The organism is Acinetobacter sp. T_3_1 (assembly GCF_025377055.1).
In the GTDB taxonomy this organism is placed as follows: domain Bacteria; phylum Pseudomonadota; class Gammaproteobacteria; order Pseudomonadales; family Moraxellaceae; genus Acinetobacter; species Acinetobacter kookii.
In genome coordinates this window covers 403701-461048 of the sequence record NZ_JACHVD010000002.1, presented here as the reverse complement: position 1 = coordinate 461048, position 57348 = coordinate 403701, and the positions used below count along the sequence as shown (strand labels likewise).

The following is a 57348-nucleotide window of genomic DNA, read 5'->3' as shown; positions in this document are numbered from 1 at the left end:
GTCTATCCTGTGAAAGGCTATTCGATTACGCTGCATCTGAATGATGAAGAAAGTGTCAGAAATGCGCCGTGGGTCAGTTTGCTGGATGAAAGTGCAAAGATTGTGACTTCACGTTTAGGTGCAGATCGTCTGCGTGTAGCCGGAACGGCAGAATTTAATGGTTATAACCGGGATATCCGTGCCGACCGTATTCAACCGCTAACAGATTGGGTGAATAAAAACTTTAATATTACCACTGAAAATGTCGTCCCTTGGGCAGGTTTACGTCCGATGATGCCCAACATGATGCCGATGGTCAGTCGCGGTCGCCGTGAACGGGTTTTTTATAATACCGGACATGGCCATTTGGGCTGGACTTTGTCTGCAGCGACAGCAGTGATGATTAGTCAGCAAGTCGCGTCGCAGCATCCTGTTTGAGATATTGTGATAGATGAACTCTAAAGTATAAAAATCACTTGGTGATGTAGTTAGAATAATTTTAAGATTTGAATAAAAAACAGAGGACTAATCACCTCTGTTTTTTATGCACTAAATTCAATCTTTTTAATCATAAAGCCGGTATATACCTGCAAAACGTTCACAGCCTTTTTGCTCTGTTTTTACAGATAAAATCGCCTTGTTAAAGTCGAAATGGTATTTGCAATCATGTTCGTTATCGACAATCTCACTTTTCTGGTCAGCCGTGGTATAGGCTAGAAAGGGGATCGTTTGTGTTTCCAGTTTATTGTTTGGATTACGGTAGGCGATGCCTTCAATTTTAATTTTATCTTTGGTGAGTTGGTGTACCTGTAAATGTACAGGCTGAGTGGCGAATTGACCATTTTCAAATTTTAAATAATGATTGGTCAGGCTCTGGTTTAATGAGGTATAAAAATTCAGATCTTCAATGCGTATTTCAAATTGCTGTTTATAACAGTCCAGATTTTTACAGAGTTGTAAACGTTTAAACCATAAATGATGGGTATCTTCCAGTAAGCGAACCGGTGCATCGCTGACCAAAAAGGCGGTGATATAGTGGTTACTCAGTTTTTCTCGCGATTCCGCAAAATTATCAGCGCAAATTTTTTTCATTGAGGCTGTATCAGGCCGTGTACAGTCAATGTCTTGAGCATATGCCATGGTTGAGCACAAACAGCCAATACTGAATAATGTGCCTAATGTTTTAATGAGATTAATATCGGTATTCACCAGCATGATCGCTTATAATTTCACTATGTTGCGCTGCTGTAACTATAGCGAAATAGAAAGCGTGAATACAACATCTCAATTATTTATTTCTTAAGGATGCTTAACGTGGTCGCACAAATTCGAATTGGTCAGGGAATGGATGTACATGCCTTTGAAAAAGGGGATTTTGTTACTTTGGCTGGGGTCAATATTCCGCATACGCATGGCTTAAAAGCACATTCGGATGGTGATGTGATATTGCATGCACTCTGTGATGCCTTGTTGGGTGCTTTAGCTTTGGGCGATATTGGACAGCATTTTCCCGATACCGATGCAAAATTTAAGGGAGCAGACAGCCGGGTATTGCTAAAACATGTTTACCAGCTGATTCTAGACCGTGGCTATGTATTGAATAACGCAGATATTACCGTGGCTTGTGAGCGGCCAAAGCTGGCCAAACATAATCTGGAAATGCGCCAAAGTATTGCAGACGTTCTGGATGTAGAAGTGACCCAGATTAGTGTAAAGGCAACGACTACCGAAAAACTGGGGTTTACTGGACGTCAGGAAGGAATTCTATCGATGGCAACAGTACTGATTTCCCATCAGGCAAAATGATCTGGTTGGCTCAATGACTGTTGTAACTCCTGGGTAGCTTTACGACCTTGCAGTTGTAGGGCTACTGCATGGATTAAACCGGTCCAGGTTTCATTCGGTTCCCAAATACTGTGCATTAACTCCTGTGCCGTAGGCATGTCCATATCCATATAATATTGACGATATAAATACATCAGGCTGCTGACATGATGGTTGGTTGCACAGTGAACCCAAACCATCTGTTCCTGTACTAAATGATTGAGCAGGTCCAGTACCAGTAAACACTGGTCATCAGAAGGCGTTTCTGCTGAAATGGGCAGCTTAATATAATTTAAGCCTAAACCTAAACAAATCTTATCTTCATGGTCTAGATGCGGCTCGGCATCAGACAATGCCAGATTTACAATGGTCGTAATTCCATATTCTTTAATCAGCTTGAGCTGTTCCGCCGTAGGCTGAGCAGAAGTGAATAGATGCTCGTGAATAAACTGGAAATTTTCAATATGGCTAAGGGCATTTTCAATTTCATTCATAAGAAAAAATTCCAAAGGTTAAAGTAGAAACGCCATCTGTTCAGATGGCGTTTTAAATCTCTTAGCGATTTGGTAAAACGTCTTTCAATGCTTCATGCATATCGAGCAGGGCTTTTTCAGTGGTTTCCCAATCGATACAGCCGTCAGTCACTGATTTTCCATATTCCAGATCATCCAGATTGTCAGGAATATCCTGACGACCACCTTTCAGATGACTTTCCACCATAATGCCGACAATGGACTTGTTGCCATCCTGAATCTGTTCAGTGATGTTTTTCAATACCAGTGGTTGCAGGTACGGATCTTTGTTGGAGTTGGCGTGGCTGGCATCAATCATGATCTTGTTGCTGACTTTGGCTTTGGCCAAGGCATTTTCAGCTTCTGCAACAGAACCTGCATCGTAATTCGGCTTGCCATTACCACCACGCAGTACCACATGTGCATACGGGTTCCCGCTGGTACGAATCACCGATACCTGACCTTGGTCATTCAGGCCAAGGAAACTATGGCCATGTTTAACCGACTGCATGGCATTGGTTGCTACGGTTAAGCCGCCATCGGTACCGTTTTTAAAGCCTACCGGAGAAGATAAACCTGAAGACATTTCACGGTGCGTCTGGCTTTCAGTGGTACGTGCCCCAATCGCTGACCATGAAATCAGGTCTTGATAATATTGTGGTGAGTTTGGATCGAGTGCTTCAGTGGCACATGGCAATCCTTTTTCATTCAGTTCAACCAAAAGCTGACGACCAATACGAAGACCTTTTTCAATATTGAAAGAGTCATTCATGTCAGGGTCATTAATCAGACCTTTCCAGCCTACTGTGGTACGCGGTTTTTCGAAATAAACGCGCATGACAATATAAAGGCTGTCTTTGACTTTTTCGCTTAAAACTTTGAGACGATCGGCATATTCGTGCGCAGCGACAGTATCATGAATTGAGCAAGGACCAATAACGACAAATAAGCGTTTGTCTTTACCATCCAGGATATTGCGAATAGTTTCACGGCCTTTAAGGACGGTTTGATAGGCATGCTCAGTCAGAGGTAACTCTTTTTTTAATTCAGCTGGAGTCACAAGAGGCTGAATGCTTTGTACATTCACGTCGTCGATGTCAGATTGTGTAATAGGTTTTGACTGTAGTGTATTCATTGCCGTCACTGGTTCGATCATACAAAAGTTTATTTCATAACCCGAATATAACACGAATATACGTTCACAATGTTATAAAAAAGATCAATATATAGGTCAAAAAAAAGTGATGAATCGTATAGTTAAATTAAACAAGCGCCGATTTTTCAACAATGATCACTTGCGCCGTAGCCGGTTTTGCAACAGGTTTTGCCTTGACCGGGTGCAGCATGAAATTCATGCCTAATGCAAATAGGGTAATACCCAGAATCTTACGGATAATTTTCTCAGGCAGACGAGAACTGATTAAAGTACCCACCACAATTGCAGGAATGGAACCGACCAATAACCAGCCAAGCAAGTGTAAATCGACATTACCGGAACTCATGTGTCCAAGACCTGCAACCAAAGTCAACAATACAGCATGCACAACATCGGAACCGATAATACGGATCATCGGTAAATTGGGAAACATCAGCACCAGTGCCATAATACCGAATGCACCAGCACCGACTGAAGATAAGGTAACGAATATACCCAATACAATGCCCATAATCACGATATAAGCACGTTTGTCTTTGGCTTGCAGATTGACCTTTTCCAGATCCTGGGTCATATCCAAAAGGACATCTTTACGCAGCTTGTTAAAGAAGCGTTCAATATGACCGCGGAACACGATAGAAACACCGGTCAGGGTCAACATAAAGCCCAGGACCATGGTCAAGACAGCTTTGTAGCTACTTGATTGGCTGAGATAGTTTTCTAGTACCCAATGCGTTGCAAATGAGGCAGGAATACTGCCTACAGCAAGCCAGATTACAATTGGCCAGACAATATTCATTTTTTTTGCATGAACCAGAGACCCGCAGAATTTTGAAATTGCGGCATACAGCAAGTCGGTGCCAATGGCTATGTGCGGCTCGATTCGAAACAGGCTAATCAGGATGGGAGTCATTAAAGAACCGCCACCTACACCTGTAATTCCCACGCAGAAACCGACCAAAACACCCGCTAAAATAAATTCCAATGGACCAAACATGGTTATATGCCAAATATCAAAAAACGTGCATATGTTATGACTTTTCCATATAAGTCGTTGTCTTGATTATTGATTTGCTTATTCTAAAAAGAGATAAAGCAGGATGGATATTTCTTCTTTTACCTTATTCGGTGCGTTTAGGCTTTTGTATCAATAAGAGTATTAAACATAGAAAATTCAGCAGGATATGAATTCTTTAAATATAAAACGAAATAATAAAAATTGATTATATGGCAGTTTAATTTAGACGATATCTGGGCGACTGTTATGGGATGCTATTTTCATAAAAAGTTTCGATCGCCTTTTTTATAGTGGAACTGTTCATATAGGTAAAATTTGCAGTCTATTTTTTCATGAAATATCCATGAAGCGATTTGCCTTTAAAACCAGAACTGGTGGCTGCTGTAGCGTTATGGTTTTAAGTTAAGCGGGAACCCTATATTGAGACAAAGGATAAGAATGAAGAACTGAACATTAATGCAGAATATCAGGCTGAAAATAAAATATTTGTTTGCCTAATGTTTGTTTGCCCATCGCCACCGTGTCTAAAAAAATTGTAAAACCTGCTGTTGAAGCCAAGTATGTATCGAACGCAAATTTTTCCCCTACACGGCAATTAAATTGATTGCGTTGCTATCGTTTAAAGAGATTAATGCTTAGTCATGTAAAGCCAAAGGACTATGCTAAAATATTGAACTATTCAGCCGAAGGATGTATGGGGAACGCACTTGCAAAATAGAAAACTAAAAATTGGGATGGTGGTTGGTGAGGTTTCAGGCGATACCCTGGGCGCTAAGCTGATCCGTAGTTTTCGTGAGCAAGGCATAGATGCCGAATTTGAAGGCATCGGTGGTCCGCAGATGATTGCTGAAGGTTTCAAAAGCTATTATCCGATGGATATTTTGTCTGTTATGGGCATTGTAGAAGTTTTAAAAGATCTTAAAAAACTTTTTGCAGTGCGTGATGGCTTGCTTGAAATCTGGAGCAAAGAACCGGTGGATGTCTTTGTCGGTATTGATGCGCCAGACTTTAATTTAAGGTTATCTAAAAGCCTGAAACAGAAAAATCTGCCTATCAAAACCGTGCAATATGTCAGTCCTTCGGTGTGGGCATGGCGTCAGGGGCGGGTACATGGCATTAAAGCCAGTATTGATCTGGTGCTGTGTTTATTTCCTTTTGAAAAAACCTTTTATAAAAAATTTGATGTGCCGGCAGCCTTTGTCGGGCATCCATTGGCCAGTCAGTTGCCTTTACAGAATCCACTGATTGAAGCCAAGCAGGAGCTGGGCTTGAATGTGGAACATAAACATATTGCACTGTTACCAGGTAGCCGCCGTGGTGAAATTGAAAGATTGGGTCCATTGGTACTTGATGCAGCCGAAATCGTGAGTCAAAAGCACCCTGAATATGTGTTTCTGATTCCTGCAATTAACGATGCACGCAAACAGCAGATTGAAGCATTGCTGCAACAATATCCTGCTGGTTTGGTGGCTAAAGTCTGTTTGCTGGAAAATACCGATACGGAATCGAAAATTGGCCGTCAGGTGATGAATGCGTCCAATATTGTGGCCTTGGCTTCGGGAACGGCAACACTGGAAGCCATGCTGTTACATCGCCCGATGGTGACTTTCTATAAACTGAACTGGCTGACCTATCATCTGGTCAAGTTCCTGATCAAGATTCCATATTATTCCTTGCCGAATATTATTGCGGGCAAAAAAGTCATTCGGGAATTAATTCAGCATGATGCGACACCAGAAAATTTGGCTACCGAAATTGAAAAACTGATGAATGTTGAAACCGCACAAATCCAGGCCATGCAGCACATCACCATGCACAAGCAGTTACTTTCAGGAAATAGTGAAGATCCAGTTCAGGCGATTCTAAATATTTTGAATGCAGGTACAGCTGACCAGGCATAACTTAATGGAACTGCTGGCGATATTGACTCGGGGTTAAATCAAACAGGCGTTTAAAGGTCTGGCTAAAGGCCGTTTCGGAAGAATAGCCGACCCGATGGGCAATCTGCTGTATGGATAATTGTCCTTCACGTAAATGCTGCGATGCCAAACGGAAACGGTATTGCTGTAGATAAGCCAGTGGGGTTTCACCGACTATGCTGCTAAACAAGGTGGCGAACTTGGAGCGGGACATGCAGCATTGTTCAGCCAGACTTTCTACCGTCCAGGCCTGTTCCGGTTTGCCGTGAATCGCAGCTAAAGCATTGGCCAGTTCGGTATGGGAAAGTGCCCGTAGCCAGTTATTGGAATCGCTTAACTGGGCAATATAATCGCGTACGCATTCAATAAACAGAATACTGACCAGATGATCGAGAATTTTGTCGCGGCCCGGTTGAATTTGATAGGCTTCTACGGCCAAAAAATGTAATCCGATTTGTAGCCATTCAGGGGCGGTACTGCCGGTAATATGCTGAATATGGATGTAGTCGGGCAGGGCATTCAGTAAAGGACGTGCCATAATGGTATCAATATGACAACGGATGGCCAGAATCAGTGCAGGTTCACCACTGGAACTGCCAAATTCGATGGTTTCTTGCCTTCTTTTATCAAAAAAATCATTAATATTCAGTGCCTCAAGCAAATTTTCCTTATTATCACTGCGGCAAATATGGCTTTGTCCTGAAGGGATCAGGATTAAATCTCCTGCTTCTAGCTGCAACAATTTTTGTGATTCAAACTGGATGTTGAGGGTGCCCACCAGAACCACATAGCCAATCATGGCATCCTGCTCCTGATATGCATAGGCCCAGTGACCTTGCGGTTTTAAATAAATGTATTCCGATTTATTCAGATGAATATCGTCAAAAATTTTGCTTAAGGCATCCATGTCTTATCGTTCTGTCATCATCTAATAAAAATTATAAAAAAGCCTTGATTGATATCCGCATGTGTTTTCAGGTCAAATATTGGCTAGATATGCCAAGGACGTTTGCATAGTTTTTTTGGACGTTTACAACTGTTCTTGATGACCTATTTCTAGAAATATAACGGTAGAACAAAAAATAGGGAAGATCGCTAACATGAATGCATCAGTAAATTTAAATCAAGCCAAAGTTCAGACCCTGTCCAATGTTTCAGGTTTAGCCCTCGATAAAAAACGCTACTGGTGGCTGCTGAGTCCCGGTTTACCGGTGATCGGCATGGGAATTCTGGCGGGCTACCGGTTTGGTCCTAAAGCCACGAAAAAAATCTTTGCTTTAGGGGGACCCTTATTGCTGCATGTGATTATTCCAACTGTTGATGCTATTGTGGGCAATGATAGTAATAATCCCGGCGATGAAGAAATCAAGTCACTGGTAGCAGACCCTTATTATGACCGCATTGTAAAATTGTTTGTTCCCTTGCAGATGGCGGCGAACCTATTTGCCGGTTATGTGGTAAGCCGTAAAGAAACTTCTTTTATCGACCAGATCCTGCTGGGTATTTCCATGGGTGCGATTAACGGTGTGGGTGTGAATACCGCACATGAGCTGTCGCACCGACCGCATAAAAAGGATCATTATCTTGCCCATGCGACATTAACACCGCTGTTTTATAATCACTTTCGTGTTGAACATCCGTATGGACACCATAAACGTGCGGCCACGCCTGAAGACCCAGCCTCTTCGAAAATGGGTGAAACTTTCTATGAGTTTTGGCCAAGAACGGTATTTGGTGGAATTAAATCCTCCATTGAAATTGAGAAAAACCGTTTGAAACGTAAAGGCTTATCTTTCTTTAGCAAGGAAAATGAATTGTTTCAAGGCTGGGCCATGAGTGCCGCTTTCCATGCCAGCATGCTGAAGCTGTTTGGTAAAGACGTGATTCCTTATTTGGCCACGCAGGCATTTTATGGAATCAGTTTGTTTGAAATTATTAACTATATTGAACATTACGGTTTAATGCGCGATAAAAAGGAAGATGGGACTTATACACGGACCATGCCTGAGCATAGCTGGAACAATAACAATATTACGACCAACCTATTTTTGTACCAGTTGCAGCGTCATTCCGATCATCATGCCTATCCGACACGTCCATTTCAGGCTTTACGTCACTTTAATGAAGCACCTGAATTGCCGAGTGGTTATGCTACCATGTTATTGCCGGCTTTAATTCCATCGCTCTGGTTCAAAATGATGGATAAACGCGTTTTCGACCACTATAAGGGCGATTTAAATAAAGCCAATATTCATCCAAAACGCCGTGCCAAGATATTCAAGAAGTTTGGATTGTCACTACAAAATGAAGAGTGATTAAAATAGTAGTGCAATGAAAAACATCATGAAAAAGCCCAGTTGTTGAATTAGGGCTTTTTTATTTTATAAGAATTCTGTTGGACAACATTAAATATTTTTGTAGACTTTTTAATCAATTTATAAGAATATAAATGCTTCAAATAAGCAATAAAAATAATTTAATATATTGCTAAAAAAACGACTTTAAAACAGACTTAAGAAATTTAAAATTATTTTAATTAAAACAATAGATTAGGGGTTTTTGACCATGACAAGTAAGTACAGTAAATTTTTTTCCGCAGCATCTGAATTTAATTTAGATAATTTTCCATACTACTGGATTACTCAAGTACATTCTCAATATGTGCAGAATGTGGATCATGCATTAAAAAAATACGGTTTAGACAATTCTCGTCGGCGTATCTTGTTAGCTTTAAAATCAAAGCCCAATGCGAGTGTATCCGACTTATCGGATATGTTGATTTTCAAGATGTCGACGACGACCAAAATTATTTACCGTTTAAAAGATGAAGGCTTGGTAGATACTTATTGTTGTGAAGAGGATGCGCGAATTACCCGTGTCGTTTTAACTCATATGGGCGAGCAAATGGTGGAAAAAATTAACGATCTGAGTCATATCGTTTTAGATCAGTCTTTTGAAGGTTTGACGCCGCTGCAAATTGAAAAAATGTTGGACAGCCTTAAACTTATTTTCAGAAATTTGGCTCATTAATTTTAATCTTATCAATTTAATATCATCAAGAAAGCGTGGATGTCGTATCCACGCTTTCTATTTCTTGTCGGCTTTTCTTTTTTAAATTAAACATCATCCTTTGAAGCACTTGAATCTAAGCCTAAGCATCTCGCTATAGCAGATTAGGTGAGGAAAAATCCGTTCTTCCAGTAAAAGAGGGTAAATATCAAGTATCACAATAACAGCTTGTAAAAAATGCTGGGTTTGCTTGAAAGTGGAATAGGTATAGCAGCAGGCATTTGTTTAGGTTTTAGCCGTATCCATCATCTGACTTTTAACATATACATTCTGAGAAAAATTTCAATTTTCATAAACTGATGAAGTTTAAGCACAAATTTAAAATAGCCTAAGCATGCTAAACATTCACTTTTAAAAAGCCTATAATTTATTTAACCTGTTTTTAATATTATCGAAAAAATGACCCCTGCTTGCAAAGTTTTAAAATCCAATAAAATTGAATTCTCTATCCACGAATATGAACACGATGCCAATGCCAAAAGTTTTGGTCTGGAAGCAGCCGAAAAACTCGGTTTGAGTGTTGAAGAAGTTTTTAAAACGCTGTTGGTGACGGATGACAAGAACTATTTTGTCGCGGTATTACCGGTAAATCACCAATTGAATTTAAAGAAAGTCGCGGCAGCAGTCGGCTGTAAAAAACTGCAAATGGCCGATCCGAAAAATGCGGAACGCTTGACTGGCTATTTGGTCGGAGGAATTAGCCCGGTTGGACAGAAGAAACGCTTAAAAACAGTGATCGATGCTACGGCACAAGACTTGCCAAAAATATATGTCAGCGGTGGAAAAAGAGGCCTGGATATTGGTCTGAAACCGCAAGATTTAGCGCAGGTTTTGGGTGCACAGTTTGCAGATGTGCTAGATTTCTAAAATATCAAATGAAGTGATTCTGATTAGCCCTAAAGAAATTTAGGGTTTTTTTGTGCATGTTTTAGCAATTGGCGGTACTGACAAAGCCTAGCAAGATACGATTAAATAGGGTTTGGCTGTACCCGCAGAATATATGGCCATAGCTATTGTATACAAGACTCAATTACAGCCTGAAAATGGATTATGGGCTGCCTCGAATCGCTTGTAAATGTAGACCTATATTAGGAATTAAAAATAAACAATGGATAAAAATAACAAAATCTTCATTGCAGCAAGTCTGGCCAATGGGTCAAGTTTTTCAATGATTTTACCTTTGCTGGCACCTCTGGTTCGCCAACTAAAGCTGTCAGAACTGCAAGGCGGTGCCATGGTATCGGGTGGGGCCTTACTGATGGCGATTGCGGCAATTTATATTTCTAAAAATCAAAATAAATTTTCGATATACCAGTTGCTTAGTCTTGTCTTTATGGGCATGACCATGACCTGGGGCATTTTTACTGTCGTGCTGTTTTATGGCCTGTGGGTTCAGGTCTCGTTAATCAGTCTGTTTGGCTTGCTCATGGCGGAGCGTGCAGGAACAGGGAGATTTATGGCTATGCCGCAAATTGCGCTACAAACCTATGTGATGACCCGTTATACCAATGAACAGCAACGCAGCCAGACCATGTCAACATTTGGTGCCTTAAATAGTGTAGGGGTAATCGTCGGGCCTTTTTTAACAACTTTACTATTGGCATGGGGCATCTTGGCGCCTTTATGGGCTGCGATTATCATTTTAAGCTTGTTTAGTCTGGTGATTGTGTTTGGATATGAGCGAAACAGCTCATTGCAATCTTCAAAGCAGGCCCCTGAGCTTTGGAAACCCGTCGCGATTTGGACTTTTCCATGCAGCAATGTTTTGTCTGGCTGCTGCTTGGTTTTAGTCTCTATTTGGCAATTGTGACAGTGAATCTGACGGCTGGTTTTTATATACAGGATCATTTTCACATGAGCATTGCACAAAGTGCCGTGTACTTTTCCCAGTGTTCTTTAATTGTCGGTATTGCCTTAGTGATTATCAAAGCCTGATTTCTAAGTATCTGCAATGGTCCGTTTATCGCCTGTTATGGGTGGGCCTGCTGTGCATGACCGCAGGACTGCTCATTTCTGTACTGACCGAGCATATCCGTATTTTTCAGTACAGTTATATTCTTTATGGAATTGCAGTGGCATGCCTAATTCCTGCTTTTACCACCGGAGCGGCACAAAATGCACCGAAAACCCTGCAAGCCAAGGTTGCCAGCTGGTGTACTGCAACCCAAGCCTTAAGTTTTGTTTTAGGCCCGATAGTGAGCACCGGCCTGTATCAGTGGCATAAAAGTTATCCCTATTATTTTTTGCTGTGCTTAATGCTGGGTTTAATGATCTATTTTTCAATGCAAGTATTGCTGCAGGAAAAGAAAAATATCATTGAATCATGAGAATATAACAGATGGCTAAAAATTTATCGGGCTGATCTCGAAGAGAGGAATATATAGGGCTATTGGTCTGTAAAAAATAGCCGTTCGCAGTAGAAGGTGCTGAAAGAGCTGAATAAATTTCAGCACAGGCTGAATATTGTTAAACCAATACTTTAATCAATTGCATCAAATTCATGGTTAAATAACGTAATTGAATTTAATGTGAATTTTACGTGTTTCTGAAACCCTCTATGCCGGTCGTGCCTACGCTTGCACAGGACTATCCTGAGTGGCATAAAGGGCGCACGGATTATTCACTCTGGTATCTGGAAATACAGCAGCCCGAATTGCTGCATTATTTACATCATCTTCGTCAGCACTTTTCCGACTTGCTGTACGCGCCAAATACGCGCCAGTTTCATATCACCTTATTTATTTGCGGATTTTTGACTGCCCACCCACAGGTTTGGGATGACGATTTTAGCCATCAGCAATTACAGCAGCAGATTGAAATTTTAAGGCCGCAACAAAGATCTTCATTTAAACTGAAGTCCGGACGCTTAAATAGTTTTGAAAGTGCACTTTTTATTGAAATTGAGGATATTGAAGGAAGCCTGGCCGAGATCCGTCAACAGTTATATGCCTGTTCAGAAGAGGTTGCACCCTTACAATATTGTCCGCATATCACTTTGGGTTTATATAAAGATACTATCAATAGTGATGCAGTTTTTGAGCGCATGCAACATATTTCACAGCAGCAATTTGAATTTCAGAACCGGCAATTAACATTTGGAACCTATCATGCACAAACGTTGCAGGGGCCATTAACACCGTACCATCAATTTATTTTGGGTGATGCATGATCCAACTCATTTTAGGCGGCGCCCGTTCTGGCAAAAGTCGTCTGGCAGAACAAACTGCCCAAGATTCAGGCCTGGCTGTAACTTACATTGCAACGGCCCAGGCTTTAGACACAGAAATGCAGCAGCGAATTGCCCATCATCAGATGCAGCGTCCTGCCGATTGGCAGCTGATAGAAGAACCTTACTTACTGGCAGAACGATTGCAGAAAATTGATGCACCGAATCAGCTAATTTTAGTCGATTGCCTGACCCTATGGATGAGCAATCTATTGATGCATGAAGATAAAACTCTGCAAGCCACCGAATGTCAAAAATTACTCGATGTGCTGCCAGGCTTACAATCACAAATCATTCTGGTAAGCAATGAAACCGGATTGGGCGTCGTTCCCATGGGTGAGATCAGCCGCAAGTTTGTAGATGAATCCGGACGGTTGCATCAGCAGTTGGGGCAGATTGCCGATAACGTGATGTTTTGCGTCGCAGGTTTCCCAATGATTTTAAAAGGAGAGAAATAATGAACTGGTGGTTAGATGCGTGTAAAACGCCAAGTGCAGAAGCCAGACTACAGGCTGCAGAGCGTCAATTACAGCTCACCAAACCGACCGGTTCACTTTCCGAACTGGAAAATGTTGCGATTCAACTGGCCAGTTTGCAAAACACTCCGCGCCCGAACATTGATAAACCGTGGATTACTATTTTTGCCGGTGACCATGGGGTGATGGAAGAAAACATTTCCGCCTATCCGCAAGCGGTAACCCGGCAGATGTTGCAAAATTTTACCGGTGGTGGTGCGTGCATTAGCGTGATTGCCAAAGAATACAATGCCAAACTGCAAGTCATTGACTGTGGTTCTGTCGGAGATGCCTATGAATATGCAGGAGTAGAACGACATTGTATTATGCCGGGTACTGCCAACTTCGCTAAACAACCGGCCATGACCGAAGCGCAATGTGCTGAAGCCATGCTGCTGGGGGCAAAAAGTGTAGAGCAAGCCGTTGCGTCTGGGGCTTCTGTTTATGTGGCTGGGGAAATGGGCATTGGCAATACCTGTTCTGCTTCAGCCGTTGCCTGTTTCTTGCTGAATGAGCCTGCCGAGCAATTGACCGGCGTGGGTACCGGCATTCGTGAAGAACAGCTCAATCACAAAAAAAATGTCATTAACCAGGCGATAGCATTGCACAAAGAATATGTAGGCGATGATGCATTTAAAGCCTTGTGCGCCGTGGGTGGCCTGGAAGTGGCTGCAATGGTCGGTGCTTATATTCGCTGCGCACAGCTGGGTTTGCCTATGGTGGTCGATGGCTTTATTACTACGGCATCTGCATTGGTAGCCGTACGCTTAAATCCGGCCGTACGTGAATGGATGCTGTTTGGTCACCAATCGGCTGAATATGGGCATCAGCGTTTATTGCAGGAACTGAATGCCAATCCGTTGCTGAAGCTGAATTTACGCCTGGGAGAAGGCAGTGGTGCCGGTGCGGCTTTAGGAATCATCAAGTTAGCCTGCATTCTGCATAACAACATGGCGACTTTTGCTGAAGCTGCCGTGACGGGTGAAAAAGTTTAATCTGCCTGGATTTAAAGGTGATTTAAGATGTACAGGATTGATCTACTGCGTCATGGTGAAACCGAGCTGAGCCATACTTTGCGTGGCTCGACTGATGATGCCCTGACGGATTCAGGCTGGCAGAAAATGCGCCACACGGTAGATCAGTTCTTAAAAAATAATTCACCTAACCCCTGGGATATTGTGTTTAGTTCGCCTTTGCAGCGCTGCGCTTTATTTGCAGATGAAATTGCCAGCAATTTAAGGCTTGAACTTATACTGGATCGAAATTTACAGGAAATGCATTTTGGCGATTGGGAAGGGGTTTCTACGCAAGAGATCTATGAAAAGCAGCCAGAGGTATTGGCGCAGTTCTGGGAAACACCGACGCAATTTAGTCCGCCAAATGCAGAAACCATGCAGCAGTTTCAGCAGCGTATTTTAAATGCAATGCGACAGATTCAAGGTTCCATGCAACAAAACAAGTTTGCACATGCAATGGTGGTCACGCATGGCGGGGTGATTAAACTGTTAAAATGTCTGGCTTTAAAACAGCCACTGGACAATATTTTAAAAATGTCTGCTGAACTTGGGCAATTCAATCATTTTATTCTGCATGATGATTTAAGCATTGAATATGTGGAGCAATCAGCATGACGCCATTTTTTATTGCGCTGCAATTTTTAACCACATTTCCGGTTCAATTAAAACAGATGCCGAGCAAACAGCAAAATGCTCAATCTTTGCTGTTTTATCCTGTAATTGGACTGATAATTGGACTGATTTTATTTGCACTTGCCCATCTTTTACAGGCGATTCCCGTCATTTTATTGAGCAGCTTAATTTTAGTACTGTGGATCTGGTTGACAGGCGGGTTGCATCTGGATGGCCTGGCAGATACGGCCGATGCCTGGGTTGGCGGATTTGGTGATGCTGAACGTACTTTAAGCATTATGAAAGATCCAAGCTGCGGACCCATTGGCGTGCTCAGCTTGATTATTCTGTGCCTGCTGAAATGGTCTGCGCTATATGTATTATTGCAAGAGCACTTATATTCAGCCTTGATTTTATTTCCGCTATTGGGTCGTTTAGCTCCGTTATTTTTATTTTTAACCACTCCTTATGTGCGCCAAAAAGGTTTAGGCACTTCAATTGCAGAATTTATTCCGAAAACTGCCGCCCTTATTGTATGTGCATTATGTTTGCTTGCATCGGTATATTGGGGATGGGCTGGCATCATGAGTGCCATAGTGATGACAGCTAGCCTGCTGTATTTAAGACACAAATTTATCCAGCGCATTGGCGGTATTACCGGGGATACGGTAGGGGCAAGTATTGAAATTTGCGAGGCGGTGAGTCTTTTGGGCTTCGTTGTAGCGATTTTTTATTTAACTATCACATGATTTTAAAATGGGAAGTGAGCAGCCTGATCAGCTCAACAGCATCACTTCCACATTATAGGCATGTTCACTTATAAATAAGTGACGACCATGGAAACAATTGCGGGTCCCAGCAGCACCATAAACACGCCTGAAAGCACCATGGTCAAGCATGCGACCACGCCTTCCTCACGATGACGCATAAACGCTTTACTGGCCCCAAACCCATGCGCTGCATTACCAAAAGATGCACCCTGGGCAAAACGTGAATTAAGTTTAAGTGCCAGTAGAAGCAGATCGCCCATCGCTACGCCGGCAATTCCGGTAATCATGGTGAATAAAATCACCAGTTCAACCGAACCGCCTATATGGGAAGTAAGTTCCATGGCAAAGGGTGTAGAAATGGAACGGGCCATTAAACTGTAAGATGTGGCCTGGTCAAAATGAAATACTCTTGCCAGATAAAATGCGCTGATCACACCGACAATCATGCCCACCACAATGCCTAAACCAATTGACAATGCATGTGCCTTAATCACTTGACGATATTCATAAATCGGAATAGCAAAGGCAATGGTCGCAGGTCCCAACATCCAGATCAGCCACTGATTTTCCAGCATATAGGTGTCGTAGGAAATATTGAAGGCCAGCATCAATATCATCAGGATAAAGGGCACAAAAATACCCGGTGCTAATAGCATATAGGGATATTTTTTATGCAGTTTTTTAGCCAGTACATAACAGATGAGTGTCCCGATAAAACATATAAACGCAGTCAGGTTCATGTTATTTCCCCTGTTCTAACAGGTGTCGGGATTGTGATTTATGCTTTAAACGGGCTTCCAGTTTAAAGCCGAAATATACGCTATAGGCGGTAGCCAGCATCACGCAGAAAGTGCCGATGACCACCGATAAAATCAGTTGCCAGCCTTGAGTTAAAAGCAGGTCTTTATATTTAATGATGCCAACCACACAGGGAATAAATAACAGCACCAGTTCACCGAGAATAAAATCTGAACCGGTTTTAATCCATTGCAGTTTAAACAGGCCGCTCAGCAAAGCCATGAACACCAGTAACAGGCCAATAACCCCAGCAGAAACCGGTAAATCAAGCGCTTGTTGAATGAGTGAGGAAAGCCACCAGATGAGGATCAGCAGACTAAGCTGTAGCACAACCTGGGCAATATAAATTGGTTTAGAAGATCGTGAGGAAGTAGACATAATCAGCAAATATAAAAACTTGAAGTTATTTTAAATTTGACCCTGTACTCATATTATGAATAATAAAAAAAAGATTATGCTTAAATGGAATAATAGGTGGATATCAAAAGTCTGACCATGTTCGTTAAAATTGTGCAATTGCAAAGTTTTACCCGAACTGCTGAGGAGATGTGCCTGACCCAACCCACCATCAGTAAGGCCATACATCACCTGGAACAGGAAATTGGGGTGGCTTTATTTCATAAGGGAGATGCCGGGCGTAAGCGTGAGGTTGCCTTAACCTATACCGGTGAACAGGTGTATCAGCATGCTTTGGTCATACTGGAACAGCAACAGCGTATTTTTGAAACCGTGGCTAAAATCCGCCAGCTCAAACAGGGCAAATTAACCTTGGGTTTACCGCCATTAGGTTCAGTTTTACTGAGTAGTTTAATTGCCAAGTTTCACAAGCAATATCCACATATCGAATTAAGTTTTCTGGAAGTCGGTGCTGCTGCAATTGAAGAGGCCATTTTGGCGAAAAAAGTCGATGTGGGCATTTTACTGGGGCATTTAAAACCTGTGCTGAGCGGTATCCCGATTATGGATTCGCCCTTATGTTTGCTTTCTCGAAAAGAAACCCAGTGGAAGAGCCGGCAAACCGTAAAATTGATTGAATTAAAAGAAGAGTCTTTTTTACTTTATGATGATTCCTTCAGTTTAAACAATGTGATTATTCAGGCAGCGAATTATGTCGGTTTTGAACCGCATGTGGTCTGCAAAAGTAGCCAATGGGACTTTATTGCCAAAATGGTCGAATCGGATGTCGGGATTGCATTATTACCCAAAATTTATTGTGAACAGCTAAATCAGAAAAAATATAACATCAGCCTGCTGGAAAGCCCTCATCTGAACTGGACGCTGAGCATGGCCTGGAATACCACTGTTGCCATGAATCCAGCTACGCGGGCATGGTTAAAAATTATTGAAGAAAATCAGGATGAAATTCATTTTTAAACAAGATTTTAAACAAGATGTTTGGTAAGTAAAAGGCACTAAAAATATGCTCTGGCTACAGGTTAAATCTGGAAATTTGAACTAAACTTTATGCAGATTCAGATTACATGTCTTTTCATCTTTACAGGAATACGGTAACTTTTCTGAGCTAACTTTTGTTGATGATTTTTTATGAAATGGGATGAGATTGGAACGCAACCATGTTCAATTGCCAGAACCTTATCGGTGATTGGTGATCGCTGGACATTATTAATTTTGCGCAATGCCTTTTTGGGCACGCGCCGTTTTGAATCCTTTCAACAAGATTTAGGCATCACCCGGCATGTATTGTCGGAACGTTTAAAGCGTCTGGTCGAACATGGCATATTGAAAAAAATGCCCTATGTAGAGCGTCAAGAACGCTACGAATATCATCTTACTGAAAAAGGTTTGGCGCTTTATCCAATTTTAATGTCTATGGCGCATTGGGCAGATCAGTGGATGAATGAAGGTTTAGGACAGCCCATGCAATATATGCATAAAAGCTGTGGTCATAAAATTACCCCGCGACTGGTGTGTTCCGAATGTCATGAAACCCTACATGCCAAGCAGGTTAAAGCTGAATTGACGCAAGATTATTACGACTATCTGGAACGACACAAAATATCGTCCTGAATCTTGAGCTTCAGAACTTATAGGCAATTCGGCGGTTTCGGAATACCGGCCAGACGGCTTAAATGGCGTGCCACCAGACCGGTATTAAATTGCTCTTGCAAAATGGCATTATTAATCTCGGCACTGACAGTTTTCATCAGGAATTTGATCAGCGGGCGTGTTGCCGGTGAATGCCCAAACTGTTGGTAAAACTGGCGTACCGCATGCAAAACCTCAAAATGCCATGCTGTAAGTTGCAGCTCCAGAGTATTGGCTAATTCTTGAGCCACGGCTTCATTCCAAATGGTGTAATCGACGAGGTGACCATCTTGATCGAGTTCTAAATTCATCATTAATCTCAAATTAGTTCAAGCGAATACAGCGGCTATGGTCCAGGCAGAGATCTGCAAATTCTGCATAAGAAATCATCTTTAAATTTTCGGTGGTTTGTCCTGCCAGAATTTCCGCATCGGTGTCCAGTACATAGACCTTGTTCAATGCTTGCAGAAAAGGATGCTGCAGTTGCAAGACCGATTCACCCATCATCACAACCGTATCTTCAGGGCTGTAAAGCTGTTGCAATTTGCTCAAAACATTCGGGGTTGCTGAAAAAGTACTTTGCACCAAATATAAGCTTTTATTCGACATAATCAGTTTACTCTTCAACTTTACCAGTACAGCACAAAATCAAAATTTTGGATGAAATCAGGATTTAACTCAACAAATTCAATCTCCTGTTGAGCATTGGCTACAAAGTGTGAATGTTGATGTCTGTTTTCGACCAAAATCGGGCTAAGGTCATAAAATTCAAAGCTATCGACCATATTGGATGCCACTTTAAAGGCATGTTTAAGCTGCTCGAATTGCAATTCGGCATTGAGTAAACTTAAGGCGGCATCTTGCAGTAAAACTTTCACTTCACAGCCAAAAGTTGCCAGTACCATGGTGGCAGACAAGCTTTCATGCACCTGCAGATTGGCCAGATTGGCTTGGGTCAAAATAACGAGTACAGATTTCACACAATTTGCCTTTTATAAACCACAAATATCAAAAAATATCGCCTTAGAATTGAATCAGACGTTGTGTGGATTGCACTGCATCGGCAAGTTCACCCAGACCAACCAGTTCAAAGCCTTGCGCAAGATTGTGTTGGCTAATTTGATGTCGTTTGGCATTTTCCTCATCGCTAATGCCACGCGCCAAAGCAGCACTCACACATACCGGTAAGCGAATTGCCAGTTTTTGCCATTCTTCAGTCAGGTTACGCTGATCGTCTGGAACCCATTGCAAGGCATTCGCTACAGCGACACCGTCCTGATAAAAAAACACGCGAAATGCCCGGTTTTTAGCGTGCAAGGCCTGAGCCAGACCCAAGGCATGCCAGGCATAGATCGAGGTCGGAGCGGAGGTAATTAGTAATAAGGTACTCATCGAAATTCACTTGAAGAATGCCCAATCCAATATTGATGCATCCAAACTTCATAAGAAAAGGGTAGTATACAATGATTTTATGTTGTATCTAAAGAATTCAGCATCGGATGTTAAAATTATTTTAAAAATAATCATTTAAAAACAATGTGTTATTATGGTGAGTAAAAATTAAAAGTCATAAAACCTGGTTTTTATCTGCACGAAATTCCCTGTATTTCCTTTGACTATATTATCTATAGAATAAAAGCCAATCTGCACCAAAAAATGAAACTTCCAAAACCCATACAATGTGGGGCAGGTTGGCGTATCACGGTCACTTCTGAAAACAAACGATACTCAGTAACCAGAAATACAGCAAAAGAATGTGAGCACTGGGCATCAATCAAGCGACTAGAACTTAAAACAGATAAGGCTAATCTTGAGCAGGGAATTAAGCCAGCATATCCATTTTTTGGTCGTGTAGTCTGGTGCTGTCCAATCTAATCAATAAAGTTTAATGAGGCTCTGAACAGAGCCAGTGAAGTGACCATTCGTAAAGAGCGTCGAAATAGAGACTTAATTATAAGACAGCCTTAAATAGCCTACCCGCATCGGAATAGGTTTGATTTTGTCCGTGTTTATCTTTTACTTGTACCTACCATTGAGTATTGGCATCAAACCAGATCGAGAGATAGATTTTAGGTGTAGGCTTATTCATTTGAGAATTATATTGCTGAATAAGCCCTTAGCGATAGATTTGTGCAACACAGCCGTTCTCAAGTAGGCGCTTACAGGGGCTATTTTGTATCACATCGATTATGTCAGTTTTGAGCGTGTAAATTATTTTGTGTAAGTTTCATTTTTATAAGTTCCATTTTTATAAATGATCTTTTAATTAATCATCAAAGTGAATTTTAAGTCACATCACAGCCTTTTTTGAATGGGCAAGGTTCTCTCTCCATCAGGTTTTCCAGCATCGTCTGCATCTGCTGCAATTGCTCAATCTTCTTCCGAACTGTATTGAGCTTATCCTGCAGAATTGCTTGAAACTGTTCGGCAGGAATTTCACTTTCATTCGCCAAATGGATAATCTGCCTAATCTCAGCAAGAGTAAATCCCAGATTTTTCGCAACCTGTATTAGCTGCAGCTGCTGCAGCGTTTGTTCAGGATAATCCTTATAGCCGTTATTGCGAACCAGAGGGTGGATCAGCTGCATTTTTTCATAAAAACGGATGGTATCCCGGCTCATATTCATCTGTTGTGATAATTCACCAATCAGCATGTGTAAAGTCCCTTTAGGATTAATTTTTTAAAAACTGCTTGACCATAGAGTGTACTCCATACTTTAGCTTAAGTATGAACAATTCGACTGATTACACATTTATGCACACTTCAAATCAGACAGCCCTCGTAGTAGGCGCAACAGGATTTATCGGTAAATTTCTCATAGCACGCCTGCTTAGAGATAATGTTCAGGTATTTTCCTTATGCCGTAATATCGATCAGCAGGCCCCACAGCTTCAGCAATGGCTGACACAGCAGGGCATTGTACATCAACAGTTAAATTTCATTCAGGGCGATATTACCCTGCCCAATTTAGGGCTGTCTAAGCAGGACTGGCTACAGCTCAAAACGGTCAATTATCTTTATAACACCAGCGCCTTATTTGCATGGCACTTAACGATGCAGCAGGCTAAGGCAGTCAATGTTGATGGACTGGAACGATTGCTGGCCTGTGTCAGCAGGCATTGCCAATTAGAAAGGGCAGTACATCTGTCAGGCTATATGCTGACTTTGGATGCGCACTTACAGGCAGCGGGTATTTATCGCGAGAATATTGGGCAGACTGATTGGCCACAGGTCTATGCCAGATTGGGGGCGTATGAAGCGTCTAAAATACAAGGGCATTTCACTTGGATTAAACATGCCAATCAGCATAATATCCCATGGACAGTTATCCACCCAGCCACTGTTATTGGTGATGAAACAACCGGAGAAATTCCATCTCATCAACCGATTGCACATCTAATACGGCAAGTGAAACAAGGAAAAATGACGGCTATTCCTGGAACGCGGCAGCACTCGTTGCCTTTAGTTTCGGTGACGATGTTGGTTGAGGCTATAATTTATGCTGCCCAAGATCCATGTACGCATCAGCAGGAAATTCTCGTGGCCAATCCGGAACAAGTTTTCTTTCCGGAATTGATTCAGATGATTGCACAGCATCTGCAGGTCAAGGCGCCGCGCCACTTTATTTCACTAAAATTACTTCAGTCGATTTTAAAATGGCAATGGTTAGCGCGAAAACTGGATATGTCTACGGAAATGCTGAATTTCCTTAGAACCGAGCAGCTGGATTTAGAACGGTTTATCACATTGAATCAACATTGGAATATTCCAAATACCGATATCAAAAGCAAAATAGCAAAGACAGCGGCATGGGTTAGCCGCCCATCCTGAAAAAGAACAAGTCCTTAAGTGAGCCGTTAAGAAGGCATCTTAACCAATATGAAATACCTTCCTCTTGCTTATTTAGATTTTTTAACATCAGTTTGTTTGAATTCATCATTACTGTTTTGGGAATTTTCAGTCTTTATATTTGTGGATTCAGTTGGAAAATCCAGATTGTGGAGAATGGGCATTGCCAATGCTGAAACAGATGTAAAGGGAGATAGTATTATTAAGATTGCGAGAAAATTGCGTTTTGAACCGAACATAATATTGCCTTAAAAATAAAATAAAGAATATTTAATCTAACTGATTAAATAGTTATTTGATTTAATAGAGAATATTATGATTTGAATATCACCAAAACTTGGTATTTTATATCATGTAGAGTAGTGCTTATGTCTAATAGGAAATATATTGACATCAATTCTGAAACTAGATTAATAAGGATGAATAATCTGCATTGGTGTTATTAAAGCCCTCAATTGAGGGCTTTTATATTAAAAAATTGGTTCAGAATTTTGCATAAACAGAGCGCCATTTGGTGCTTTATTTAGTGAAGGACTTTTATATCTTTCACATCGTAAATTTGAAAATTCCTATTTTTATCAGTCACTAGACACATAGATTTTAAACAGATGTTGGTGAGGAACAGTTTTTCCTTGATATCTCGACCTTTGACTTCAACCAAAGGATAACCTCTACTGGAATAGGTTTTCTTTTCAATTGAAATTAAAGCTGAATTGAAGTCACTCCTAGCTTTAGTTTTTCCATCCTTCATAAACTTTACCCAATATTTAATACATTAATAATACCTGGCAATAGCAAAAGTAAAATTGAGTAATGAATGAAAAATGAGAAATCAAAAGATGGCTATGTGTGTCTAGAATTTTGGTGGTTATTCACTATAAATTAATTCATTGAGAATATTATAAAAGTTTATTGACCTTGGTCTAACTCCATAGTTTTAAATAAAGATAATTAAAATGAGAGAGAACATTATGGAAGAATTATTGAAAGAAACCCCTATATTAAACTATAGCCATTTTTTAATAAAAAATTTAATAGAGCAAAGAAAATGGAATGAGTTAAGTGATGTAGAAAAAGTTAAAAAAATTTATAACTTTGTTCGGGACGAGATTAAGTTCGGCTAGGCTTTGTTGCACAAACATAGCTTAGAAGGCTTCTTCAGCAATATAATTTCAGAATGAAGAAGCCTGCACCTAAAATCTATCGTACAACTAATTGGTCATCCTATAATCAAGCTTTAATTAACCGAGGTAATATCTCCATTTGGTTTGATCCAAAGACTCAGTGGTATGCACAATTACAAGGCAAGCAAGGTCGAAATCAAACCTACTCCGATACAGCAATTCAATGCTGCTTAATGATCAAATCTCTATTTCGACTCTCTTTACGTATGGTGACAGGTTTTGTTCAAAGCCTGATTAAACTCTGTGGATTAGATTGGACAGCTCCTGATTACACTACGCTTTGTAGAAGACAAAAGCATATTGATATTGCGATTAGCTATCAAAAAAGTCGTGATGGTCTCCATCTACTCGTGGATTCTACTGGCTTGAAGTTTCTAGGTGAAGGCGAATGGAAATGCAAGAAACATGGGGCTGAATATCGTCGCCAATGGCGTAAGCTTCATATTGCTATAGACGCTGAAACTCTTGAAATACGTGCAGTTCAGCTCACAACGAATAATGTCAGTGATTCACAAGTACTCGAAGATTTACTAGCCCAAATTCCCTTAGATGAGCAAATTGATTCTGTCTATACAGATGGTGCTTATGACACAAAGTACTGCCGACAAGTCATTTTAGATCGAGATGCACATGCGGTGATTCCTCCCAGGAAGAATGCAAAGCCTTGGAAAGATCAGCAAGCGAGGTCTATAGAGCGGAATGAGTTATTGAAAACCGTCAAACGGCTAGGAAGGTCACTTTGGAAAAAATGGTCTGGTTATCATCGTCGAAGTTTGGTGGAAACCAAGATGCATTGCATCAAATTATTAGGCGATAAATTAACAGCAAGGAGCTTTCCGAGTCAGGTGAATGAGATCCATGCACGTACAGCGGTATTGAATAAATTCACAGAATTAGGGCGCCCTCATACCCAAGTTGTCACTTAAATTTAGATCACTTAGGGGAGCTCAGCCTTTCAAACCTTTATGCAACAAAGCCGTTCGGCTATAACACCGGAGACATGATTCCTGCTTCTGATGTTTTAAAAGATGGCTATGGCCAATGTAATACAAAAGCAACTTTATTGATGGCGCTGTTAAGAGCAGTCAAAATACCTACTCGACTGCATGGCTTCACTATTGATAAAGCGTTACAGAAAGGGGCGATAGACGGTATCTGGTATAAGCTTTCACCTAAAAACATATTGCATAGTTGGGTGGAGGTTTATGTGAATGAACATTGGTATATCTTGGAAGGAGTCATTCTTGATAAGAAATATCTTCAAGAGCTAAGAAACATCAATAAAAACGTTACTCAGACATTCTGTGGTTTCGGAGTCTTTACAGATAATTTTGATAATCCACCCATAGACTGGAATCTAAGTCATACTTTTATTCAAGACAAGGGAATTAACCAAGACTTCGGTATATTTGATAGCCCTGACGATTTTTATAGAAGTCATCAGCAAGAGCTTAGTTATATTAAAAGTCTATCTTTTAAGTACTTTATAAGACATTTAATGAACAGGAATGTAAATACGATTAGGAATAAACATTAGAGAGACTTGAAAAGCTTTTGCCGTTTCTGAGTTGTCTTGCTTAGGAGAGAAGTGGCAGTCCACTATGATCATATCTTTAAACTGAAAAGACTTCCTCATGAACGATACAGATTGCTGAAATAAAAATAGACCGCCTGGAAGGGGGGGTATGGCAAGATCATTTTTTGTCGTAAATAAAATACAGTTCATAGCCATAACTGTAACACATGCATTATTTCAAACCTTTAATATGGTGATATAGTGCTCTTGCAGATTAGCCGACTCAAGAGAATTTTTGAGTCGGTTTTTTGCTTTTAATATCTGTGGATAAGTTGTTGTAAGCACCAAAATTACACCAATAAATTGCAAGGTACTGATTATTATAAGGAGTATCTAAACAATGATTTTAGTGACAGGTGGTTTAGGCTTTATAGGCTCACATATTGCCTTAAGCCTGATGGCTCATGGACAAGAAGTCATCATTGTCGATAATTTATCCAATGCAACTTTACAAACCCTGGAACGACTTGAATACATTTCCGGCATGTATGTGCCTTTTGTCAAAATTGACATCCGCAATACGCCGGCTTTAAACAAAGTTTTTGAACAATATTCCGTAGAAGCCGTCATTCATACCGCCGGTTTCAAATCGATAGAAGAATCTGCGCTGAAACCGCTGGAATATTATAACGATAATGTCAGTTGTATTATGAGTTTGCTGCGTTCCATGCAGCGTACAGGCATTCGGAGCCTGATTCATTTATCCAGTCTGGCGGTCTACGGCCAGTCCAGCTTAATTCTGACCGAAGATACGCCATTTAATTATTCCTATCCAAATCCCTATATCAAATCTCAACAAATGACGGAAGAAATCATCCGTGATACTGCACTGACCGACAATGAATGGAAAATTGCCATTTTAAGATTATGCAACATTGCCGGAGCCTTTGAACATGCCGTACTCGGGGAGTTTGTTGCACCATTGCCGAAAAACATTATTCCACTGGCTTTACAGGTAGCAGCGAGAAAACGTGATTATATTGAACTGCGACAGCAAGCCCAAACCCTGGATCGTACCGTTGAACGCAGCTTTTTGCATGTATTGGACTGTTGTGATGCCATTTTCTCGACCCTGCAGTGGTTAAGAACCCAACCTTATACCTGTGATGCTTTTAATATTGCAGGACAAAATATGTCCATCCGCGCCTTACTCAGTGAAGTGTCCAAAGTCACCCGGACTGAAATCAAGACCATAGATGCACCGTTTTATACTTATGCTGAACTCGATCAGGTGGGGGCGACTTCAAGCAAGGCCCATGAAATTTTAAAATGGCAACCTAAACGCAGCATTACCCAAATGATTGAAGATGCCTGGCGTTTTTATCAGCAAACGCTAAAAGGAAATTAAAGAGGTATGAAGCTTAAAAAGCATATGTAAATAATAATCATTTACAATTACAAGATGTTTGATTAAGATCATTAAATATGTCAAAACTAATCAATTGGCTGAATGAATAAAACAACAGGGATATGAGGTAGAGCATGCAAACACGTATTGAACACGACACCATGGGCGAGGTAGAGGTTCCAGGCGAAGCAATGTGGGGGGCGCAAACACAGCGTAGTTTGCAAAACTTTAAAATTGGCCAGGAACGTTTACCCCGACCGATGATTCGGGCGATGGGCCTAGTCAAAAAAGCGGCAGCCATTACCAATGCCGAGTTAGATCAAATTCCTCATGAGCTGTCACATTATATCGTCAATGCTGCAGAAGAAGTCATTGCCGGGAAGTGGGATAGCCAGTTTCCGCTGGTGGTGTGGCAAACCGGTTCGGGTACGCAAAGCAATATGAACTGCAATGAAGTGATTGCCAATATTGCCAACCAGAAACTGGGTAATCCTTTGGGGGCGCAAAAGCCGGTTCATCCCAATGATCATGTCAATCGTGCGCAATCGACCAATGACTCTTTTCCAACGGCCATTCATGTGGCTGCAAGCCTGCAAATCAATGAACTGCTGATTCCTGCGGTACAATGTTTACGCGATACTCTAGAGGCTAAATCTAAAGCATTTTCAGATATTGTGAAAATTGGCCGTACCCATTTACAGGATGCAACGCCCTTAACGCTGGGTCAGGAATTTAGTGGCTATGTATCACAACTGGATCATGCCTTAAAACGTCTGCATTATGCCTTACTGGGCTTGTATGAATTGCCTTTGGGGGGGACAGCAGTTGGAACCGGTTTAAATGCTCATCCTGAATATGCGGTTAAAGCAGCAGCACAACTGGCCAATTTAACCGGTTTGCCATTTGTGACGGCTCCGAATAAATTCGAAGCTTTGGCGGCCCGGGACGCTGCAGTATTTGCCTCTGGAGCCTTAAAAACGCTGGCAACAAGTTTAAATAAAATTGCCAATGATATTCGCTGGCTGGCAAGTGGTCCGCGCTGTGGGTTTGGCGAAATCCGTATTCCTGAAAATGAGCCAGGTTCAAGCATTATGCCGGGCAAGGTCAATCCGACCCAAAGTGAAGCCATGACCATGGTGGTGGCACAGGTGCTGGGGAATGACACGACTATTAATGTCGCTGGAGCTTCGGGCAACTTTGAGCTGAATGTGTTTATGCCGGTCATTGCCTTTAACCTGTTGCAATCAATTCAACTGTTGGGCGATGCATGTAACAGCTTCAATGATCATTGCGCCGTTGGCATTGAGCCAAACCGGGAAAAGATAGATCATTTCCTGCATAATTCACTCATGCTAGTCACCGCTTTAAATCCGGTGATTGGTTATGAAAATGCTGCGAAAGTTGCCAAAACAGCTTATAAGGAAGGTAAAACCTTAAAGCAGGTCGCGGTCGAATTGAATCTGGTCACTGCGGAACAGTTCGATGCTGTGGTGATTCCTGAAAATATGGTGTCTCCTAATGTGAAATAGGCATCTAAAGGCGAGAACAGCTATCATCAATTGCTCATCAGTGGTTTTTTCCAGGGTAGATATCCGTACAATATAGGAAGAAATTAACTGCCGATGATTAGACTTCTTTCATAATTGTGCACATTCTTTTTATTTTTCTCTTGCGCTTGATTTTAAAGCACTGCTTAAAACCGAGCTCAGGGGGAAATAAAGGGAATTTATGAAAGAAGCTTATTGATTATATTTGATATTTTGATTTAAACGCTCGCCAAATGGTGGGCTTTTTTCATCTTTATGTTAAATTAATTGCACAATTAAAAGCCCATGGAGATGTCTGTGAAAGAAGCACTAAAAGAATATCGCATTGCAAGAACCAAGCTTGAAGATGAAATTCAAGAGTTTCTGAGCAAAAATTTGCAGAATTTAAAGAAAAGACGGGGGCTGAAGTTATTCATTTAGACGTAAACATTGAAGTACTGGATGATCATGAAGCAGATGCTTTTATTGAAAGTGTATTTGTCACAACAGATTTATAGTGAATAGCCATAAAGTAGAAGCCCAACGAAAGGTAGGCTTTATTTAATCCACAGAAATTTACCTGACATACACAAGCTATCGAACTGGGCTTAGAGTGCAATCGGTATAAGTTTGAGCCATATATGCTTGGATTTCTAATCGGTTGAAGTAAAAGATGAAATTATTCACTTTGATTGGGGCAGGGTGGCGGCTAGGTATTATTTTTAGAAAGTTAAAAAAGAAAGAAAAATAAAAAAAAGCCAATAACTTACGAAAAATAGAGGAACCAATCAAGGCACAAAATATCACTGTTTAATTTATGAAAAGGCCTTACAACTTTGTGAGGCTTGGTTGATTTTCCAGAGCCATGATTTTGAGTATACAGCTAAATTTTTTTGATACTGATGCAATTTAAATAGATGATCAGAATGATGATTATTGTCTATCCATAACGAAAGAAATAACCCAAAATAAATGCTTGAAAACAGTTCCTCTAATTGCCCTATACTTTTGTCACTCAAAGCATGTGGCAAAGGGGAAAAGAAGGATAAATTTCTTGTCTATTGAGCAATTAATAGGTCGAATAAAGCGTATAGATGATTGAAAGAACCTATAAAAAGAATTTTTTATTTGCTAAAGGAAATGCAATGGTTTGGCTTATTGCTAAATATGCTATAACTGCTGGGATGGTCATACTAATTTCAGAAGTTGCTAAACGTAGTGACCGTCTAGGGGGACTAATTGCCGCCTTGCCTATTGTCACGGTACTTGTGCTGATATGGATGAAAATTGAGAATCAGGATCCCCAGAAAATTTCCAATCATGCTTGGTATACCTTTTGGTATGTAGTACCGACCTTACCTATGTTTTTGGCATTTCCGATACTTTATCAGCGTTATGGATTTTGGCTGTCTTTAGCCATCTGTTGCATAATGACTATCTTGATTTTTCTTGTCTGGGCTTTGATTTTGCGCCATTTCGGCATTGATTTAATGTAAAGTATTAAAACGATTATTCACCCCGAATCAGGATAAATACTGGAGGGGAAATTGCTAATTTCCTACTGGAAAACCATGAAACATCCATTGGATGCCATATAAAATAACCAGGACTAAAATTACTGAAAATATGATTTCTAATTTCTTCATTATTAAGTATTCCTAAAATTGGCTATGCGGAATAAGTAGTGGAATTTAAGTTTTAAGAATATTCCGTATAGCCATTTGGTCACTATAGCGTTCTTCTATTTCATTAAGATTCTTACGAGCTGTTTTCTCATCCGTAAGAACACCATTGAAATAGGCTATAGTTACATCAGACTTGTTGCACAAATCATTTATATCGTCTGTAGCATTAGTGATGCTAGATGCAACCATTAAAAGAGAAATGGCACTCAAATAAATTTTCTTATTCATCACAGTAATCTCTTTGTGGTATCGTGAACACAAAACCATCTAAAGCATCACTATATTTGTAATAAGCCTGTAGGCGTTTTTTGGTATTTGTAGTCATATTTCCTATTTCATCAATTACATCGGATGCGTCTATATTCGGGTTGCTTTTGAATGTTTTATAAACACAAGTCGTTGCTCTATCAGCTTCATGAGATGATGCTTGTAATTCAACTTCATTCTCTAAATTAACAGCCATTTTTTGCTGACTATTCCTTGCAAATTGTTGAACCGCTTTTTTTTCAAGTTCATCTTTATATTTTTGTTCAATATGAGCGTCAATATCATCACGGATGCCATTTTGGTCCTTATCAATCCCTAAAATTGAATCTGTTCTTTCAAATTTTGGTAATTTTCCTTCATCCTCTAACTTCTGAAAGACTTGCTCTTTTATCGTTATTTTTTCATTTTGTGGTGCTGAAGAATCATTTTTTCCACCGCAGGCACTTAAAGCTATTAAGCAAAAAGAGCCTAATAAAATAGACGTAAACATTATTACCCCCCCGTTGTTACTCGTATATTTTTCATAAGATTCATACAAGCTTGTCCACACGTTATTCCGTATAGCCCTAAAATTAACTAAATATCTCTTATAAGAAATGAAGAGTTATTTTGATATAAGTCATTTGCTTAATCTTTATATAAACTCCCATCACTTCTACTAGGGCTTTTTATTTGAATCACAATTCCGCACTTTGTTTATTGAGGGGTTTTTTATTTCAGCAAAGCATCTGTTGTTTTGGATTCAGAAGTTAAATGCCAGCGTACTAAGTAACTCGCAAACCAAATGCCTGGAATTAAAAGTAGACCTAAGCCAATCCATAAGCTAAGCGTAACAGCGAATATAGAATTGATTATTCCGCAAAATGAACCTAAATAGATAAAATATGGATGAATTTTCTTATTTATGAGCCAGCCAATGTTCATGGCTAAAAATACTAAGATTGCAATCCAGGCAGTGCCAGGGAAGAGAAACTGGTCAAATAATTGATTGGGGCTTAGCACTGTTAAATTAGTTAAATCAGTTAGATGTTCACGAAAGCGATCAGGATTTCCGCCCTTTAAAACCATATAGAAAAAGGGAAGAGTAAATAACCAGACTATACTGGTAGTCACAATTTTAATGATTATTACATATTTCATTATTGGACACTTCTGAGCATTGCTACCCGGCAATTAGAAAAAATAGTGAATTAACGAACGACTCAAGCGCAGCAATGATAAAAAAATACAGCTTTTATTATTAAAAATAAATATTTATTGAATAATTTTAGCTAAACAATTTAGAATAAAAACTACACAGCTCTAGGTGTCATTCAGTCCGTGAATCTGCCAGATACCCAGTATTTTTTATTAGTTTACCCGATTTGCTTAATGCTTATAGGGGCTGTCTTTATTGTTGCACATGTATGGTTTAAAGCTCCCAAATATTTATTGTGGATGGGTCTGAGTTGTGTTTTGCCATCAGTGGCATTGGCTGCACAGACATTGATGACAAATGTACAACTGAAACTGACTGCACCATGGTTTGCACTTTTCTATTTAGGTGGGGCTTGGGCAGTCACACATGGAATGCTGTTAAAAGCCAATTCCAGGTTAAATATGTTTGCAGCTTCTCTTTTTATGATAGTGGCTATGTCTTTTCTTTTATATTTCAAGTATATCGATGAGCAGTTATGGCCACGCATAGTCACAATTAATATTGCAATTCTATGCTTAGAGGCATTGGCACTTCCGAAAGTGTATGCCTTATTGAAAAGAACAGACCTCCTGGAAAAGCTTTTATGCTTTAGCTACTTTCTCTTAGTTGCTTATGCTGTTATCAGAACTTTAATCGTCATTGTATACCTTCAAAATGTGCAACTGATCACCTTAGCCACAACAAAGTGGTGGATGATGATGATTGCAGTAAATATACTCTTCAGTCTGTGGTTTGCAATTGTCGTTTCAGCTGTAGCTGTAAAAGAAAGGTTTAGTATCATTAACGAACAGAGATTGAAAGATCCTTTAACGCAGCTGTATAACCGTAATGGTATTTTAGAAAAAACAGTAGACCTGTTTAAAAACTTGCAGCATGGTGAAGTTTATCTGGTGATGTGTGATGTTGATCATTTTAAGATTATAAATGATACATGGGGACACACCGTAGGGGATAAAATCTTGTGCACAATTGCGGATATATGCAGATCCAATATTCGGCAAGGTGATATTGTCGGCAGATATGGCGGAGAAGAATTTATTATATTGCTGCAAAGTTCAGATGAAAAATCTTCATTAGCTTTAGTTGAACGCTTACGCAAAAAAATTGAAGATCAACTTTTTATTAACAATATTAGAGCTACCGTAAGTTTTGGTGCAGCTCGAATAGATGCAGAATCTCAGTTCATTAGTGCTTTAGAGATAGCAGATGAACGTTTATACAAAGCTAAAAACGCTGGCCGAAATAGGGTTTATTTTAATTAAACTTTTTGCACATATGCTCAATATAAAAATACAGCCCAGGTTTCATTGTGTTGTCTTAATTTTTTATTGAGATATCGAAATAAGAACGGATGGACCAAATGGGGGAGCTTTATAGCGCTTAATTTAGCGTTGAATAAATTGTCATAATTGCTAAAATGCATTTCGTGTTTTATTACTGTTTTGCAATTATTTTGCATTAGTTTTGCGAGGTGAATAATAAAACCTTGAAAAACAGTAATCTATCTAGGAAAATTTTTAATGTTCGATATTTATTTAACAGATGTTCAGAAAAAGGTGCAATTTAAGGATTATCCGGGTGAGCATCCTGTTAAATTTATTTTGAATTTTAAAAAGATTTTTCCAAGTGTGATGGAATTATTGCTTCCGGTTCTGCCTAGCGATGAAAATCTGGATGAAATGACCTGGGAATCGACCAGTGAAGATTTTGAATTGTTCAAATTATTACTCAGTGGCTGGGGCGTAATTGAATTGCGTTTAAATGCAATTTCTCAATTTAAAAATAAAAACTATGCCGATCAGCTGGTCAAAACTGCGCAGCAAAAGCGTAAAGAATTTGCCAAAAATAACCATAAATTAACCACTGTAGAACTGGATTATCTGTTCATGCATGAAATTCATGCACTGATTGATGCAGAACTGGTTGAAATTGGTGAAAAATTCTATTTACCGACATTACGTGATCTCTGGAAGCATAAAGTGTTGCAAAATGTGTTGAATGCTAAATTTTAGACTCGTTTAAAATACGATAATAATCCTCCAAATATTGGGGGATTTTTTATGCCAATTTTAACTGTAAAAAGACCAGCTTAAGCTATTTAAGTGTGTCTATATAAAAGATTAAAGATTTAATTATCAATAAAATGTACTGGTAATTAGAATTATGATTGCATATGGTAAGACCACAACACTTTGACCTGAATATTGTTATAAAAGTAGATATTTCACATTTTATTAACAGTGAGGGTATGGTGTTCCAAATCTTCCCGAAGAAATACCACAGGATTTCATTGAATGTCGAATCAGTTTTTAGATTTAATTAATAAACGCCGTACCATTTATGCGGTGGGTAAAAATGTAGAGCAAAGTCCAGAGTATTTAACTGATTTGATTAAGCATGCCATTAAGCAGAGTCCGTCATCTTTTAACTCGCAGTCTTCACGTGCGGTGATTCTGTTTAATGCCGAGCATGAAAAATTTTGGGATTTAGTCAAAGAAAAACTCAAGTCTTATGCCAAAGATGAAGAAAGTGCGGCAAAAACCAGTGTCAAAATGGACAGCTTTGCAGCAGGTGTGGGCACCGTTTTATTCTTTGAAGATATGGATGTGATTAAAGATCTGCAAGAGCAGTTCCCGTCTTATGCAGAAAATTTCCCGATCTGGGCAGAACACTCAACAGCGATTGCCCAGTTCGCAACCTGGACAGCCTTACATACGGATGGATTAGGCGCTTCACTTCAGCACTATAACCCGATCGTGGATGAACAGGTCCATGCTGAATGGAACATTCCGGCATCCTGGAAACTGCGTGCCCAGCTGGTCTTTGGTTCAGTCGAAGGCGAAGCCAAAGAAAAAGCTTATATAGATGATGCAACGCGTTTCAAAGTGTTCAAGTAATTCATAATTTTTTGAAATCCCCTTTATAAAAGGGGATTTCGCACATTTTAGCCAATGGTTTTAATTTTTCCCGGTGCTATTGAAATATGATTAAGCAGCGTTAACGGCTTTGCTTTTCACTTTATGTCCATGCAGCACATAGTAGAAACCAATACAGATCAAAGCTGCAATCGCGCTATACATATACAGCTGCGCGTAATTGATATAATCCAGCGCCATACCAATAAAGTAGGGACCAAAACCAAGACCTGCATCAAGAAAGATGAAGAACGTCGAGGTGGCAAAGCCCATCCGGTTCAGTGTGGTACTTTTCACCGCAACGGTCTGACAAACCGACTGAATGTTGCCATAACCCAATCCCAGCAAGCCTGCACAAAGTAAAAGTGTGACTGGACTATGTGCCTGACTAAGCAGATACAAGGCCAATGCCATAATAATAAATGCGGGATACATAATGATATTTTCACTTTTACGATCCATCAATGGACCAGTAAATGGACGCGAAAATAAAATCGCAATCGCATACATCAAGAAGAAGAAAGAAGCTGTTTCAACCAGATCAATTTCTTTGGCATAGAAGTTAATAAAGGATAAAACCCCGGAATAACAGATTGAAGTCAACAACATGATGATCGAAATTGGCAAGGCTTTTATTTCAATAAACTGCGAAATGAAACCTGGTTTTTTGATATTGACCTGTGTTTCAACCGTTTTGGTGTGTTGCGGCAGCTTAGGCACTTCAATCATCAAAGCCACCACCAGGCAGCTTACTGCGACAAGGCTCGATAAGGCAAAAATTGAACTATAACCGACATGCAGCATCATCCAGATAGCCAGAAACGGGCCAATCGCGGTACCCAGAGTACTGCTCATGCTATAGTAGCCAATGCCTTCACCACGACGGGTCGGCGGTAAAATCTGTGCGATGATGGTGCCCAATACGGTCGATGCCATGCCCATCATAAACCCATGCATGAAGCGCACTCCCAGCAAGGCAGTGATATTCATGGGAATAAAATAGAATCCTGAAAAAATCAGAAATCCGATTAAACCCACAATCATGGTGGTCTTTTGGCCAAAACGTTGCAGAAACTGACCGACAAGCAAACGGCCAATCAGGGTGCCGACAATGAACAAACCTGAAACCAGACCTGCCTGAGCCGTGGTTGCTCCCAGTTCAGCAACGGCATAACCGACAATGACCACCACCAGAAGATAAAAGGTCAGGACCAGCTGAAAGTTAATGGCACTGACAAGAATGAAATTTTTGCTCCATAAGGGCGTATGTTCACTCATGACTGACCCCCTTTCATCTCTTGCAGATGTTGCATAAGTTGATGAAGGGTGCTTAAGGTACTATTTTGAGCAGCCTGATCCAAGGGCAATAGCAGCTGTTGTTCAAACAGGTCCAGTTTTTGAGAGCATGTGGCAAAAAGCTGTTGGCCTTTAATGCTCAGGATCAGTTTCTTTTGCCGTTTGTCTTCAGTATCGACCTGATCCAAAACCTCCAGTTGCATCAGGGCATGAATCCGTTTTGCAATCGAAGGCTTGGAAACATTCAGATATTCAGCAATGTCGATAGAGGTACAGCCTTGCTTAAGCTGTATGACATACAGTACCTGCCACAAGGAATAATTTAGCTGATGTGGAAGTAAAATAATGTTGATTTCATCGCTCATTAAACGTGCACAGCGCAGTAATGAAGCACGGAAGTTAAGTGGATTTAGCATAATAGTTAGCTAGGGTAACTAAATTCAGTCAACTTTACGCCTGTTTAGTTGATTGTTCAAGTATTAAGCAAGCATCCCTCAAGATTTATTGTTAAACATGGCTCAGTCATATCCGCCATTTCAATTCATTGATGAATCATATTTCAAGCCAGCTGTAAAACCAGGAAATAATAAATCAACATACTTTGCTTAAGATTTAGGCGTATCCTGAATAAGGTCAAAACAACAACAGCATATTATTAAGTCGCAACGTGCTTAATCACCACATCAACGAATTAAAAAGGTGATGTTATGAATTTAGGACTAACCGCACTTGAACTGGCCCGAGTTCAATTCGCTTTCACTGTATCGTTTCATATTATTTTCCCCGCCATTTCGATTGGTCTCGCAAGTTTTCTGGCTGTTTTAGAGTGGCGCTGGCTCAGAACCCAAAATCCGGTCTATCAGGACCTGTTTAAATTTTGGGTCAAAATATTTGCCATTGCCTTTGGTATGGGCGTGGTTTCAGGCGTCGTCATGAGTTACCAGTTTGGTACCAACTGGAGTGAATTCTCGCGGGTTTCAGGCAGTGTAACGGGACCGCTGCTGGCCTACGAAGTACTGACGGCATTCTTTCTGGAAGCAGGTTTTCTGGGCATTATGCTGTTTGGCTGGGGACGGGTGGGGCCTTATGCACACTTTTTTTCCACGGTTATGGTTGCGCTCGGAACATGTATTTCCATGTTCTGGATTCTTTCATCCAACAGCTGGATGCAGACCCCGCAAGGTTTCAGCATTGAAAATGGCATTATCGTTCCGCAAGACTGGCTGGCCATTATATTTAATCCCTCTTTCCCATATCGCTTGGCACATATGGCAATGGCCGCATTCCTGGTTTCCGCCTTACTGGTCGCAGCGACAGCAGCATGGCATTTGCTTAAAGGCCGCAGGGATGAACTGGTCAAAACCTCTTTTTCCATGGCCTTATGGATGATTTTAGCGCTTACGCCTTTACAGGTTTTGATTGGAGACCTGCATGGAATCAACACCTTAAAACACCAGCCTGCAAAGATTGCCGCGATAGAAGGACACTGGGAAACCAATCATAATGAAGGCATGCCTCTGTATTTATTTGGGATTCCAGATATGCAGGCAGAAGAAACCAAGTACGCCATCGGTATTCCAAACGCGGGAAGCCTGATTTTAACCCATTCCATGAATGGTCAGGTTCAGGGCTTGAAAGAATTTGCACCTGAGGACCGGCCAAATTCCACCATCGTATTCTGGAGCTTCCGGATTATGGTGGGGCTAGGGGTACTGATGCTGTTATTGGCCCTCACCGGTTTATGGTTAAGGCGCACAGGTCGTTTCTATGAAAGCCCCGGGTTCCACCGTTTTGCTTTGTGGATGGGACCATCGGGCTTTATTGCCTTGCTTGCAGGCTGGTTTACTACCGAAGTCGGGCGTCAGCCTTGGGTTGTTTATGGCGTGATGAGAACGAAAGATGCCTTATCCCCAGTTTCGGCAGAACAGGTGGGATTGACCCTGATTATCTTTGTCGTGGTCTATTGCGTGGTCTTTGGCATTGGCATTTATTACATGCTCCGAATCATGCATAAGGGCCCGGAGTTTGTTCATTTCGTGCCGCATAGTGAAGAAAGGGTTATTCAGGCTTCGCATCGTCCATTGGGCAGTACCGATGAAGAGCTGGATGGTCAGCCGCTCGACAATCAGCAGGAGAATGACAAATGATTGATTTATCTTTTATCTGGATTGTAATTATTGCTGTCGGCGTGCTGATTTATGTGGTGCTGGATGGCTTTGACCTGGGTATCGGCATCTTGTTTCCTTTCTTTAAAGCGCAGCAAGAACGTGACGTGATGATGAATACTGTTGCTCCCGTATGGGATGGCAATGAAACCTGGATGGTACTGGGTGGGGCAGGCCTGTTTGCGGCATTTCCCCTGGTGTATTCAACAGTGCTTTCTGCGCTATACCTGCCGATTATTCTGATGGTGGTCGCGCTTATTTTTCGCGGAGTGGCCTTTGAATTCCGTTTCAAATCCAGACGAAACCGACATCTTTGGGACATGGCCTTTATTGGCGGCTCGATTTTAACCGGATTTTTTCAGGGCATCATTCTCGGCGCTTATATTCAGGGCATCAAAACCACCAATGGCGTTTATACGGGAGGTGGACTGGACTGGCTTACGCCGTTTTCAGTATTTACCGGAATTAGTGTGGTGGTATTGTATGCCACTTTGGGCTGTGGATGGCTGATCTTTAAAACTGAGGCAGACTTGCAAAATCGAATGTTTCAACTCATGCCGAAGCTGATTGTTGCCTTATTCATCATTTTCGGTGCGGTCAGTATTTATACGCCTTTGGCCCATCCTGAAATTGCCGAACGCTGGTTTAGCCAGCCTCAGCTCACCTATTTCAGTCCGGTGCCCATTCTGGTTCTGGTCTTTACCTACCTGGCTTTGCGTGCCTGCAAGCAACGTAAAGAACTGAGTCCATTTATTTATACTCTGGCACTGGTATTTCTGGCCTATACCGGATTTCTGATCAGTTTATGGCCATATATCATTCCACGTTCAGTCACTATCTGGGATGCGGCCGCCCCACAAAGCAGTCAGTTATTTACCCTGATTGGTGCATTACTGCTCATTCCAATTATTATTATTTATACCGCTTTGTCTTACTGGGTATTCCGCGACAAAGTGCGCATTGGTGACCAGGGTTATCATTAGGGAGTAACTATGAAACTTTCACAGACGCAGTGGTTTATTGTGTTGTGGCTAGGTGGATTTTTTGCTTTAGCATTGATTGCTGGAGCATTCCGGCTGCTTGTTCAACTGGCTTATTATCTTTAACTGTTGATCATAAATTTTAAAGTGGTTGGTTTTAGACAAGCCACTTTATTTTTTAACCCGCAAGTTTGATCCATGAGATCAAACTTAAATCTATATTTGAAGATGATTATTTATCTATTCTGAAATTCTATTTATTTCGCTTACGGTAAACACTGGGGCGTACCGGATGCGAATTTTTCCATAAACCTTTTTTCTGCTTCTTGGCCTGATTTTGAAGGGCCAGCCATTTCTGTTTTTGCGTCGGATTTTTAATATATTCCTCATACACCCATGCCGCGCCCCGTTTGACCAGTTCCTGATTGATATTGCGTTTAAAACGGTAAATGACGCCAACACAGCGCCCGTAACGATCGACATCGGTAATTTCGACACGGACCAGTTTGTAATACACCATTTTTTTCACCAGACGCTGAGATTCCTTGCCATAGGTTTGCGTCGACTCTGGAGCATCCACGTAGGCAAAACGCAGTTTGGTTTCTGAGCGACGCAAGTTGAACCGCGTACAGGTCAGGGTATCACCATCACTCACCGCAATTACTTTACACCAGTATTTTTTCCCTTTTTTGAAGGGTTTAAATAGGTCAGTAAGGAAAGCATGAATTTTTCGGAAGATAAAAAACAGCACTGCACACAGCAGCATGCCCAATACAATGAGCCAAACAGGGGAGAGATTTGCCAACATAGATAAAATTTGTTGAATTTGGCTGGAAAATACCAGAGCAAATTCAGCAAGAAAAAGATAAAAAATGAGCTGCTATATTAAGGGAAATCCTGAAACATGACGGCTTGAGAAATAGCCAAACAAGCTCAAAACCCTTGCCAATGCAGTATTTCGGCTACTTATTCAGCAAAAGGTGATCCCGGAATAAACAGATCATTCAGATCTCTCAAAATATCCCAAATAGCCTAAGTAGTATTGAAATGATCAATTCAAGATGATCATTCACTATGAAAAAAAAGAGTCATAAAACGCTTCATTTCTAAAGATGGCAGCTGGTGATTGTATTTATAAATAGCCTAAGCAAATTAATTGAGCCATCAAAATAGCCTAAGTAAAAATTTTAGATATTTCGCTGCGCAAAAACTGATGACGCGAATTATCTTTCAGATCTTTATGCCAATACATCCCCAGATAAATAAGCGGCAAGTCTACAGGTACCGGAAAAATATTTAATGATGGAGAAACTTGTAAATGATCCAGCAAATTTTGAGGAATAGTTAAAACTGCTTGAGGGTTTAGCAGCAGAATCTGTAAAGCCGTTGAATAGTGCTGACAGCGCAAAAAAATCTGCCGCGACAGTTGTTTACGGTTTAAATAAATATCTTCTACTAAAACACCAGTCCGGCGAGAGGAAACGCCAATATGCGGAGCAGCCAGGTACAGCGGTTCAGTCATTTCCGGTTGTTGGGTACACACCACAAACTGATCTTGTAGCAACTTCTGAAATTGAATTTTATCACCGAAGTTTTGTTCCAGATCAATGACAAAGTCTATTTGCTGGGTCGCGAGGTCAGTCGCCATGCTTTTACGGTCGAGCTTGCTGCTGAAAAATTGAATGTCCAGATCCAGGCTTTGAAAGTGCTGAACCAGTTTGGGAAAAATGATCGGTTCAATTTCATCATGTACCGCAATTTTTAAACTTTGCACCATACCAGGTTCAAAACTCTGTTTTTGCATTGAAATGTTTTGAATGGCAAACAGTGCATTTTTAATGACGGGATAAATTTGCTCGGCAAATGGAGTAGGCAGCATTTTGCTACCGGCACGTGCAAATAAATCATCCTGTAAATGCTGTCTTAAACGCTGTAAGGCATGACTGGCAGCAGATTGACTGATACATAAAATCTGCGCAGCCTTGGAAATGCTTTTTTGTTCATAAACTGCAATAAATAAGGGATATAGGTTAATGTCTATGCGATGAAAAACCCCCAGATCAATCATGGCTTTATTATGAATACTGTTCATAGTTTTATATTGAATTAAATCATTTCATTCATAATAGGTTTCAGGTTATGTTGTTGTAAAGATCAGATAATATATTTTGAGGGAAATGGTCATGTTCGAGCTGTCAGCACGTGCGCAGGATTATATTGAAAGAACAAAAAAGTTCATTAAGGAAGAAATTGAACCGGTTGAAACCGAGTTCTGGAATGATGTTCATGAGCTCAATCAAGGGGGGGACTGGACAACATGGCAATGGCCCACTCAACTTGAAATATTAAAAAACAAGGCCAAACAAGCCGGTTTATGGAATATGTTTTTGCCCGATCCTGTTCTGGGGCAAGGGCTTTCCGTTCAGGAATATGCACACATTGCCGAACTTTCCGGCCGTAGTTTAATTGCACCAATCGTATTTAACTGTAATGCGCCCGATAGCGGCAACATGGAAGTATTGTGGCGTTATGGTTCTGAACAACAGAAAAAACAGTGGCTCATGCCATTGCTTGAAGGAAAAATTCGTTCGGTTTTTTGTATGACTGAACCTGCTGTAGCATCCTCTGATGCCACCAATATGCAGGCAACCGCGGTTATCGAGGGAGATGAAATTGTTTTGAATGGCCGCAAATGGTGGTCATCCGGTCTGGGCGATCCCAATGCCAAAATCATCATTTTTATGGCCCATACGCCTGACGCAAGCAAAGACCGTCATCATCAACATTCCATGGTACTGGTTCCGATAGATACTGCCGGGGTGAAAATCGAACGCATGCTGCCTGTGTTTGGGGACTATGATGCGCCTCATGGTCACGGCGAAATCAGCTTTAATAATGTACGTGTGCCTGTAGCCAATTTTATTGGTGGTGCAGGCCAGGGGTTCGAAATTGCCCAGGGTCGGTTGGGACCAGGCCGTATTCATCATTGCATGCGCTGTATTGGCGCGGCGGAAAAATCTTTAGAACTGATGATTGACCGGGGTATGAGCCGTACTGCTTTTGGCAAGGAAATTTTAAAACTGGGTGGTAATTTGGAGCGCGTTGCAGAAGCGCGTGTAGCCATTGATCAGGCACGATTACTTACACTTTATGCTGCTTACAAGATGGATACTTTAGGTAATATGGCAGCACTGACTGAAATTTCAGCGATTAAAGTGGTTGCGCCAAGCGTGCTGGAAAAAGTCGTTGATATGGCCATGCAGATACACGGGGGTGCTGGCGTATCACGGGATACGCCACTGACCGGTTTCTTTGCCCAGGCACGCAGTCTACGTCTGGCCGATGGTCCGGATGAAGTGCATAAAGGCATGATTGCTAAACTTGAACTGGCTAAACGTGGTTATCGTTCAAGTCGTAAAAAAGATTAATTAGCGAAATACAGGCTGAGGCTTCTTACAACTTACCTGAAAATTTTGCTGTTTATGAACAGTGAATTAGGTATAAATAAGCAAGCTAAGAAGTCTTTTTGAAATTGAAGATTCAGGGAAAAAAACAATGTCAGTGATTGATGTGGGTGGAACGGTCCGTCAGGGTGAAGAGCTAGATGTCATGGCTGTTGAGCATTGGCTCAAGGCACAAGGTATTGATTTACAAGGTCAGGTCGAAGTCACGCAATATTCAGGTGGGGCGTCTAACTGGACGTATCGTTTAAAATATGACAACACGGACTTGATTTTACGTCGCCCGCCTAAAGGGACCAAAGCCAAATCTGCACATGATATGGCACGTGAATACAACGTGCAAAAAAATCTGGCGCCTTTCTATCCGGTCTTGCCGGAAATGGTGGCCCTGTGTCAGGACGAATCTGTAATTGGCTGCGACTTCTATGTCATGAAGCGAGTGGAAGGCATTATTCCACGCGCCAATTTACCCAAAGAGCTCAATTTTAATGAATCCCAGGTTCGGGAATTATGTATTAATGTCATCGATAAACTGATTGAATTGCATCAGGTGCCTTATGCAGGGACAGAACTGGAAAAGCTCGGCAAGGGCGACGGATACTGTCGCCGTCAGGTAGAAGGTTGGGATGCCCGTTATGAAAAAGCCAAAACCTTAAATGTGCCTTCCTTTAAATATATCCGTCACTGGCTGAAAGACAATATTCCTGCCGATTCCACCAGCTGCATTATTCACAATGACTGGCGTTTTGATAATGTGATTTTAGATCCGAAGCATCCGACTCAGGTGATTGGCGTGCTGGACTGGGAAATGGCTACTCTGGGTGATCCTTTGATGGATTTGGGTTCGGCACTGGCTTATTGGGTTGAAGAAAGCGACAATCATATTTTTAAAGCGACGCGTCGTCAGCCCACCAATTTAAAAGGCATGTTCACACGTCAGGAAGTCGTGGATTATTATTTGCAAAAAACCGGCTTACAGACCCATAACTGGACCTTTTATGAAGTGTTCGGCATTTTCCGTTTGGCCGTGATTGCACAGCAAATCTATTATCGTTATTACCATAAGCAGACCAATAATCCAGCCTTTAAAGATTTCTGGGTGGTGATTCATGCCTTGCATATCCGTGCACTTAAATTGATTGGTCTGCAAAAAATTGAAGCCAATGAACTGGCACAAAAATATATCGCGAAATTTAAGGAACTGATGCCAACATGACCACAATCTATCTGATTCGTCACGGACAAGCTTCATTTGGAGAGGAAAGTTATGACCAACTTTCCCCAAACGGCGAATTACAGGCGAAATTATTGGGACAATATTTCGACCAAATTCTAAAAGAAGCTCCTTATGTGGTGTCAGGCTCAATGCAGCGTCATCAACAGACAGCCAACCTGGCTTTGGCTGAATGTTTTCCTGAAACCGAGATTCAGACTGACAGCGCATGGAATGAGTTCAATCACCAGCAGGTTTTTGCCAGATACGAGCCACGTTTTAATGAACCGCATCTGTTAAAGCAGGATGTCGCCAAGGAAGATAATCCTCGGGCTTATCTGGCCAAAATTTTTGAAGGGGCGATTGAGCGCTGGACGGGTGGTGACTATCACCATGAATATGATGAATCCTGGCCGCATTTTAAAAACCGGGTTGAAACAGCATTGCAAAATTTATGCAATGAACTGGCCAAAATTAAACCGCGTTATGCCGTGGTGTTTACTTCGGGTGGGGTGATTTCGGTGGCTGCAGGAAAACTGTTAGAGCTGAATGCCAACAGGACTTTTGCCTTAAACTGGGCAATCGCCAATACTAGCATCACCACACTGCGTCTGGTGGGAAATGAACCGCAATTACTGAGCTTGAATGAACATCATTTTATTAAGGCCGAAGATCCAAGCTTACTGACCTGGATCTGATTAAAAAAATAGCAAAGGAAGAAAACATGGCAAAAACAATTTTAATTACCGGGGCAAGTTCAGGGATTGGTGCAGGTATGGCACGTGAATTTGCACAAAAAGGCTATAACCTTGCCATCTGCGCCCGTCGTTTGGAGCGTCTGGAAACTTTAAAACAAGAGCTGGAAAGCAAATACGGCGTAAAAGTCATTGCAAAAGCATTAGACGTAACCCATTACGACCAGGTGTTTGAAGTGTTCCGTGCATTTAAAGCGGAATTTGGCACCATCGACCGTATTATTGTCAATGCCGGTGTGGGGGAGGGTCGCCGGATTGGTAAAGGCAATTTTGAAATTAACAAGGCGACCGTCGAAACCAACTTCATTTCTGCTTTGGCACAATGTGAAGCTGCGGTGGAAATTTTCCGTGCGCAAAATGCAGGGCATCTGGTGATGATTTCATCCATGAGCGCGATGCGTGGCATGCCGAAACATTTAACCGCGTATGGTGCCAGCAAAGCCGGAGTGGCTCACCTGGCTGAAGGCATTCGTGCCGAGCTGATTGATACCCCGATTAAAGTCACCACTATTTTTCCGGGTTATATCCGTACAGAATTGAATGAAGGGGCCAAAAAACTGCCTTTTGAAGTGGATGAAAAAACCGGTTCGCATTTACTGGTCAAGGCCATTGAAAAAGCACCAGTCAAAGCGTATGTGCCACAGTGGCCCTGGTTACCTTTAGGCTTGGCCATGAAAGTATTGCCGCTGAAACTGGTCAACAAGTTGGGTTAATTTCGAAGTATAAACAGCCCATTCGATGGGCTGTTTTTATATTGCTTAGATTCGCATTTGAAGTGCAATACCATCTTCTTGCCATCATACGTGACTTGGACTTTTCAAGCAGATGGCAACGATTATCAGCCCTAGATTACAACTGACCTGATGCAGCACATTTACTATTTAATTCGATGAAACTTATTGTAATTTAAGTCAATGCTTCTCACCCCATAAACTCCTATATTGATACGCATATCATTGTGAATTTCATTATTTATGCTGCTAAAAATTTCAACCATCGTGCTGATTCCATCGCTGATTATTCAAGGCAATGCCGTTAAGAAGAATACTCTACGTTTAGCAGAACCAGCAGGACCACGTCAGGGGACGGTCGGAACTGGAAAAGCGCTGTCTGTTTTAATTCTCGGAGATTCAGCAGCCGCTGGAGTCGGTGTTGAAACTCAAGAAGATGCTTTACTGGGTGCAGTGTTGAAGCAGTTACAAGATGCTTATGAAATCAGTTATCAACTTGAAGCCACCACCGGTCATAGCAGCGGACAAGTAATTCAGACGGTAAAGAATATGTCCAATCAACACTTTGACGTGGTCATTACTTCTGTCGGGGTGAACGATATTACAAAACTGATGCAGCCTAAAGACTGGATTCAAAAGCAGCAACAACTTTATGCAGAAATTAACCGGAAATTCACGCCTGAATTGGTTATTGCGTCTGGCGTACCACCGATGAACAGGTTTCCGGCATTACCTCATCCACTGGCCTGGTTATTTGGGCAATATGCCAAAGGCATGAATAAAAATCTTGCCAAATTTGTGCAGCAGCAGAGCAATATGCAATGGATTGAATATGATTTGCAGCGTTTCAAGAGCCTGAATCTGGAAATGGCAAAGGATGGTTTTCATCCCAGCAAGGAAATTTATACACTTTGGGGCAAGCAGGTAGCAGATAAAATCCGTCAAATGTTTTAAATTAAACTGAATACGGATAAATGGACTGTTATGAGCACCGAACTGGAAATAGAAACTCATCCACTGGAACCTTTTTTACCTGCAAATGCCAAATTGCTGATGATGGGCAGCTTTCCGCCGCCTAAAACCCGCTGGAAAATGGAGTTCTATTATCCAAACTATCAAAATGACATGTGGAAAATTTTTGGTTTGGCATTCTTTGGCAATAAAGAACACTTTTTAGATATTGCCAATAAAAACTTCAAGGAACAGCAGATCCGTGATTTCTTAATGCAAAAAGGGATCGCAATTTTTGATACGGCCTATCAAATTATTCGTTTAAAAGGCAATGCTTCGGATAAATTTCTGCACATTGCTCAAGCGACCGATTTAAGCAAACTTCTACAGCAAATTCCTGAATGCCACAGCATTATGACGACTGGAGATAAAGCAACAGATACCCTGATGCTTTCCATGCCCGAAGCTACGGAAAAACCGAAAATTGGACAGCCCTCCAAAGCCTGTTTTGCTGAACGCGAGCTGACTTTATACCGAATGCCATCTTCATCCCGAGCCTATCCACTTGCTTTGGAGAAAAAGGCCGAGGCTTATACTCAGTTATTTAAAGAAATAGGCTTACTATAAGTTAGTTTTAAATATCTGTTTTTGGGCGAAAGGCATCATTTTTGGATATTTAACCCATTTAAAAGCCTGTACCTGAAAATCCCGTACATGGGTAAAATCGGACCAGATGAGTTTGCTTCCTTGGAGCCATTTTAAAATCTGAATTCTTTTGGAAATTTTAAACTGAAATCAGTTTAAAGAAATTCCATAACTATCCATCATATTCAACATAGTCCCATAAATTTAATCGGGCTTTAATCTCTTTACGGATATTTGGCAACATCGGCAGCAGGATTCCGTCAATCCATAGGCTTAAGGCCTGAGCAGAAATCAGTTGTTCATCGGCATCAATCAGTTTTGCACCCTTGACCATCACCAGGGTTTCTTCACTCGCTTCGGTTTCAATGCCTTTAAACAGGACCTGAAGTTCAAAACCGGTATCCTGAATCAGCCATTCCAGTTCCAGCTGTACATTTTGATTGGATTTTAAAACGGCCTGACCCTCAATCAATTCTGAATCGGACTGGCAATCGTGCTCGACCCGAACTTTCGCCAAAAACCAGTCTTGAGCACCCAAATCGTCAAGCGTTTTATACGGTGTTAAAATATCACTTAAATTAAATTGACGGCTTAAATCAAAAAATTGCATTGCAGAAGATCACGATAGGGAGAGAGTTGAGTTAAATACTCGAAAAGAGGAATGTTAAATCAAATCTGGAAACGAGTAAAAGCATTCTGTGGATTGATCTAAAATATGTATAAATCGCCGTTAAACTCTTATAAGTCATAACAAGCAGGTAAATTAAGGTAATACCAGGTTTGACACTGGCGAGATGAAATAGGTCGAAACAGGAACATTAAACCTGTTCACATGCAGTAATCTTTTTAAGTGGTGAGATTGTATTAAAAAAGACGAGCTCATTTTTGAATTTAAATGTCATTTGTTTGTCATTACATCATCCATTCAATTGGAAGGTATGACACCATTTGCATGCTAAAACGCTGAAATCTGGTGGATTGAGGATCATGTAAATACTCTGTGCGGGTACCATCTTTACGATGCTCTATCCAGATTACTTCACCTTGTGGATTAAGTTTCAATTCATAGGCAATGAGCGGTAAATATTTATCTAAAGAACTTGAAATTTGTTGTTGCAAGTCAGCGGATTCGACCACCAGTCCTACTTCGCTATTTAAATTGGCGGAACGGGGATCAAAATTGGCAGAACCAATAAATACCTTGCCATCTATATCCAAAAACTTGGCATGCAAACTGGAGGCATTTTTCCCCTTAGCGGGAATGACATTACCCGTCATCACTTCATACCAGGTCCGTTTATTGCGTTCGATATAGGGCTTAAATTCATATAGTTTTATCCCGTTTTTCAGTAAATCATAGCGATATTGTCTATAAAAGGCATGTACCAGAGGAACGTCATTGGCGAGGAATGAATTGGTGAGCACTCGAACATTCACGCTGTTATGAGCTAAACCGGTTAAATAGTCCGTACCTTTTTGGGTAGGTACAAAATAGGCGGAGACCAGTTCCAGATGTTGTTTCGGTTCGCCCATAATCTGGAAGATCTGACGGTAAATCATTTGATCATTAGATGCCTGGCCGTGAATTTTCCCGGGAGGGTCTGCGACAAAATGTGCTTTTGCCCAATTAATCGGGCGATCTTTTAAATGTTCATTGATCTGTTTTTCAGCCAGTTCAATCCGCCTTTTAAGCTGGTCTTTTTGCAAGGCAGTCAGTTCATAGTATCGGCGTAATTTGGCAAGCTGTTCTGGACGGCTTTTACCCAGCAGCAGAGGTACAGGATAACTTAAATCATCACTCCAAAAGTCCTGAAATACTTTATTGGCATGCTTCACCGCAGTGCCATAAAACAGAATATCCATATCGGTAAACTGGAAATTGTCACTGGCTTCAAAGTATTCACGGCTGATGTTGCGGCCACCGGTCACCGCTATGGCACCATCGGCAATAATCAGCTTGTTATGCATACGGCGATTGATCTGCCTGAAACGAAAAACATAATCAAACACGCGCAATTTTCTGGCCCTAAAGGTGTAGGGATTAAAGATTTTAATTTCAAAGTTTGGATGTTGTGCCAATTGTTTTAAGGTTGCATCGAGCTGGGAACCGTTCTGGTCATCAATCAATAATCGGATTTTTACCCCTCGGTCTGCGGCCTTGAGCAATTCAGCCAGCATCAGGTGACCAATCGAGTCATCTTCCCAGATGTAGTACTGCAAATCGATATTATATTGCGCCTTATTAATCAGATGCAGCCTTGAGGCAATACTGAGAAAAGCATCATCTAAGGCAAGATAGGCGGTTAAGCCCTGGATAATTTGTGCATCAACATTGGAACCGTTTAACCAGTGCTCGGCATGCACCTGAGTAGGAGACTGCTTTTTGGATTCATTCATCGGCAAACTGCACCCCGTCATGGTAAAAATTGTAACAGCAAACATGACAGCATGCATGGATGGTCTAATCTGCATAATTGTTATGAAGTCATAAAGTTATAAGTACATATTATCATCATGTTATAGGTTGAATCGGACAATAAAAAGAGGTTACTGTAGCTCATCTGTTAAAGAACCGAACAAAGGATGAATCATTCATGAAATCACGTGCTGCAGTCGCATTTGGTCCAGGTCAACCGCTCCAAATTGTTGAAATTGATGTTGCTCCGCCAAAAGCAGGTGAGGTTTTGGTGAAAATTAGCCATACCGGCGTATGTCATACCGATGCGTTTACTTTATCGGGTGATGATCCTGAAGGTGTTTTTCCTGCGGTATTGGGGCATGAAGGTGCGGGTGTAGTGGTTGAAGTGGGTGAAGGCGTAACCAGCGTGAAACCGGGCGATCACGTTATTCCACTGTATACTGCCGAATGTGGTGAATGTTTATTCTGTAAATCGGGTAAAACCAACCTGTGTGTCGCGGTTCGTGCAACACAAGGTAAGGGTTTGATGCCAGATGGCACCACCCGTTTTTCTTATAATGGTCAGCCGATTTACCACTATATGGGCTGTTCAACTTTCAGTGAATATACCGTAGTCGCTGAAGTATCCCTGGCAAAGATTAATTCTGAAGCGAATCATGAACATGTCTGCTTGCTCGGTTGTGGCGTGACTACCGGTTTGGGTGCGGTGAAAAATACTGCCAAGGTTCAGGAAGGTGACACGGTTGCCGTGTTCGGTTTAGGCGGTATTGGCCTAGCTGTAGTTCAAGGTGCTAAGAAAGCCAAAGCCAGCCGCATTATTGCCATTGATACCAACCCTGAAAAATTCAAGCTGGCTGAACAGTTTGGTGCGACAGAGTTTTTAAACCCTAAAGATTATGACCGTCCAATTCAGGAAGTGATTGTTGAGAAAACTGGCTGGGGCGTAGATCATTCTTTTGAATGTATTGGCAATACTAATGTCATGCGTTCTGCACTGGAATGTGCTCACCGTGGTTGGGGACAATCCATCATTATTGGGGTAGCCGGTGCAGGTCAGGAAATTTCAACCCGTCCATTCCAGCTGGTCACTGGCCGCACCTGGAAAGGTACCGCTTTTGGTGGCGTTAAAGGCCGCTCGCAATTGCCGGGTATGGTGGAAGAAGCCATGAAGGGGGATATTCAATTGGAACCTTTTGTCACTCATACCATGGGACTGGAAAAGATTAACGAAGCCTTTGACTTGATGCATGAAGGTAAATCGATTCGTACCGTAATCCACTTCGAAGACTAAGCCATCTTCAAATTAAAAAACGGGCAATTTGCCCGTTTTTTTATCCCTTGAATTTAAGCTGTGGCTTTAATGACTTCGGCAATGGATTCAGCGACATAATCGATATTGCTTAAATTTAAACCTGCTGCGCACATGCGGCCACTACGCACCAGGTAAATGCCGTATTGATTTTTGAGAATATCGACCTGTTTAGCACTCAGGCCGGTATAGCTAAACATGCCTTGCTGTTTGACCAGATAGCTAAAGTCACGTTCTGGCAAAGCCTGACTGAGTTTGTCTTTTAGAATTTCACGCATTTGAATAATACGTTCACGCATTTCTTGCAGTTCAGCTTTCCATAATGCAGTCAGCTGTTCATCATGCAAGACATTATTCACGAGCAATGCCCCAGTCGTTGCCGGACTTGAATAGATACGGCGTACTGTCGCTTTTAGCTGGCCCAATACTTTTTGTGCAGTGTCCGAATCATCACAGACAAAAGTTAAACCGCCGACACGTTCGCCATAGAGCGAGAAAATTTTGGAGAATGAATTGCTGACAATAAAATTCATGCCGGCCTGATCGAGTGCGCGAATCGCATAGGCATCTTGTTCCAGGCCTTGACCAAAACCTTGATAGGCAAGGTCGAGGAACGGAATCAGATCCCGTTTTTGCAAGACTTCAATCACCTGATCCCATTCCGCAGCAGTCAAGTCTGCACCGGTCGGGTTATGGCAACAAGGATGTAATAACACAATGCTTTTTGCAGGAAGCTGGCTTAATTTTTCCAGCATTGCTGGCACATTAACGCCGTTGGTTGTGGCATCAAAATAAGGGTAGAAATGCGAGTGAATGCCGGCACCGTTAAAAATGGCAATGTGGTTTTCCCAGGTCGGCTGGCTGACCCAGATATCAGATTCTGGAAAATATTTTTTCAGAAAATCCGCACCGACTTTGAGTGCGCCAGAACCGCCTAAAGTCTGGATGGTAACCGCGCGTCCATCACGGCGCGCCGGACTGTTTTCTCCCAGCACCAAGGCTTGAGTGGCCTGATTATAAGGTTTCAAACCATCCATTGGTAAATACAGCTTGACCTGTTCATTGCTTGCTTCAATATTTTTATAGGCTGCTTTGACCGCTTCAAGTTGAGGCACAATATTGTCTTCATTGTAATAAAGTCCAATACTTAAATTCACTTTTTGTGTCCGTTCATCTTTAGCAAATTCTTCCATCAAAGAAAGAATCGGATCACCTGCATACGCATCAACATGTTGGAACATGAATACATCCTTCGTTATGGAGTAAAACAAATCAAGCCTTCGGTATAGAACGCATTTTATCTTTTAATGCTAATTGATGGTCCGAAATTTTCTTGTTTTTAAAGAAATAGGCAATCAAGAGTAATGAAATCCAGACCGGAATCATCAGAACCGCAATACGCATATCGGGAGTTTGACTCATAATCAGCAAAATACCGCCCATAAAAACAATGCAGACATAATTTGTAAACGGGTAGGCAATGCTGGGAAATTGGGTTGAAGCATTCATGGCTAGCATGTGTTTTTTGAATTTTAAATGCGTATACGAAATAACCACCCAGTTAATTACAATTGCAGCAACCACCAGCATCATCAGTAAATTAAAAGCTTTTTCTGGAAATAGATAATTGATGAGTACGCAGATTAAAGTAAAAAAAGCAGAGACCATGACAGCATTGACCGGAATGCCACGGGGATTAATTTTACGCAAAAATCCAGGTGCATTGCCTTGTTGTGCCAGGCCCAACAACATGCGGCTGGTACAATAATTGGTGCTGTTATATACAGAAACAGCCGCAGTCAGCACCACAAAATTTAAAATTGTCGCGACTGTTTGACTGCCCAGAGAATCAAAAATAAGGACAAAAGGGCTGCCGCCTTGTGCCATTTGGTTCCAGGGATACAGCGACAAAATAATCACCAAACTCAGGATATAAAATAACAGAACCCGATAAACAATTTGGTTGATGGCTTTGGGTAAAGTCTTTTGCGGATTATCGGTTTCCGCAGCTGCAATACCGACCAATTCAATACCGCCAAATGCAAACATGATCATCGCCATGGCCATGACCAAACCCATGACACCATTCGGGAAAAAACCGCCCAATTCCCATAGGTTTTGCATGCTGGATTGTGTACCACCGCTACCGCTTGCGAGTAAGTAACTCCCAAAGGCAATCATGGCGATGATGGCCAATACTTTAATAATGGCTAACCAGAATTCCATTTCACCAAACAATTTAACATGTAAAAGATTAATCACGTTAATAAAAATAAAGAAACCTAGGGCGGAAACCCAGGTCGGAATTTCAGGCCACCAATAATGAATATATAGACCAATTGCACTTAGTTCGGCCATACAGACCAAAATATTCAATACCCAGTAATTCCATCCCGACATAAAACCGGCAAATTTGCCCCAGTACTTATAGGCAAAATGACTAAACGAGCCGCTCACTGGCTCTTCTACAATCATTTCACCCAATTGGCGCATCATTAAAAAAGCGATCAGTCCGGCTATGGCATACCCTAAAATTACCGATGGACCCGCAAGCTTAATGGTTTGAGCAATACCGAGGAATAATCCGGTGCCAATGGAGCCACCCAGTGCAATCAGCTGGATATGACGGTTACTTAAACCTTTTTTCAGGTTTCCTTGTTCAATTTGCTGCATTTTCTATCTTCATCCATGCTGAGATAGTGCTCTATTGAGATGAATGCAATTATATTTAATTCTTGTTTTATTCAAGCATCAGAGCAGTATCAGAAATATTATTGAAATCATTTAATTGAGAGGTAAATCTACTATGTACACAGTCATGTATGTACATAGAAAATCATCACAACTTTGATTAAAAGATTGAACTGAGATTAAGCTTTTGAAATATCCAGTACACCACGTTTAATCTGGTCACGCTCAATCGATTCAAACAAGGCCTTGAAGTTACCTTCACCAAAACCGTCATCATCTTTACGTTGAATAAATTCAAAAAATACCGGACCCAGCATATTTTCAGAGAAGATCTGCAACAACAAACGCTTGTCGTCATTTTGTGTATTGCCATCCAGCAGAATGCCACGCTTTTGCAGTTCATCGGTCGGTTCACCATGATTGGGTAAACGATCTTGCAGCATTTCATAATAAGTGTTGGGTGGCGGCGTCATAAATTTGGCACCCAAAGCTTTTAATTTATCCCAAGTTGCAATCAGGTCATCGGTAATAAAAGCAATATGCTGAATACCTTCACCATTAAAATCACTTAAAAATTCGGCAATTTGACCATTGCCTTTGTCAGAATCTTCATTCAGCGGGATACGGATTTTTCCATCAGGCGCGGTGAGGGCTTTTGAAGTTAAACCGGTATATTCACCTTTAATATCGAAATAACGAATTTCCTGAAAATTAAAAATTCTTTCATAAAAATCTGACCAGTATTGCATACGGCCTTTATAGACATTATGGGTTAAATGATCGATTTCTTTTAATCCTGTGCCTACCGGATGTGAATTGACATCATTAAAGAAAATGAAGTCGCTTTGATAAATATCACGGTCGACCAGAAAAATAGGCGAGCCACCAATCCCTTTAATGGCCGGAATGTTGAGTTCCATTGGACCAATTTTTGAATAAATCGGCTCTGCACCTAATTCAATGGCCTTATGAAAGGCTTTGGCAGCATCTAGGGTTTTAAAGCCCATTGCGCATGCAGAAGGTCCGTGTTCTTTAAAGAAAAACGCTGCATAAGATTCTGGTTGATAATTGAGAATGATATTAATGTTGCCTTGACGCCATAAATACACATTTTTAGATTTATGCTTTGCAACTTTACTAAAACCGAGCGTTTGAAAAATTCCATCTAGATCGCCATCTTTAGATACGAATTCAATAAACTCAAATCCACAAAGTTCTAAAGGGTTTGCTAGCTTATCCATACAACATCCTCATTTTCTTAAAGCAATCCTATTGCCTGTTTTTTAAGAGATTCACTTTTAAACAAACGAGAAAAATCATATTAATCATTTAAATTTTTATGACAAATCCGTTTGTCTCATCCTTTATTTATCGCTGTGGTTCCCAGGTAAAGTGCAAACCTTATACGATAAATTCGATTTATTTTCACATCATACGGTGGGCTTTTTATTATGCAATACATAAGTAAATTACGTATTATGTAATATTTTGACTTAATGGATTTATCTTATAACATAAAGTAATGATATATATAAAATATTGTTTTGTATTTTTGAGGTTCATTTTCTGGGTCAATAATTGTTTTTTTTGTAACTGTAATTATCGCTTAAGCACTAAAATTGCTTTATCAGCTTGTTATTTATATAAATTAAATGTCTATTTTAGAAATGAAGAAATTGAATGTCGATCGAATAAAAATAATTTAGCCCATTGATGCGGTGAGAGCTAAAAAAGTAATGAGCAGAGGATTTACACGTTTTTTAAAACTGGTCCAACTGCAGCGTTTAAGGGCAGTTTTTACACCAGGTATAAACAAAAGTTTAATGATTGATGTCGTTTTATTTTAAATAAAACTATTGTCAAATATGGCAATACAGCGTATTTTAATTTCAAGATACATACTTTTTTGAAGCAATAAAGATGTTAAAGCAACCTGTACTCTCAAACGCAACTTATTACTTTTGGCAATTTAGATAATTGCCTGAATGCGTTCGGGCAAGAAAAGGTTGCCCACCCAGTTTATAACCTGATCGGCAACCCTGATCAGGTTTTTTTATGCTTTATTTTTCTTATACTTTTTGGAGCTTACTCATGCAAACATTAAATTATTCATACTTTAGCAACTTTTATTGGTTTTACTTTAGTCAATTGATGACTCTGCACACCCAATCCATTAGACCCATAACGCTCAAATAAAAGATTGGACTGAATAGTCCCCAGGAAAGACCAATGAATGCCTTAAATACTGCTTTACAACAAACTCAAACAACTGCAAAAGAAACCGCTTTAACTTTGCCTCATCAATTGAAGGCGCAATTGCCTTTATCAAACAAACTGGCGCAACAAATTGCTGATCAGCGTCAAATCATTGAAAATATCTTGGCAGGCAAAGACCATCGCTTGATGGTGGTGACCGGTCCATGCTCGATTCACGATCCTGTTGCTGCACTTGAATATGCACAAAAATTACAACAATTACAAAGCCAGGTAGCAGACCAGATTTTCCTGGTAATGCGTGCCTATATTGAAAAACCCCGTACCACCATTGGCTGGAAAGGCTTCCTGTATGACCCAGATTTGGATGGCTCATCCAATATGCAGTTGGGCCTGGAAAAATCACGTGCCTTGTATTTACAAATTATTGAAATGGGTTTGCCAATTGCTGCTGAAATTTTAAGTCCAATGGCAACAGCCTATTTTGACGATTTACTGGCTTGGGGCGCCATTGGCGCGCGTACCAGTGAATCCCAGATTCACCGTGAAATTTCAAGCCATATGCCATACAGCATTGGTTTCAAGAATGGCACCGATGGTTCCATTCAAATTGCACTGGATGCCATTCAGTCTGCATCGAATTCCCATCAATTCCTGGGTCTGGGCCAATCGGGATTACCTTGTATCCTGGAATCGAAAGGCAATCCGAAAGCACATCTGATTTTACGCGGTGCAAATTCGGGTCCTAATTACCAGCTGGCTGAAATTGAAAAGATCAGAGAAAAATGCAAAGGTGAATTGCCTGCTTTAGTCATTGATTGCAGTCATGGCAATAGCCACAAAGATCCGCTCTTACAGCCCCAGGTGCTCAAGACAATTATTGAGGAACGTACACAAAGTCAGGTTCGTGGGGTAATGCTGGAAAGCTATCTGGTGGATGGTCAGCAGAAGATTTCCTGTGAGATGACCTATGGCCAATCGGTAACGGATGGCTGCCTGGGCTGGGACAAAACCCAGCAACTTTTGCTGGAGGTGGCAGATTCAGTGCGTCTATCTGAATTAAAACGTAGTGCGTGATTTTATAAGAAAAAGTTATAGACCATCAAAGATTTATACATAACATTACTATAAAGCCCCCTGAACTTAAGGGGCTTTTTTCTGTTTAAAACCATAGTTATGTTATCTGGTTAATTTTAAATCAGCTGTTCATTGATGGTGTTTGCAATTTTTATTAATACTTTTAACTAGTTAAAAATAACAAAGTTGAGCACTTTACTATGTTTATGCACAATAGGGAAAAATAGTAATCAATAAAACATGAATTGTTTCTTCACGACTGAGATGAGCATTTAAATAAATTAAACCAATCTCGGTATGCGTGCATCCTAGAAACAATTCTCATCGGGGAAAATATGTATAGTACGGAATTACTGGAAGAAGCACGCAAAATAATGTTCCATATGCTGACCAAGGTGGTGGAATATGGCGGTTCGGATTTATTTATTTCAGCAGATTTTCCACCGAGCATTAAACATCAGGGCTTAATGAAACCGATTGGCCAGCAGGCATTGACTGCCGACAAGACCAAACTGTTTGCCTATAGTTTAATGAATGAAAAACAGCGGCTTGAATTTGAAAGCGAGCTGGAATGTAATTTTGCCATTAGCGTTCCCAATGTTTCGCGTTTTCGTATCAATGTTTTTCAGCAACAATTACAAGTGGGGATGGTGATACGAACCATTACCGCAGAAATTCCAAATTTTGACCAGTTAAAACTGCCTGAATCCTTAAAATATGTGATGATGGCAAAACGCGGTCTGGTACTTGTAGTCGGTGCAACTGGCTCGGGTAAATCGACTTCTTTAGCGGCCATGATTGATCATCGTAATGAAAATTCTGCCGGACACATTATTACGGTGGAAGATCCGGTGGAATATGTGCATAAACACAAGAAATCGATGATTACCCACCGTGAAGTCGGCGTGGATAGTCATTCATGGCACAATGCCTTGAAAAATACCCTGCGTCAGGCACCGGATGTGATTTTAATTGGTGAAATCCGGGATACCGAAACCATGGAACATGCCATTGCCTTTGCCGAAACCGGACATTTATGTTTAGGTACTTTACATGCCAATAACGCCAACCAGGCGCTGGATCGCATCATTAACTTTTTCCCTGAGGAACGTCGCAATCAATTATTGATGGACTTATCTTCAAACATGAAAGCGATTATCTCCCAGCGCTTGGTACGAACTCAGGATGGGCGTGGTCGTCGTGCAGCCATTGAAATTTTGCTGAATACGCCATTAATTGGCGATCTTATTCTGAAAGGACATTTCCATGAACTCAAAGAAATCATGAAGAAATCCCGTGAATTGGGCATGCAAACATTCGATCAGGCTTTATACGATTTATACAATGAGGATGCAATCAGTTATGAAGAAGCGCTGCGTAATGCTGACTCCATGAATGAATTGCGCTTGCAGATTAAATTGAAAAGTAACAG

General features: G+C 41.0%; 59 protein-coding genes and 4 pseudogenes (2 of these 63 running past the window's edge). 39 read left to right on the top strand and 24 right to left on the bottom strand.

What is annotated here, in order from left to right:
- On the top strand, window positions 1-417 hold the 3' end of the coding sequence (locus H4I94_RS04780; protein ID WP_092819693.1) for a D-amino acid dehydrogenase. It extends 828 nt beyond the left edge of the window; 417 of the gene's 1245 nt are visible here — the last part of the coding sequence; its start codon lies off the left edge, out of view; the stop codon is at window positions 415-417.
- A gap of 126 nt (window positions 418-543) precedes the next feature.
- On the opposite strand, the gene H4I94_RS04775 is transcribed toward H4I94_RS04780, so the two are convergent.
- A complete protein-coding gene (locus H4I94_RS04775; RefSeq protein ID WP_261181966.1) occupies window positions 544-1194 on the bottom strand; it encodes a hypothetical protein in 651 nt (216 codons plus the stop codon).
- Window positions 1195-1293: 99 nt separating this feature from the next.
- Here H4I94_RS04775 and ispF point away from each other — a divergent pair, with 99 nt between their 5' ends.
- A complete protein-coding gene (gene ispF / locus H4I94_RS04770) occupies window positions 1294-1785 on the top strand; it encodes a 2-C-methyl-D-erythritol 2,4-cyclodiphosphate synthase (protein WP_261181965.1) in 492 nt (163 codons plus the stop codon).
- On the opposite strand, the gene H4I94_RS04765 is transcribed toward ispF, so the two are convergent.
- The 3 genes from H4I94_RS04765 to H4I94_RS04755 form a co-directional block, all read right to left on the bottom strand.
- Complete coding sequence (locus tag H4I94_RS04765; RefSeq protein ID WP_092819689.1) at window positions 1773-2297, bottom strand: protein tyrosine phosphatase family protein; 525 nt, start codon at window positions 2295-2297, stop codon at window positions 1773-1775. The two genes, ispF and H4I94_RS04765, sit on opposite strands and share 13 nt — an antisense overlap.
- Window positions 2298-2358: 61 nt before the next feature.
- Complete coding sequence (locus H4I94_RS04760) at window positions 2359-3450, bottom strand: 3-deoxy-7-phosphoheptulonate synthase (protein ID WP_131272825.1); 1092 nt, start codon at window positions 3448-3450, stop codon at window positions 2359-2361.
- A gap of 127 nt (window positions 3451-3577) precedes the next feature.
- Window positions 3578-4468 (bottom strand): sulfite exporter TauE/SafE family protein, encoded by an 891-nt coding sequence (locus H4I94_RS04755; protein WP_261181964.1) that lies wholly within the window; start codon window positions 4466-4468, stop codon window positions 3578-3580.
- Window positions 4469-5196: 728 nt separating this feature from the next.
- Here H4I94_RS04755 and lpxB point away from each other — a divergent pair.
- Window positions 5197-6390, top strand: coding sequence for a lipid-A-disaccharide synthase (lpxB, locus tag H4I94_RS04750; RefSeq protein WP_261181963.1), 1194 nt, complete (start codon window positions 5197-5199; stop codon window positions 6388-6390).
- A 1-nt stretch (window position 6391) separates the two neighbouring features.
- Here the strand turns inward: lpxB and H4I94_RS04745 are convergent, their stop codons facing one another.
- A complete protein-coding gene (locus H4I94_RS04745) occupies window positions 6392-7315 on the bottom strand; it encodes a cupin domain-containing protein (RefSeq protein WP_092819685.1) in 924 nt (307 codons plus the stop codon).
- A gap of 193 nt (window positions 7316-7508) precedes the next feature.
- Between H4I94_RS04745 and H4I94_RS04740 the strand changes: the two genes are divergently transcribed.
- The 9 genes and pseudogenes from H4I94_RS04740 to H4I94_RS04700 all read left to right on the top strand — a co-directional run bounded on the left by H4I94_RS04740 (window position 7509) and on the right by H4I94_RS04700 (window position 15595).
- Entirely contained in the window at window positions 7509-8723 is a 1215-nt protein-coding gene (locus tag H4I94_RS04740) for an alkane 1-monooxygenase (protein WP_261181962.1), read from the top strand.
- A gap of 250 nt (window positions 8724-8973) precedes the next feature.
- Window positions 8974-9438, top strand: a complete 465-nt coding sequence (locus H4I94_RS04735) for a MarR family winged helix-turn-helix transcriptional regulator (RefSeq protein WP_092819683.1) — start codon at window positions 8974-8976, stop codon at window positions 9436-9438.
- 438 nt (window positions 9439-9876) lie between these two features.
- On the top strand, window positions 9877-10344 hold the full coding sequence (ybaK, locus tag H4I94_RS04730; protein ID WP_261181961.1) for a Cys-tRNA(Pro) deacylase: 468 nt from the start codon (window positions 9877-9879) through the stop codon (window positions 10342-10344).
- 241 nt (window positions 10345-10585) lie between these two features.
- Window positions 10586-11804, top strand: a pseudogene (locus H4I94_RS04725) (MFS transporter).
- Window positions 11805-12016: 212 nt separating this feature from the next.
- The gene (locus H4I94_RS04720; protein WP_409449182.1) at window positions 12017-12646 is read left to right on the top strand and encodes a 2'-5' RNA ligase family protein; all 630 of its coding nucleotides are present in this window, start codon (window positions 12017-12019) and stop codon (window positions 12644-12646) included.
- The gene (gene cobU, locus H4I94_RS04715) at window positions 12643-13161 is read left to right on the top strand and encodes a bifunctional adenosylcobinamide kinase/adenosylcobinamide-phosphate guanylyltransferase (protein WP_261181959.1); all 519 of its coding nucleotides are present in this window, start codon (window positions 12643-12645) and stop codon (window positions 13159-13161) included. The genes H4I94_RS04720 and cobU overlap by 4 nt, the downstream gene beginning before the upstream one ends.
- A complete protein-coding gene (cobT, locus tag H4I94_RS04710) occupies window positions 13161-14213 on the top strand; it encodes a nicotinate-nucleotide--dimethylbenzimidazole phosphoribosyltransferase (protein ID WP_261181958.1) in 1053 nt (350 codons plus the stop codon). The genes cobU and cobT overlap by 1 nt, the downstream gene beginning before the upstream one ends.
- A 27-nt stretch (window positions 14214-14240) precedes the next feature.
- Window positions 14241-14849, top strand: a complete 609-nt coding sequence (locus H4I94_RS04705) for a histidine phosphatase family protein (RefSeq protein ID WP_261181956.1) — start codon at window positions 14241-14243, stop codon at window positions 14847-14849.
- Window positions 14846-15595: an adenosylcobinamide-GDP ribazoletransferase gene (locus H4I94_RS04700; RefSeq protein ID WP_261181955.1), complete on the top strand. Its 750-nt coding sequence runs from the start codon at window positions 14846-14848 to the stop codon at window positions 15593-15595. The genes H4I94_RS04705 and H4I94_RS04700 overlap by 4 nt, the downstream gene beginning before the upstream one ends.
- Window positions 15596-15663: 68 nt before the next feature.
- Here the strand turns inward: H4I94_RS04700 and H4I94_RS04695 are convergent, their stop codons facing one another.
- Both H4I94_RS04695 and H4I94_RS04690 read right to left on the bottom strand, forming a co-directional pair.
- Window positions 15664-16356 carry an LrgB family protein gene (locus H4I94_RS04695; protein WP_261181954.1) on the bottom strand — a complete coding sequence of 231 codons (693 nt, stop codon included), beginning with the start codon at window positions 16354-16356 and terminating at the stop codon, window positions 15664-15666.
- A 1-nt stretch (window position 16357) separates the two neighbouring features.
- Window positions 16358-16792 carry a CidA/LrgA family protein gene (locus H4I94_RS04690; RefSeq protein ID WP_131272812.1) on the bottom strand — a complete coding sequence of 145 codons (435 nt, stop codon included), beginning with the start codon at window positions 16790-16792 and terminating at the stop codon, window positions 16358-16360.
- A 96-nt stretch (window positions 16793-16888) separates the two neighbouring features.
- Between H4I94_RS04690 and H4I94_RS04685 the strand changes: the two genes are divergently transcribed.
- Together H4I94_RS04685 and H4I94_RS04680 are read left to right on the top strand one after the other, a co-directional pair.
- A complete protein-coding gene (locus H4I94_RS04685; protein WP_261181952.1) occupies window positions 16889-17788 on the top strand; it encodes a LysR family transcriptional regulator in 900 nt (299 codons plus the stop codon).
- Between the two features lie 171 nt (window positions 17789-17959).
- On the top strand, window positions 17960-18442 hold the full coding sequence (locus H4I94_RS04680) for a winged helix-turn-helix transcriptional regulator (RefSeq protein WP_261181950.1): 483 nt from the start codon (window positions 17960-17962) through the stop codon (window positions 18440-18442).
- A gap of 17 nt (window positions 18443-18459) precedes the next feature.
- On the opposite strand, the gene H4I94_RS04675 is transcribed toward H4I94_RS04680, so the two are convergent.
- The 4 genes from H4I94_RS04675 to tusD are packed head-to-tail and all read right to left on the bottom strand — an operon-like array spanning window position 18460 to window position 19852.
- Complete coding sequence (locus H4I94_RS04675; protein ID WP_261181996.1) at window positions 18460-18771, bottom strand: TusE/DsrC/DsvC family sulfur relay protein; 312 nt, start codon at window positions 18769-18771, stop codon at window positions 18460-18462.
- A gap of 13 nt (window positions 18772-18784) precedes the next feature.
- On the bottom strand, window positions 18785-19069 hold the full coding sequence (locus H4I94_RS04670) for a DsrH/TusB family sulfur relay protein (RefSeq protein ID WP_261181949.1): 285 nt from the start codon (window positions 19067-19069) through the stop codon (window positions 18785-18787).
- Window positions 19070-19089: 20 nt separating this feature from the next.
- Window positions 19090-19440 (bottom strand): hypothetical protein, encoded by a 351-nt coding sequence (locus H4I94_RS04665; RefSeq protein ID WP_261181948.1) that lies wholly within the window; start codon window positions 19438-19440, stop codon window positions 19090-19092.
- Between the two features lie 43 nt (window positions 19441-19483).
- Window positions 19484-19852, bottom strand: a complete 369-nt coding sequence (tusD, locus tag H4I94_RS04660) for a sulfurtransferase complex subunit TusD (protein WP_261181946.1) — start codon at window positions 19850-19852, stop codon at window positions 19484-19486.
- A gap of 264 nt (window positions 19853-20116) precedes the next feature.
- Here tusD and H4I94_RS16250 point away from each other — a divergent pair.
- Window positions 20117-20302, top strand: a pseudogene (locus tag H4I94_RS16250) (site-specific integrase); the annotation flags it as partial.
- A gap of 443 nt (window positions 20303-20745) precedes the next feature.
- Here H4I94_RS16250 and H4I94_RS04655 read toward each other — a convergent pair.
- A complete protein-coding gene (locus H4I94_RS04655) occupies window positions 20746-21114 on the bottom strand; it encodes a MerR family transcriptional regulator (protein WP_261181945.1) in 369 nt (122 codons plus the stop codon).
- Window positions 21115-21215: 101 nt separating this feature from the next.
- Here H4I94_RS04655 and H4I94_RS04650 point away from each other — a divergent pair, with 101 nt between their 5' ends.
- From H4I94_RS04650 to H4I94_RS04610, 9 genes and pseudogenes are all read left to right on the top strand, one after another.
- Window positions 21216-22292, top strand: a complete 1077-nt coding sequence (locus tag H4I94_RS04650) for an SDR family oxidoreductase (RefSeq protein WP_261181944.1) — start codon at window positions 21216-21218, stop codon at window positions 22290-22292.
- A gap of 48 nt (window positions 22293-22340) precedes the next feature.
- Complete coding sequence (locus H4I94_RS04645) at window positions 22341-22562, top strand: hypothetical protein (protein WP_261181943.1); 222 nt, start codon at window positions 22341-22343, stop codon at window positions 22560-22562.
- Between the two features lie 719 nt (window positions 22563-23281).
- Window positions 23282-23431 (top strand): annotated as a pseudogene (locus tag H4I94_RS04640) (transglutaminase); the annotation flags it as partial.
- A 56-nt stretch (window positions 23432-23487) separates the two neighbouring features.
- Complete coding sequence (locus tag H4I94_RS04635) at window positions 23488-24420, top strand: IS5 family transposase (protein WP_261181941.1); 933 nt, start codon at window positions 23488-23490, stop codon at window positions 24418-24420.
- Between the two features lie 53 nt (window positions 24421-24473).
- Window positions 24474-25031: pseudogene (locus H4I94_RS04630) on the top strand (transglutaminase-like domain-containing protein); the annotation flags it as partial.
- 379 nt (window positions 25032-25410) lie between these two features.
- Window positions 25411-26418 carry an SDR family NAD(P)-dependent oxidoreductase gene (locus tag H4I94_RS04625; protein WP_261181939.1) on the top strand — a complete coding sequence of 336 codons (1008 nt, stop codon included), beginning with the start codon at window positions 25411-25413 and terminating at the stop codon, window positions 26416-26418.
- Window positions 26419-26552: 134 nt separating this feature from the next.
- On the top strand, window positions 26553-27947 hold the full coding sequence (gene fumC, locus H4I94_RS04620; protein WP_261181937.1) for a class II fumarate hydratase: 1395 nt from the start codon (window positions 26553-26555) through the stop codon (window positions 27945-27947).
- Between the two features lie 315 nt (window positions 27948-28262).
- Complete coding sequence (locus H4I94_RS04615; protein ID WP_261181936.1) at window positions 28263-28385, top strand: hypothetical protein; 123 nt, start codon at window positions 28263-28265, stop codon at window positions 28383-28385.
- A 704-nt stretch (window positions 28386-29089) separates the two neighbouring features.
- On the top strand, window positions 29090-29440 hold the full coding sequence (locus tag H4I94_RS04610) for a DUF3147 family protein (RefSeq protein ID WP_314732913.1): 351 nt from the start codon (window positions 29090-29092) through the stop codon (window positions 29438-29440).
- A gap of 195 nt (window positions 29441-29635) precedes the next feature.
- On the opposite strand, the gene H4I94_RS04605 is transcribed toward H4I94_RS04610, so the two are convergent.
- The 3 genes from H4I94_RS04605 to H4I94_RS04595 form a co-directional block, all read right to left on the bottom strand.
- Window positions 29636-29857 (bottom strand): hypothetical protein, encoded by a 222-nt coding sequence (locus tag H4I94_RS04605; RefSeq protein WP_180005683.1) that lies wholly within the window; start codon window positions 29855-29857, stop codon window positions 29636-29638.
- Window positions 29850-30386, bottom strand: coding sequence for a hypothetical protein (locus H4I94_RS04600; RefSeq protein WP_131272804.1), 537 nt, complete (start codon window positions 30384-30386; stop codon window positions 29850-29852). Before H4I94_RS04600 ends, H4I94_RS04605 begins: the two co-directional genes overlap by 8 nt.
- Window positions 30387-30607: 221 nt before the next feature.
- Window positions 30608-31036, bottom strand: a complete 429-nt coding sequence (locus tag H4I94_RS04595) for a hypothetical protein (RefSeq protein ID WP_261181933.1) — start codon at window positions 31034-31036, stop codon at window positions 30608-30610.
- A gap of 180 nt (window positions 31037-31216) precedes the next feature.
- Between H4I94_RS04595 and H4I94_RS04590 the strand changes: the two genes are divergently transcribed.
- The 3 genes from H4I94_RS04590 to H4I94_RS04580 all read left to right on the top strand — a co-directional run bounded on the left by H4I94_RS04590 (window position 31217) and on the right by H4I94_RS04580 (window position 33991).
- The gene (locus H4I94_RS04590; RefSeq protein ID WP_261181932.1) at window positions 31217-32356 is read left to right on the top strand and encodes a sensor domain-containing diguanylate cyclase; all 1140 of its coding nucleotides are present in this window, start codon (window positions 31217-31219) and stop codon (window positions 32354-32356) included.
- A 258-nt stretch (window positions 32357-32614) separates the two neighbouring features.
- Complete coding sequence (locus H4I94_RS04585; protein WP_261181931.1) at window positions 32615-33106, top strand: hypothetical protein; 492 nt, start codon at window positions 32615-32617, stop codon at window positions 33104-33106.
- Window positions 33107-33388: 282 nt separating this feature from the next.
- Window positions 33389-33991, top strand: coding sequence for a nitroreductase family protein (locus tag H4I94_RS04580; protein WP_261181930.1), 603 nt, complete (start codon window positions 33389-33391; stop codon window positions 33989-33991).
- 90 nt (window positions 33992-34081) lie between these two features.
- Here H4I94_RS04580 and H4I94_RS04575 read toward each other — a convergent pair whose 3' ends face one another.
- Both H4I94_RS04575 and H4I94_RS04570 read right to left on the bottom strand, forming a co-directional pair.
- Window positions 34082-35287 carry an MFS transporter gene (locus H4I94_RS04575; RefSeq protein ID WP_261181929.1) on the bottom strand — a complete coding sequence of 402 codons (1206 nt, stop codon included), beginning with the start codon at window positions 35285-35287 and terminating at the stop codon, window positions 34082-34084.
- Complete coding sequence (locus H4I94_RS04570) at window positions 35284-35721, bottom strand: MarR family winged helix-turn-helix transcriptional regulator (protein ID WP_092819655.1); 438 nt, start codon at window positions 35719-35721, stop codon at window positions 35284-35286. The genes H4I94_RS04575 and H4I94_RS04570 overlap by 4 nt, the downstream gene beginning before the upstream one ends.
- 291 nt (window positions 35722-36012) lie before the next feature.
- Here H4I94_RS04570 and H4I94_RS04565 point away from each other — a divergent pair, with 291 nt between their 5' ends.
- From H4I94_RS04565 to H4I94_RS04555, 3 genes are read left to right on the top strand one after another with little or no spacing between them, the layout of a single operon-like run.
- Entirely contained in the window at window positions 36013-37452 is a 1440-nt protein-coding gene (locus H4I94_RS04565) for a cytochrome ubiquinol oxidase subunit I (protein WP_261181926.1), read from the top strand.
- The gene (gene cydB, locus H4I94_RS04560) at window positions 37449-38453 is read left to right on the top strand and encodes a cytochrome d ubiquinol oxidase subunit II (protein ID WP_261181922.1); all 1005 of its coding nucleotides are present in this window, start codon (window positions 37449-37451) and stop codon (window positions 38451-38453) included. The genes H4I94_RS04565 and cydB overlap by 4 nt, the downstream gene beginning before the upstream one ends.
- Before the next feature lie 9 nt (window positions 38454-38462).
- Window positions 38463-38576, top strand: a complete 114-nt coding sequence (locus tag H4I94_RS04555; RefSeq protein ID WP_086198210.1) for a DUF2474 domain-containing protein — start codon at window positions 38463-38465, stop codon at window positions 38574-38576.
- Window positions 38577-38703: 127 nt separating this feature from the next.
- Here the strand turns inward: H4I94_RS04555 and H4I94_RS04550 are convergent, their stop codons facing one another.
- Both H4I94_RS04550 and H4I94_RS04545 read right to left on the bottom strand, forming a co-directional pair.
- Window positions 38704-39258 (bottom strand): thermonuclease family protein, encoded by a 555-nt coding sequence (locus H4I94_RS04550; RefSeq protein ID WP_261181918.1) that lies wholly within the window; start codon window positions 39256-39258, stop codon window positions 38704-38706.
- A gap of 366 nt (window positions 39259-39624) precedes the next feature.
- A complete protein-coding gene (locus H4I94_RS04545; RefSeq protein WP_261181916.1) occupies window positions 39625-40542 on the bottom strand; it encodes a LysR family transcriptional regulator in 918 nt (305 codons plus the stop codon).
- Window positions 40543-40633: 91 nt separating this feature from the next.
- Between H4I94_RS04545 and H4I94_RS04540 the strand changes: the two genes are divergently transcribed.
- The 6 genes from H4I94_RS04540 to H4I94_RS04515 all read left to right on the top strand — a co-directional run bounded on the left by H4I94_RS04540 (window position 40634) and on the right by H4I94_RS04515 (window position 46188).
- A complete protein-coding gene (locus tag H4I94_RS04540) occupies window positions 40634-41878 on the top strand; it encodes an acyl-CoA dehydrogenase family protein (RefSeq protein ID WP_261181913.1) in 1245 nt (414 codons plus the stop codon).
- Window positions 41879-42005: 127 nt separating this feature from the next.
- On the top strand, window positions 42006-43127 hold the full coding sequence (locus H4I94_RS04535; RefSeq protein WP_261181910.1) for a phosphotransferase family protein: 1122 nt from the start codon (window positions 42006-42008) through the stop codon (window positions 43125-43127).
- On the top strand, window positions 43124-43822 hold the full coding sequence (locus H4I94_RS04530; protein ID WP_092819648.1) for a histidine phosphatase family protein: 699 nt from the start codon (window positions 43124-43126) through the stop codon (window positions 43820-43822). Before H4I94_RS04535 ends, H4I94_RS04530 begins: the two co-directional genes overlap by 4 nt.
- Before the next feature lie 26 nt (window positions 43823-43848).
- Entirely contained in the window at window positions 43849-44592 is a 744-nt protein-coding gene (locus H4I94_RS04525; protein ID WP_092819647.1) for an SDR family oxidoreductase, read from the top strand.
- Window positions 44593-44853: 261 nt separating this feature from the next.
- Window positions 44854-45564, top strand: coding sequence for an SGNH/GDSL hydrolase family protein (locus tag H4I94_RS04520; protein WP_261181901.1), 711 nt, complete (start codon window positions 44854-44856; stop codon window positions 45562-45564).
- A 30-nt stretch (window positions 45565-45594) separates the two neighbouring features.
- Window positions 45595-46188, top strand: coding sequence for a uracil-DNA glycosylase family protein (locus H4I94_RS04515; RefSeq protein ID WP_092819645.1), 594 nt, complete (start codon window positions 45595-45597; stop codon window positions 46186-46188).
- A gap of 190 nt (window positions 46189-46378) precedes the next feature.
- On the opposite strand, the gene H4I94_RS04510 is transcribed toward H4I94_RS04515, so the two are convergent.
- Window positions 46379-46816: a hypothetical protein gene (locus tag H4I94_RS04510; protein WP_261181895.1), complete on the bottom strand. Its 438-nt coding sequence runs from the start codon at window positions 46814-46816 to the stop codon at window positions 46379-46381.
- Between the two features lie 302 nt (window positions 46817-47118).
- Window positions 47119-48678 carry a phospholipase D family protein gene (locus tag H4I94_RS04505; protein WP_261181892.1) on the bottom strand — a complete coding sequence of 520 codons (1560 nt, stop codon included), beginning with the start codon at window positions 48676-48678 and terminating at the stop codon, window positions 47119-47121.
- Window positions 48679-48800: 122 nt separating this feature from the next.
- Here H4I94_RS04505 and H4I94_RS04500 point away from each other — a divergent pair, with 122 nt between their 5' ends.
- Window positions 48801-49916, top strand: a complete 1116-nt coding sequence (locus H4I94_RS04500; protein ID WP_261181885.1) for an S-(hydroxymethyl)glutathione dehydrogenase/class III alcohol dehydrogenase — start codon at window positions 48801-48803, stop codon at window positions 49914-49916.
- A gap of 53 nt (window positions 49917-49969) precedes the next feature.
- Here H4I94_RS04500 and H4I94_RS04495 read toward each other — a convergent pair whose 3' ends face one another.
- The 3 genes from H4I94_RS04495 to hppD all read right to left on the bottom strand — a co-directional run bounded on the left by H4I94_RS04495 (window position 49970) and on the right by hppD (window position 53866).
- On the bottom strand, window positions 49970-51175 hold the full coding sequence (locus H4I94_RS04495) for an aromatic amino acid transaminase (protein ID WP_261181874.1): 1206 nt from the start codon (window positions 51173-51175) through the stop codon (window positions 49970-49972).
- A 31-nt stretch (window positions 51176-51206) separates the two neighbouring features.
- Window positions 51207-52607 carry an amino acid permease gene (locus tag H4I94_RS04490; protein ID WP_261181871.1) on the bottom strand — a complete coding sequence of 467 codons (1401 nt, stop codon included), beginning with the start codon at window positions 52605-52607 and terminating at the stop codon, window positions 51207-51209.
- Window positions 52608-52804: 197 nt separating this feature from the next.
- A complete protein-coding gene (gene hppD, locus H4I94_RS04485; protein ID WP_092819639.1) occupies window positions 52805-53866 on the bottom strand; it encodes a 4-hydroxyphenylpyruvate dioxygenase in 1062 nt (353 codons plus the stop codon).
- Window positions 53867-54854: 988 nt separating this feature from the next.
- Between hppD and H4I94_RS04480 the strand changes: the two genes are divergently transcribed.
- Together H4I94_RS04480 and H4I94_RS04475 are read left to right on the top strand one after the other, a co-directional pair.
- Window positions 54855-55916: a 3-deoxy-7-phosphoheptulonate synthase gene (locus tag H4I94_RS04480; protein ID WP_261181865.1), complete on the top strand. Its 1062-nt coding sequence runs from the start codon at window positions 54855-54857 to the stop codon at window positions 55914-55916.
- 335 nt (window positions 55917-56251) lie between these two features.
- Window positions 56252-57348, top strand: partial view of a PilT/PilU family type 4a pilus ATPase gene (locus H4I94_RS04475; RefSeq protein WP_314732912.1) — the 5' portion only. 100 nt of this gene lie beyond the right edge of the window; only the first 1097 of its 1197 coding nucleotides appear in the window; it begins with the start codon at window positions 56252-56254; its stop codon lies beyond the right edge, outside the window.

What these genes read in the sequence shown, in the direction of transcription:
- H4I94_RS04585 (WP_261181931.1), top strand. Translation starts at nt 32,615, where the DNA reads ATGTTCGATATTTATTTAACAGATGTTCAGAAAAAGGTGCAATTTAAG.
- H4I94_RS04645 (WP_261181943.1), top strand. Translation starts at nt 22,341, where the DNA reads ATGAAATACCTTCCTCTTGCTTATTTAGATTTTTTAACATCAGTTTGT.
- hppD (WP_092819639.1), bottom strand. Translation starts at nt 53,866, where the DNA reads ATGGATAAGCTAGCAAACCCTTTAGAACTTTGTGGATTTGAGTTTATT.
- H4I94_RS04570 (WP_092819655.1), bottom strand. Translation starts at nt 35,721, where the DNA reads ATGCTAAATCCACTTAACTTCCGTGCTTCATTACTGCGCTGTGCACGT.
- H4I94_RS04580 (WP_261181930.1), top strand. Translation starts at nt 33,389, where the DNA reads ATGTCGAATCAGTTTTTAGATTTAATTAATAAACGCCGTACCATTTAT.
- H4I94_RS04760 (WP_131272825.1), bottom strand. Translation starts at nt 3,450, where the DNA reads ATGAATACACTACAGTCAAAACCTATTACACAATCTGACATCGACGAC.
- H4I94_RS04545 (WP_261181916.1), bottom strand. Translation starts at nt 40,542, where the DNA reads ATGAACAGTATTCATAATAAAGCCATGATTGATCTGGGGGTTTTTCAT.
- H4I94_RS04755 (WP_261181964.1), bottom strand. Translation starts at nt 4,468, where the DNA reads ATGTTTGGTCCATTGGAATTTATTTTAGCGGGTGTTTTGGTCGGTTTC.
- ybaK (WP_261181961.1), top strand. Translation starts at nt 9,877, where the DNA reads ATGACCCCTGCTTGCAAAGTTTTAAAATCCAATAAAATTGAATTCTCT.
- H4I94_RS04670 (WP_261181949.1), bottom strand. Translation starts at nt 19,069, where the DNA reads ATGTCGAATAAAAGCTTATATTTGGTGCAAAGTACTTTTTCAGCAACC.
- H4I94_RS04540 (WP_261181913.1), top strand. Translation starts at nt 40,634, where the DNA reads ATGTTCGAGCTGTCAGCACGTGCGCAGGATTATATTGAAAGAACAAAA.
- H4I94_RS04740 (WP_261181962.1), top strand. Translation starts at nt 7,509, where the DNA reads ATGAATGCATCAGTAAATTTAAATCAAGCCAAAGTTCAGACCCTGTCC.
- H4I94_RS04765 (WP_092819689.1), bottom strand. Translation starts at nt 2,297, where the DNA reads ATGAATGAAATTGAAAATGCCCTTAGCCATATTGAAAATTTCCAGTTT.
- H4I94_RS04650 (WP_261181944.1), top strand. Translation starts at nt 21,216, where the DNA reads ATGCACACTTCAAATCAGACAGCCCTCGTAGTAGGCGCAACAGGATTT.
- H4I94_RS04505 (WP_261181892.1), bottom strand. Translation starts at nt 48,678, where the DNA reads ATGCAGATTAGACCATCCATGCATGCTGTCATGTTTGCTGTTACAATT.
- H4I94_RS04595 (WP_261181933.1), bottom strand. Translation starts at nt 31,036, where the DNA reads ATGAAATATGTAATAATCATTAAAATTGTGACTACCAGTATAGTCTGG.
- H4I94_RS04550 (WP_261181918.1), bottom strand. Translation starts at nt 39,258, where the DNA reads ATGTTGGCAAATCTCTCCCCTGTTTGGCTCATTGTATTGGGCATGCTG.
- H4I94_RS04535 (WP_261181910.1), top strand. Translation starts at nt 42,006, where the DNA reads ATGTCAGTGATTGATGTGGGTGGAACGGTCCGTCAGGGTGAAGAGCTA.
- H4I94_RS04610 (WP_314732913.1), top strand. Translation starts at nt 29,090, where the DNA reads ATGGTTTGGCTTATTGCTAAATATGCTATAACTGCTGGGATGGTCATA.
- H4I94_RS04555 (WP_086198210.1), top strand. Translation starts at nt 38,463, where the DNA reads ATGAAACTTTCACAGACGCAGTGGTTTATTGTGTTGTGGCTAGGTGGA.
- H4I94_RS04600 (WP_131272804.1), bottom strand. Translation starts at nt 30,386, where the DNA reads ATGTTTACGTCTATTTTATTAGGCTCTTTTTGCTTAATAGCTTTAAGT.
- H4I94_RS04575 (WP_261181929.1), bottom strand. Translation starts at nt 35,287, where the DNA reads ATGAGTGAACATACGCCCTTATGGAGCAAAAATTTCATTCTTGTCAGT.
- H4I94_RS04500 (WP_261181885.1), top strand. Translation starts at nt 48,801, where the DNA reads ATGAAATCACGTGCTGCAGTCGCATTTGGTCCAGGTCAACCGCTCCAA.
- H4I94_RS04565 (WP_261181926.1), top strand. Translation starts at nt 36,013, where the DNA reads ATGAATTTAGGACTAACCGCACTTGAACTGGCCCGAGTTCAATTCGCT.
- H4I94_RS04735 (WP_092819683.1), top strand. Translation starts at nt 8,974, where the DNA reads ATGACAAGTAAGTACAGTAAATTTTTTTCCGCAGCATCTGAATTTAAT.
- H4I94_RS04705 (WP_261181956.1), top strand. Translation starts at nt 14,241, where the DNA reads ATGTACAGGATTGATCTACTGCGTCATGGTGAAACCGAGCTGAGCCAT.
- H4I94_RS04625 (WP_261181939.1), top strand. Translation starts at nt 25,411, where the DNA reads ATGATTTTAGTGACAGGTGGTTTAGGCTTTATAGGCTCACATATTGCC.
- cydB (WP_261181922.1), top strand. Translation starts at nt 37,449, where the DNA reads ATGATTGATTTATCTTTTATCTGGATTGTAATTATTGCTGTCGGCGTG.
- H4I94_RS04480 (WP_261181865.1), top strand. Translation starts at nt 54,855, where the DNA reads ATGAATGCCTTAAATACTGCTTTACAACAAACTCAAACAACTGCAAAA.
- H4I94_RS04690 (WP_131272812.1), bottom strand. Translation starts at nt 16,792, where the DNA reads ATGTCTACTTCCTCACGATCTTCTAAACCAATTTATATTGCCCAGGTT.
- fumC (WP_261181937.1), top strand. Translation starts at nt 26,553, where the DNA reads ATGCAAACACGTATTGAACACGACACCATGGGCGAGGTAGAGGTTCCA.
- H4I94_RS04695 (WP_261181954.1), bottom strand. Translation starts at nt 16,356, where the DNA reads ATGAACCTGACTGCGTTTATATGTTTTATCGGGACACTCATCTGTTAT.
- H4I94_RS04745 (WP_092819685.1), bottom strand. Translation starts at nt 7,315, where the DNA reads ATGGATGCCTTAAGCAAAATTTTTGACGATATTCATCTGAATAAATCG.
- H4I94_RS04495 (WP_261181874.1), bottom strand. Translation starts at nt 51,175, where the DNA reads ATGTTCCAACATGTTGATGCGTATGCAGGTGATCCGATTCTTTCTTTG.
- cobT (WP_261181958.1), top strand. Translation starts at nt 13,161, where the DNA reads ATGAACTGGTGGTTAGATGCGTGTAAAACGCCAAGTGCAGAAGCCAGA.
- H4I94_RS04675 (WP_261181996.1), bottom strand. Translation starts at nt 18,771, where the DNA reads ATGAATTTAGAACTCGATCAAGATGGTCACCTCGTCGATTACACCATT.
- cobU (WP_261181959.1), top strand. Translation starts at nt 12,643, where the DNA reads ATGATCCAACTCATTTTAGGCGGCGCCCGTTCTGGCAAAAGTCGTCTG.
- H4I94_RS04515 (WP_092819645.1), top strand. Translation starts at nt 45,595, where the DNA reads ATGAGCACCGAACTGGAAATAGAAACTCATCCACTGGAACCTTTTTTA.
- H4I94_RS04700 (WP_261181955.1), top strand. Translation starts at nt 14,846, where the DNA reads ATGACGCCATTTTTTATTGCGCTGCAATTTTTAACCACATTTCCGGTT.
- H4I94_RS04635 (WP_261181941.1), top strand. Translation starts at nt 23,488, where the DNA reads ATGAAGAAGCCTGCACCTAAAATCTATCGTACAACTAATTGGTCATCC.
- H4I94_RS04775 (WP_261181966.1), bottom strand. Translation starts at nt 1,194, where the DNA reads ATGCTGGTGAATACCGATATTAATCTCATTAAAACATTAGGCACATTA.
- H4I94_RS04530 (WP_092819648.1), top strand. Translation starts at nt 43,124, where the DNA reads ATGACCACAATCTATCTGATTCGTCACGGACAAGCTTCATTTGGAGAG.
- H4I94_RS04520 (WP_261181901.1), top strand. Translation starts at nt 44,854, where the DNA reads ATGCTGCTAAAAATTTCAACCATCGTGCTGATTCCATCGCTGATTATT.
- H4I94_RS04680 (WP_261181950.1), top strand. Translation starts at nt 17,960, where the DNA reads ATGAAATGGGATGAGATTGGAACGCAACCATGTTCAATTGCCAGAACC.
- H4I94_RS04510 (WP_261181895.1), bottom strand. Translation starts at nt 46,816, where the DNA reads ATGCAATTTTTTGATTTAAGCCGTCAATTTAATTTAAGTGATATTTTA.
- tusD (WP_261181946.1), bottom strand. Translation starts at nt 19,852, where the DNA reads ATGAGTACCTTATTACTAATTACCTCCGCTCCGACCTCGATCTATGCC.
- H4I94_RS04490 (WP_261181871.1), bottom strand. Translation starts at nt 52,607, where the DNA reads ATGCAGCAAATTGAACAAGGAAACCTGAAAAAAGGTTTAAGTAACCGT.
- H4I94_RS04525 (WP_092819647.1), top strand. Translation starts at nt 43,849, where the DNA reads ATGGCAAAAACAATTTTAATTACCGGGGCAAGTTCAGGGATTGGTGCA.
- H4I94_RS04605 (WP_180005683.1), bottom strand. Translation starts at nt 29,857, where the DNA reads ATGAATAAGAAAATTTATTTGAGTGCCATTTCTCTTTTAATGGTTGCA.
- H4I94_RS04655 (WP_261181945.1), bottom strand. Translation starts at nt 21,114, where the DNA reads ATGCTGATTGGTGAATTATCACAACAGATGAATATGAGCCGGGATACC.